Below are 57,366 nucleotides of genomic sequence, written 5' to 3'. Positions count from 1 at the left end.
ACTGTGCGCTCGTTGGCAACACGTGGCAGTGGGCGTGGTGCCCAGTCGACCACAGCATCAAGCACATGGTCGACACCGAAGTTACCCAGTGCGGTACCGAAGAACACCGGCGTCAACTCACCGTTCATGAACTCGTCCTGGTCGAACTCATGGCAAGCGCCCTGAACCAGCTCCAGTTGCTCGATGAAACGCTCGTACTCATCGCCCAGATGTGCGCGGGCTTCGTCCGAGTCGAGTTTCTCGATGATCTTCACCTCGGTACGCTCATGGCCGTGGCCCGGGGTGTAAACGATGATGTAGTCACCGGACAGGTGGTAAACACCCTTGAAGTCCTTGTAGCAGCCGATTGGCCAGGTAATCGGCGCGGCCTTGATCTTCAGGACCGCCTCGATCTCGTCGAGCAACTCGATCGGGTCACGAATATCGCGGTCGAGTTTGTTGATGAAGCTGACGATAGGGGTGTCGCGCAGGCGGCAGACATCCATCAGGGCAATGGTACGTGGCTCGACACCTTTACCGCCGTCGAGGACCATCAGTGCCGAGTCCACAGCCGTCAGTGTGCGGTAGGTATCTTCGGAGAAGTCTTCGTGGCCCGGGGTGTCGAGCAGGTTGATCATGTGATCGCGGTACGGGAACTGCATCACCGAGGTGGTGATGGAGATGCCGCGCTGCTTCTCCATTTCCATCCAGTCGGAGGTGGCATGGCGATCGGACTTTCGCGATTTCACCGTACCGGCGACGGCAATCGCCTTGCCCATCAGCAGGAGCTTCTCGGTGATGGTGGTTTTACCCGCATCGGGGTGGGAAATAATGGCGAAAGTGCGACGCTTCGCGACTTCGGCGGCCTGGTTGGTCATGGGAAATCGCCTGACTGGGGATTCAAAAGGGCCAAAATTATACCCGAACTTGCCGATGGACCAAAGTCGAGACTCCCAACGGCCGGCGCACGCCACCCGACCGTGGAAGCCCATCACCGGCGTTAGCCCTGATTCTCCAGCAGTTCCTCACCCAGATCCTGGATATCCAGCGTCAGGATCAACGCCGGACCATTACTGTCAGCGGCATAGCAATACCACTCGTTGCCGACTTGCTCGCGACCGTAGGCACACAACAGGGTGTCCTTATAGCTGGCGATCACTACCGATTCGATCTTGCCCAGCGCCAGGTCATCGCCAACGTCGCAATACGTGTCCTGGTCAAACACCGAAACCTGCCACAGGCACTCGTGCGGCGTTTCAGCCTCGTGCAAACCGACATAACCGTTACTGCTCAAGTCGCAATGACGCTGCTTGGTCTTCAGGTCACGTCCAGTCCTGCGGCTCCAGGACTGAATATCGAAATAGCGCTTGCCGGTGCTGCTGTCCTCGAAACACCGAAACCAGAAACGATGCGCTTCACGGCCCTTGTATGAGGTGACTGTCAGCCAGTCGGCTGCGCGCCGATGGGGTACCTCGCGGCCGTGCGGATCATCCGCGAGCGGCTTCATCTTCAGCTCTCCACAGTCCAGATAGCCCTCGAACCCTGGTGTGGTGCACTCAACGAAAGCGACAAATGATTTATCGTATTTGAACGTCAACATGGCCTTACCTCTCTGTTTGAGTCGACTGCGCCAGCCCTTGCCAGCCAGCCATATGACAGCGGTGCAGCAATAGACTGACTGCCCGCCAACGACGACTACCCTAAGTCTTGAGGTACGCCATTGAGGCCTTGGAAATTCACCCATGCTCCTGTGTGAGTGGCGCTGTTGCGGCAGCGATCTCATGGCCTGGCCGGCCCTTTCATTGAACATTTACCTGTCATATGAGTCGGTTACAAAGAGGCTGCGCAACGCCGGGCGACAGACGTGTGCAAAAACGCGACATTTTTTGTTGATCTTGAACCCCTCAAGTCCTAAAGTTCGCGCCGAGCGTCCATGCTGGAAACGATCCATCCGGCTCAAGTACTGACGACGAGACAGCAAGGTCACCCGTAATGCCTTTTTTACGGCACGGTTGACCTTTTTGCTTTCGGCGACATGCCTTGGGAAGTAGGCGAACCAAAGTGGGGATACGGAGGGCGCTCAGCTGCAGCCACTTATTTTTTTAGTTTGCCCATGGAGTCCCTAAGCATGTCGATTCAGGTCGAAGACTACTTCGCGCGCGAAACCTTTCAAAAAATGAAGGCGTTCGCCGACAAGCAAGAAACCCCTTTCGTACTCATCGACACCCAGATGATCAGCCAGGCCTATGACGACCTGCGCGCGGGTTTCGAATTCGCCAAGGTCTACTACGCGGTCAAGGCCAACCCGGCGGTCGAGATCATTGATCTGCTGCGCGACAAGGGTTCGAGCTTCGACATCGCCTCGATCTACGAGCTCGACAAAGTGCTGGGCCGCGGCGTTACCCCGGACCGCATCAGCTATGGCAACACCATCAAGAAATCCAAGGACATCCGCTACTTCTACGAGAAGGGCGTGCGTCTGTATGCCTCCGACTCCGAAGCCGACCTGCGCAACATTGCCAAGGCCGCACCGGGCTCGAAAGTCTACGTGCGTATCCTGACCGAAGGCTCGACCACCGCTGACTGGCCGCTGTCGCGCAAGTTCGGTTGCCAGACCGACATGGCCATGGACCTGCTGATCCTCGCCCGCGACCTGGGCCTGGTGCCGTACGGCATCTCCTTCCATGTGGGTTCGCAACAGCGCGACATCAGCGTCTGGGACGCGGCCATCGCCAAGGTCAAAGTGATCTTCGAACGCCTGAAAGACGAAGACGGCATCGAGCTGAAGCTGATCAACATGGGTGGCGGCTTCCCGGCCAACTACATCACCCGTACCAACAGCCTGGAAACCTATGCCGAGGAAATCATCCGCTTCCTGAAGGAAGACTTCGGTGACGACCTGCCGGAAATCATCCTTGAGCCAGGCCGTTCGCTGATTGCCAACGCCGGCATTCTGGTCAGTGAAGTGGTGCTGGTTGCCCGTAAGTCGCGTACGGCCGTCGAGCGCTGGGTCTACACCGACGTGGGCAAGTTCTCCGGCCTGATCGAAACCATGGACGAGTCCATCAAGTTCCCGATCTGGACCGAGAAAAAAGGCGAGATGGAAGAAGTGGTGATTGCCGGCCCAACCTGCGACAGCGCCGACATCATGTATGAACAATACAAATACGGCCTGCCACTGAACCTGGCCATCGGTGACCGCCTGTACTGGCTGTCGACCGGTGCCTACACCACCAGCTACAGCGCGGTAGAGTTCAACGGCTTCCCGCCGCTGAAAGCCTACTACCTGTAAGCAACGCTACCTGATCGCCGGCAAGGTCGGCTCCTGCACCTGCAGGGGTCACCTTGCCGGCGATTGCTTTATGGCCTTGCACCCAGCTCGGTCAGCCGCGAGCGGTAATCCACCGCCATGGCTCGGATTTCAGGTTGCGTCGCCTCTTCCAATGCTGCTGCGGCAACCTTCAGGAAGTTCGCATTCCCCCCAACCAGCGCCTGGCGCAACCATGCCAAAGCCTGCTCGACCCGCCCACGCGCCGCCAGAATCCCTGCATGGCTGAACTGCCCACGAAAGTCTCCGCCTTCGGCTGAACGCCGGTACCACTCGTGTGCTGCGGGCACATCGACCGGGCAATGCACACCGTCCTCAAGGTAGCGTCCCAGCAGGTTCATGGATTTCGCATGGCCTTTCTCGGCAGCCAGTCGATAACACTGCAATGCGGCGACAGGGTCTGTTGCTACACCACGCCCTGTGGCCAGCAGGTTGGCATAGTTGTACAGCCCCCAGTCAAGCCCTGCGTCTGCAGCGAAGCGATAATGGCGTGCCGCATCGGCAACATCCACCTCGCCTCCCCAACCATGCTCCAGGCAACGCCCGAGCATGTTATGCGCCATCGCATTGCCCTGATTGGCGGCAATGGCGAACCACCGTCGGGCCAAGGCAGGATCGCGCTCGATGCCGCGCCCGTCCAGGAGTATCTGGCCCAGCAACAACTGCGCTTCGACGATACCTTGCCCCGCCGCCATCAACAGCGCTTGGGCAGCCTTGGCCGGGCTTTCTTCAAGCATCTGACCCAGTTGATCACCGTCGAGCACTTCTTCACGGCGTAGGTGGAAAGCCATGACTCAAACCTCAGCCCAGCGGCGCAGCAGGTTGTGGTAGGTCCCCGTCAACTGAATCAGTGATGGATGATCAGGAACGTCGGCTGTCAGTTGCTGAATCGCGTTGTCCATCTCAAACAGCAAGGTGCGCTGGCTGTCTTCGCGGATCATGCTCTGGGTCCAGAAAAACGCCGCATAACGTGCACCACGGGTGACCGGGTTGACCTTGTGCAGGCTCGTGCCTGGGTACAACACCATATCGCCAGCCGCCAGCTTGACCCGCTGCACCCCGTAAGTGTCTTGAATTTCAAGTTCACCGCCGTCGTAATCCTCAGGATCGCTGAAGAACAGCGTCGACGACAGATCAGTACGCACCCGCTCATGGCTGCCACGGGGCTGACGAACAGCATTGTCGATATGAAAGCCAAAGTTGCCGCCTTCGCGGTAGCAGTTGACCAGTGGCGGGAAGACCTTGAACGGTAACGCCGCCGACATGAAGCGCGGGTTGGCCCACAAGCGCTCAAGCAGGGCCGCACCAATCTCCTTGGCCAATGGATGGCCCTCGGCCAACTGGAGGTTGTGCTTGGCCTTGGCCGACTGGTAACCCGCCGTGACCTTGCCGTCAGCCCAATCGGCCTGCTCCAGCGCCTCACGAATACGCAGCACTTCCTCATGCGTAAACAGACCGGGAATGTGTAAAAGCATGGCGCGGATACCTGAGGCCGGGAAAGACAGCAATGATATTGATTCTTATTGCCTTGCCACAAGCCCTCCGCGCTTGCGAAGACGTTTGAGCCGGCAAAAAACACAGGCTAAAAATGTAAAGATTGTAAATTCAATACAAATAACAATCTTTCTCAATTGCTAGTCGTATGTATTTACATTACATTTCGCGGCCTTAACACCTTGGGAGGGGTCATAACAATGTCGCGCCACTACGTGCCAACCGCAGTCAGTTCACCACGCTTGCTCGCTTCTGCCATCGGTGTGGCCATTACCGCCACCTCCACTGCGCACATCGCGTACGCTGCCGAACCTGCACCGGCCAACGATGGGGCGATTGCTCTGGATGCCACCAGTGTTACGGGTGAAGCAAGCCAGAGCAGCACCGACTACAAGGTTGAAAAATCGGCTTCGCAAAAGTACACAGCGCCGCTGGTGGACATCCCGCGTACCGTCACCGTGGTCCCGCAACAGGTCATCAAGGACACCAACGCCCAGAACCTGCAGGATGCCCTGCGAACCGTCCCCGGCATCACCATGGGCGCGGGCGAAGGGGGTAACCCTTCTGGCGACCGTCCGTTCATTCGTGGCTTTGATACGCAGAGCTCGATGTACCTGGACGGTGTGCGCGACACGGGCTCACAAACCCGGGAAATCTTCGCCGTTGAATCGATTGAAGTCAGCAAAGGCCCTAACTCGTCCATCGCAGGTCGTGGTGCGGCCGGTGGCAGCATCAACCTGATCACCAAGAAGGCCCACCTGGGCAACTCGCTGGATGGCGCCTACACCTGGGGTTCAGACCAGACGCAACGCTACACCCTCGACGGCAACTACCAGTTCCTCGACACGGCAGCGTTCCGCCTGAACCTGATGACCCACGAAAACAACGTCGCCGGTCGCGACGAAGTCAACTATGACCGTTGGGGTGTAGCACCGTCGCTGGTGTTTGGCCTGGGTACCGATACCCGTGTGAGCCTGGACTACTACCACGTCGAAAGTGACGACCTGCCAGACTCCGGCATCCCCTACAGCCTGAACTCGGGCGTCGCGGGTTCTCGCAGCTCAGCCAACCCGGACAAGCCCACCAATGGTGGTGACAGCGACAATTACTATGGCCTGGTCGGCCGCGACTTCTACAAAAGCCGCGCGGATATCTCCACCATCGCCATCGAGCACGACCTGAGCGACTCGCTGACGGTGAAGAACACCCTGCGCCACGGCAACACCCTGCAGGATTACATCATCACCCAGCCGGACGACAGCAAGGGCAACATCCTCAACGGTGAAGTCTGGCGTCGCCCGAACAACCGCGTGGCCAACACCCGTACCACCACGAACCAGACCGACCTGTTCGGCGAAGTCTACATCGCCGGTTTCAAGAACAACTTCTCCACCGGTATCGAACTGAGCCGCGAAGCCTCGGTCAAGACCGGCTACACCATCACCGGCTTCAGTGCTGGCAAGTGCTCCAGTGCTACCGGACAGATCTCTGGGGTCTGCACCTCGTTCCCCAACCCGGACCCTCACGAAGCATGGGATGGCACCGTTACACGTAATGACCTGGGTGCAGACACCACCGGTAGCACCCGTGCCATCTATCTGGTTGACACACTTGAACTGGACCCGGCATGGCTGCTGACCATGGGCCTGCGCTACGACCACTTCGACACCAAGGCCAAGACTCGTGCGCTGAGCAACAACAAAGTCGTCAACTTCAAGACTGAGGACACCAGCGAATTCGTCACCGGCCAACTGGGCTTGACCTGGAAACCCGCCGAAAACGGCAGTATCTATGTCTCCTATGCCACGTCTGCTACACCAGCCGGCGCTTCGCTGGGCGAAGGTTCCGACGGTAACGCGCTGCTGACCGCCACTACCACCAGCGACCTGAAAGCGGAAGAAACCACCAACTACGAAATCGGTACCAAATGGAACCTGCTTCAGGAGCGTCTGGCACTGACTGCGGCAATCTTCCGCACCGAGAAAGAAAACGCCCGAGTGCTGGTTGACGCCAATACCTATCAGAACGTCGGTACAACCCGAGTTGACGGCCTCGAACTGACCGCGACCGGCAAGCTGACCAACAACTGGCAAGTGTTCGCAGGCTATACCTACATGGATGCCAAGCTCGTCGACGGTGGCGCGCCGAAGGTGGGTAACGTGTACATCGAAGGCTACGATGACGGCAACCAATTGCCTAACACGCCAAACAACAGCATGACGCTGTGGACCACCTACAACGTCACGCCGAAGCTGACCATCGGGGGCGGTGCTTTCTACGTCGATGACGTGTTCGGCAACACCACCAACAGCGTCATGGTTGACTCCTACGTGCGTTACGACGCAATGGCCAGCTACAAGCTGACCAAGAACGTCGACCTGCAGCTCAACGTGCAGAACCTGACCGACGAGCTGTATTACGACAAGGCCTACGGCAATCACTACGCTAACCAGGCCGCCGGCCGTACCGCACTGCTGACCACCAGCTTCCACTTCTGAGGCAGCTGACAGGCAAAGCCCCGCCCACCTCTCAGTGAGCGGGGCTTTTATGTATCCCGACAGCGTGCGCATCGCACGTCAGTATCCAGCAAGACAAGGTGGTCGATGTGGTGAAAAAAACCCTGTTTCAACTGCACTGGTTCTTCGGCATCACCGCCGGCCTGGTGCTTGCCCTGATGGGCGTGACGGGCGCTGCTGTTTCCTTTCAGGATGAACTGCTGCGCCTGTTCAACCCCGAAGCCCTCAAGGTTCAGGTGCGTGAAGGCGGTGTGTTGCCACCGGCTGAGCTGGTGCGTCGGGTAGAAACCGAACACGGCGACAAGGTCGCCATGCTCTGGGTCGATACCCGCAGCGATAACGCTGCACGGGTATTCTTTACCCCTCCTCCAGGCGAACGTCGGGGCGAAATGCGCTATGCCGACCCATACACCGGCGCACTGCAGGGCGATGTCAGTGGCCAGGGCTTTTTCGGCTTGATGCTGCAACTGCACCGGTTTCTGGCCATCGGCGACACCGGTCGACAGATCACCGGCGCCTGTACCCTGATGCTGGTGTTCTTCTGCCTATCAGGCCTCTACCTGCGCTGGCCGCGCCAAGCACTGAACTGGCGCAACTGGCTGACCCTCGACTGGGCCAAAAAAGGCCGCGCCTTCAACTGGGACCTGCACGCTGTTGCCGGTACCTGGTGCCTGGCGTTTTACCTGCTCGCAGCACTGACCGGCCTGTTCTGGTCTTACGAGTGGTACCGCGAAGGCCTGAACAAACTGCTGGCCGACGGGCCGGTGGCGGGTGAGCAACACAAACGCGGCGAAGGCCGAGGCCGACCACCCGCGCCAGACAAGAACGCACCGCCGCTGGTGGTTGACTACGATGCCATCTGGTCCAGCCTGCAGCAGGCTGCCGGGCCCGGCCTGAGCACCTACAACCTGCGTCTGCCGCCTGCGGCAGGGCAACCGGCTACGCTGTTCTACCTGCTTGAAAATGCCGATCACGAACGGGCCTTCAACATCCTGACCCTCGACCCTGCCTCGGGCCAGGTGCGCAAACATGAACGCTTCACCGACAAATCATTCAAGGCCCAACTACTGGCCAGCGTCTATGCCCTGCATGTCGGTAGCTACTTCGGCCTGACCGGACGCATCCTGATGATGTTGGCCAGCCTGAGCATGCCGCTGTTCTTCATCACCGGCTGGTTGCTGTACCTCGACCGTCGGCGCAAGAAACGCCAGATCCGCGAGGCCCGCAACGGCATGGCGCCGCCTTCGGCAGGTGAGAACAGCTGGTTGGTGGGCTTTGCCAGCCAGAGCGGTTTTGCCGAGCAACTGGCCTGGCAAAGCGCCGGTCAGTTGCAGGCAGCAGGCTATCCGGTGCACGTACGGGCATTGGCCGATCTGAACGAAGCCGACCTGCGTCAAGCGAACAAAGCATTGTTCGTGGTGAGCACCTTTGGCGACGGCGAAGCACCGGACAGCGCCCGCACATTCGAGCGCAAGGTGCTGGGTCAGCCCTGGGCGCTGGACTCACTGGACTATGCCCTGCTCGCCCTCGGCGACCGTCAGTACACGCAGTTCTGCGGCTTCGCCAAACGCCTGCATGACTGGCTGGGTACGCGCGGGGCCAAGGCCCGCTTCGCCCCGGTAGAAGTCGATAATGCCGACCCGCGAGCCCTGCAGCAGTGGCAGGAACAACTGGCACAGCTGACCGGCAGCCCGGTCGTCAGCGCTTGGCAGGCACCGACCTTCGAGACCTGGACACTCACCCGGCGAGAACGGCTCAACCCTGGTAGCCAAGGCTCAGCCGTGTACCTGCTAGGGCTGATGCCAGCACAACCGGAACGTTGGGAAGCAGGTGATCTGGTCGAAATCCTGCCGCAGAACAACCCGGCAATCAGCCCCCGGGACTACTCGATAGCCTCGATTGCCAGCGATGGCATGCTGGAGCTGATCGTGCGCCAGGAGCAACACCCTGATGGCACGCTGGGCCTGGGCTCAGGCTGGCTGACCGAACAAGCACCTCTGGCCGGCCCCATCGACCTGCGCTTGCGGCGTAACAGCGGTTTCCACTTGCCGACAACCCCGGCACCGCTGATTCTGATCGGTAACGGCACAGGCCTGGCGGGCTTGCGCAGCCTGCTCAAAGCACGCATCGAAGCAGGAGAGCGGCGCAACTGGCTACTCTTCGGCGAGCGTAATGAAGCACACGACTTCCTCTGCCGGGACGAGCTGCAAGGCTGGTTGCGAACGGGTGAACTGACACGCCTGGACCTCGCCTTCTCCCGCGATCAGGTAGACAAGGTCTACGTACAGGATCGCTTGCGCGAGCAGGCGGCTGCGTTGCGCCAGTGGCTGGCCGAGGGTGCATCGCTGTATGTCTGCGGCAGCCTGCAAGGCATGGCCGGAGGTGTCGATGCGGTGTTGAAGGAAGTACTGGGCACTGCAGAGGTTGAGCGCCTGGTAGAGCAAGGGCGCTATCGGCGGGATGTTTACTGACGCCTGATGGCGCTATCCTCGGCAAGCCCACACAGGGATTTTCTGTGGCAGGCTTGCCTGCGATGCCGTCGGCGCGGCGTCAGTAACTACGCGGTGCCTGCATCGTTGGCGAGCCAACTCCCACAAGGGTCTGGGCAGAACGCTGCATTTTCCTGTGGGAGCAGGCTTGCCTGCGATGCCGTCGGCGCGGTGTCAGTAACTACGCGGTGCCTGCATCGTTGGCGAGCCAACTCCCACAAGGGTCCGTGCAGAGCACTGCTTTTTCTGTGGGAGCAGGCTTGCCTGCGATGCGCTTACTGCAACTCGAAGACGTCAGCGTCCAGGTTCGCCGGGAAACGCGTGCGATAAGCGGCGAGGTCGGCAGCACTCAGCACGGCGGTAAACACACCATCGGCCTCCCCTGCGCTAAGCAGGCTCTCCCCCTGGAAATCGAGCACCTGGCTGTCGCCGGTATAGGCAAAGCCCTTGCCGTCTGTACCCACCCGGTTCACCGCCGCCACGTAACAGAGGTTCTCGATACCCCGTGCCGGCAACAAGCGGTTCCAGTGCTGGCGCCGAGCTGCCGGCCAGTTGGCGGTGTACAGCAGCAGATCAGTATCCTGGGCGTCGCGGCTCCAGACCGGGAAGCGCAGGTCGTAACAGATCAATGGGCGAACCCGCCAGCCATTGATCTCGAACTGCACCTGGCGCTCGCCGGGCGTGTAGTGCTTGTGCTCACCGGCCATACGGAACAGGTGACGCTTGTCGTAGTGCAGAATCTCACCATCCGGGCGCGCCCAGAGCAGCCGGTTGCGATGGCTGCCGTCTGCCGCCTGGATGATCACACTGCCGGTGATCACCGCATTGAGCTTCTTCGCCTGGCTCTTGAGCCATTTGTAGGTCGGGCCATTTTCTGGCTCAGCAAGGCTTTCGGAGTCCATGGAGAACCCGGTCGTGAACATCTCCGGCAGCACAATCAAATCGCTGCCACGGGCCTGCTCCATCAGGGTTTCAAAGTGTTCATAGTTGGCCAACCGGTCCTGCCACGCCAATGTGGTCTGGACCAGGGCAACGCTCAGGTTAGGCAGTGAGCTCAGATCGCGCATAGTTTCTCCGCTGCCTGACGCAGCGTCTCCTCGCGTTTGGCGAAACACAGACGCACCAGGCGCTGTTCGGGGATAGGTTGCTGGTAGAACACGGACACCGGAATAGTCGCCACACCGTGTTCACGGGTCAACCACACCGACATCTCGAGATCATTCAGATCGGGGCGGATCTGCGAATAGTCCACCAACTGGAAATAGGTACCTGCAGCACGACTGAAGGTGAAGCGCGAAGGCGTCAGCAAGTCGCAGAACAGGTCGCGCTTGGCCTGGTAGAAGGCTGGAAGTTCTTCGACATGCTCCGGGTGAGCGGCCATGAAGTCGGCCAGCGCCCATTGCAGTGGGGTCACACCGCAGAAGTTCACGTACTGGTGAACCTTGCGCAACTCCGCGCTCAAGGCCGCTGGCGCAACCACATAACCGGTTTTCCAACCCGTGACGTGATAGGTCTTGCCAAACGAGCTGACCACAAAAGCGCGCTGATACAGGGCCTCATGGGCCAGAACACTGGCGTGGCTTACGCCGTCGAATACCAGATGTTCGTAGACTTCATCGCTGATCAGGTAGATATCACGCTCGGCAATCAACGCGGCCAACTGGTCCAGCTCGGCACGGCTGATCAGCGCCCCACTCGGGTTGTGCGGCGAGTTCAGAATGATCATCCGCGTACGCGGGCTGAGCGCATCACTGAGTTTCTGCCAGTCGATGGAGAAATCGCCGGGGTTCAATTGCACATGCACACAACGGCCACCCGCCAATACTACCGAGGGCTCATAGCTGTCGTAGCACGGGTCGAAAACGATCACTTCGTCGCCAGCGCGAATCACCGCATGGATGGCACAGAAAATGGCTTCGGTTGCACCGGGCGTAATGGTCACTTCAGCATCGGCATCGACCGTTACGCCATAACTGCGGGCGATCTTGGCTGCAACCTGCTCACGCAAGGCAGGCAAGCCGGTCATCGGCGAATACTGATTGTGCCCGGCAGCAATGTGCCGGCCCACCGCATCGAGCAGCTCCTGCGGGCCGTTGAAGTCGGGAAACCCCTGGGACAGGTTCAGAGCGCCGGTTTGCGCGGCGAGCTGGGACATGGTGGTAAAGATGGTCGTGCCGACGTTCGGCAACTTGCTGCTGATCATGTAACCCTCTTTCTACACAGAACATCCGGCTCGAGGCGGCACGGGAGGTAAGCCCCCGAGCATAGCGGATTGAACGGTCAGGAAAAAGGTTAGGTGAACCTAATCGCCGGCAAGGCCGGCGATTAGGCCTGAAAGCTTACTTGCGCTTGTCTTTGCGCTTCTTCTCGGCTTTCTTGTGGTGCGACATCAGGCGACGCTTCTTGTTGACCTGGCGGTCGGTCAGCGTGTTCTTGTTGCCTTCATACGGGTTATCACTGCCCTTGTACTCGATACGGATCGGCGTACCGACCAGCTTCAGTACCCGGCGATAGGTGTTTTCAAGGTAACGCGAATACGACTTCGGTACCTTTTCAACCTGGTTGCCGTGGATAACGATCAGCGGCGGGTTGGCGCCACCGAGGTGGGCGTAACGCAGCTTGATCCGACGACCGTTGACCATCGGCGGCTGGTGCTCGCTGACCGCGTCTTCGAGGATCTGGGTCAGGCGGCTGGTCGGCCAACGGGTAACCGCAGACTTGAACGACGCCTGCACCGATTGATACAGGTTGCCCACGCCGGTGCCGTGCAGCGCCGAAATGAAGTGAATATCGGCGAAATCGACAAAGAACAACCGACGTTCCAGCTCGGTCTTCACATAGTCGCGCTCGCTCGGCTGCATGCCGTCCCATTTGTTCAGGGCGATCACCAGCGCACGGCCCGCTTCCAGGGCGAAGCCCAGCAGGTTCAGGTCATGGTCAACCACGCCTTCGCGGGCGTCCATGACGAAGATCACCACGTTGGCGTCCTTGATCGCCTGCAGGGTCTTCACCACCGAGAACTTTTCAACTTCCTCGTGGATCTTGCCGCGCTTGCGCACCCCGGCCGTGTCGATCAGGGTGTACTTCTCTTCATTGCGCTCGAAGGGAATGTAGATACTGTCGCGGGTGGTACCGGGCTGGTCATAGACGATGACCCGCTCTTCGCCGAGCATACGGTTGACCAGCGTCGACTTGCCGACGTTTGGACGACCGATGATGGCGATCTTGATCCCGTCCTTCTCGCTTGGACCAGGAATGCGCACGGCCTCCTCGCCTTCGGCGACGTTAAGGTCGACTTCTTCCTCGTCCTTGTCGCGAGGGAACTCGCTCAGCACGGTTTCCAGCAGGCCATTGATACCGCGGCCCTGGGAACCGGCCACCGGCAAGGCATTGCCCATACCCAGCGGCGAAAACTCGGCGATGGCCATCTGCGGATCGATGTTGTCGATCTTGTTGGCGACCAGATACGAGCGCTTGTTGCGCTTGCGCAGGTGCTCGGAAATCATCTGGTCGGCGGCGGTCAGGCCCGCACGGGCGTCGACCAGGAACAGGACGACATCGGCTTCTTCAATGGCCAGCAACGACTGCTCGGCCATTTTTTCGTCCATGCCATGCTCATCACCGGAAATACCACCGGTGTCGACCAGAATGTAAGAACGCCCTTGCCAGCGCGCCTCACCATACTGGCGGTCGCGGGTCAGACCGGACAGGTCGCCGACGATGGCGTCGCGGGTCTTGGTCAGGCGGTTGAACATGGTGGATTTACCGACGTTCGGCCGGCCCACCAAGGCGATTACGGGAACCATGCGGCTCTCCACTGCGTAAATTCAAAAAATACAAAGGCCGCTGCACAGCAGCGGCCGGAGTTCGGACGGCACCAACGTGCCGCAACCCGAGGCCCTTGCAGGCCTCAAGCATAGACTTAGCGAATGGTCAGCGCTTCCAGCTTGCCGCTGTTGCCATACACATAAATCGTGTCACCCACGACCAGCGGACGCGCGCGCAGGCCGTCACTGTCGATGCGCTCACGGCCAACGAAACGACCATCGACCTGGCTCAGCAGGTGCAGGTAGCCTTCCAGATCACCGACTGCCACATAGCTGGAGAACACCTCAGGTGCCGACAGCTGACGACGTGCCAGCGAATCGTTGCTCCACAACGCCGTGGACGAACGCTCGTCGATACCTTCGACCGTGCCTGTTGCTTCGCTCACGTAGACGTTACCAAAACCTTGGGCGACACCCGCGGAACTGGAAGCATCACGCTGCCAGAGCACACGGCCACTTTCCAGTTCCAGGCCGGCAACACGTCCCTGGTAGCTAGCAACGTAGATCACACCACCCGACAGCAGCAAGCCGCCGTCGATGTCCACAACACGGTCCAGCTCGGAACGGCCTTGCGGGATGGCTACGCGCTGTTCCCAGACCGGCACGCCGTTCTGGGTATCAAGCGCGATGACCTTGCCGGTCGACAGCCCGGCAACGGCCAGACGGTTGGTTACAATCGGCGCACCTGTACCACGCAGGGTCAGTACGGCCGGAGTGCTTTCGTAGATCCAGCGGCGGTCACCCGTGCTGGCATCCAGACCGATCACACGGTCGTCCTGAGTCTGAACGACAACCACGTCACCGTTGGTCGCTGGCGGTGCCAGTACTTCACTGGTAACGCGCGAGCGCCACTTTTCTTCGCCGGTGCTGGCATCCAGGGCAATGACATCACCCTTGAGGGTACCGAGCATGACCAGGCCATAGCCAACACCCACGGCGCCGGAAACCGGCAGCTCCAGTTTCTTCTTCCAGATCACGTCGCCGTTCAGGCGGTCGAGGCCCATCACCAGGCCGTTGACATCAGCGGCGTAGATACGGTCGTTCTCGATAGCCGGAACGAGCATATTGAAGGTCTCGCCCTGACCGTCACCGATCGAACGACTCCATTGCTTTTTCAGCACCACTTCTTCGGTAAACGAAGTCAGTTCGGCCGGCGGCAGTTCCTTTTTACTGTTGCTGCTGCAACCCACGGCCAGAAGAGCCAGGGCCAGCACTGCGGCAGGTTTCCATGCGATCACGTCAGGCATCCCCTTTGGCCAGGTCGTCGAGCTTGAGTTGCAGGCCGCCAATGGCGGCATCGTCAGACAGCGCGGCCTTGGCTTTCTCATAGGCACTGTGGGCATCAGCACTGCGGCCCAGTTGCACCAGCAGATCGCCCTTGAGCTCTTCGCGGCTGGCCAGGAATGCTTTGTCGGCATCGCCATCAAGCAGCTTCAAGGCTTCTTCAGCCTTGTTCTGTGCAGCCAGAACACGGGCCAGACGCTGACGGGCGATCTCGCCCAGGGTCGCGTCGGCCGGCTTGTCCATCACGCTCTTGAGCTCGGCCGCCGCGTCATCAAGCTTGCCGCTTTCAACCGCAACCTTGGCCACGAACAGGCTGGCGTACTGCGCATAGGCAGAACCAGCGAACTCGCTCTTGAGCTTGCCGGACAGCTCGGCAACCTTGGCAGTGTCAGGCTGACCACTCGGCGTGAGGGTCGTTTCCAGCAACGCCTGGTAGAGGTTGGAGGCGCCTTGCGACTGATTGCCCTGGTACTTTTGCCAGGCCTGCCAGCCGAATACCACCACCAGCGCCAGCAGGCCACCGGTTACCAGTGGCTTGCCGTTACGCTGCCACCAGTCCTTGAATGCCGCCAGCTGTTCATCATCGGTACTCGACACCCCAATACTCCTTTTCACCAAATCGGCTGTTGACCCGCTTCACGCCTGCGCGAGGGAAGCTTCCAGGTGCTCGGCCAGAGCATCCCAGGCAATGTTTTGTTGTTCGCCCTGACCACGCAGGGGTTTGAAACCTACCACTTGTTGCGCCAGTTCGTCGTCCCCCAGGATCAAGGCGAACAGCGCTGCGCTCTTGTCGGCTTTCTTGAACTGGCTCTTGAAGCTGCCACCACCGGCGTTCACCTGCAGACGCAGGCCCGGCAGGCGGTCACGCAACTTCTCGCTCAGGGTCAGGCCCGCCAACTCGGCCTGCTCGCCGAATGCGCACAGGTAGACATCCACCTGACGGTTGATCGACTCGGGGATCTGCTCCAGGGTTTCCAGCAGCAGAATCAGACGCTCGATACCCATGGCGAAACCAACGCCCGGGGTCGGCTTGCCGCCCATCTGCTCGACCAGGCCGTCGTAACGGCCACCTGCGCACACCGTCCCCTGGGAACCGAGTTTGTCAGTGACCCACTCGAATACGGTCTTGCTGTAGTAGTCCAGGCCACGGACCAGCTTGGTGTTGATGACATAAGGGATGCCAGCAGCATCCAGACGCGCCTTCAGGCCTTCGAAATGCACGCGGGACTCTTCGTCCAGGTATTCCTCGAGCTTCGGCGCACCGACCAGTACGGCCTGGGTGTTCGGGTCCTTGCTGTCGAGGATACGCAGCGGGTTGCTTTTCAGGCGGCGCTGGCTGTCTTCGTCCAGTTCGCTCAGACGTGCAGAGAGGAACTCGACCAGGGCATCGCGGTAGCGGGCACGGGCTTCGCTGGTACCCAGGCTGTTCAGCTCAAGCTTCACGGCGTCGCGAATGCCCAGCAGGCCCCACAGGCGCCAGGTCAGGACGATCAGTTCGGCGTCAATGTCCGGACCGTCGAGGTTGAAGACCTCGACACCGATCTGATGGAACTGACGGTAGCGACCCTTCTGCGGACGCTCGTGACGGAACATCTGACCGATGTACCACAGTTTCTGTACCTGACCACCGCCACTGATGCCGTGCTCCAGCACCGCGCGAACACAGGCCGCCGTGCCTTCTGGGCGCAGGGTCAGCGAGTCGCCGTTACGGTCGGCAAAGGTATACATCTCCTTCTCGACGATGTCGGTCACTTCACCGATCGAGCGTTTGAACAGCTCGGTGAACTCGACAATCGGCGTACGGATCTGGCGATAGCCGTAGGTGTCCAGCAGACCGGCCACGGTGTTTTCAAAATAGCGCCAAAGCGGGGTCTGCTCAGGCAGGATGTCGTTCATGCCACGGATGGCTTGCAGCGATTTACTCACGGGAAATCCTTAGCGATACGGTGTCAGCCGCGGGCGATCAGCGCCGCGTCGGCCTCGGCCTTCTCGGCCGCTTTCTGGCGGATCAGCTTTTCCAGCTCATCCACCAGGTTGTCATTGGTCAGTTTCTGCGCCGGCTTGCCATCGATGTAGATCAGGTTCGGCGTACCACCGGTCAGCCCGACATGGGCTTCCTTGGCTTCGCCAGGGCCGTTGACCACACAACCGATGACCGCGACATCCAGCGGCACCAGCAAGTCTTCCAGGCGCCCTTCCAGCTCGTTCATGGTCTTGACCACGTCGAAATTCTGCCGTGAACAACTCGGGCAGGCGATGAAGTTGATGCCACGCGAACGCAGGTGCAGCGACTTGAGGATGTCGTAGCCGACCTTCACTTCTTCGACCGGATCGGCCGCCAGCGAGATGCGGATAGTATCGCCAATCCCCTCGGCAAGCAGCATGCCCAGGCCAACCGCCGACTTAACCGTACCCGAGCGCAGGCCACCCGCTTCGGTAATACCCAGGTGCAACGGCTGGATGATTTGCTTGGCGAGCAAACGGTAGGCTTCGACGGCCATGAACACATCGGATGCCTTCACGCTGACCTTGAAGTCCTGGAAGTCCAGGCGGTCAAGGTGTTCGACATGGCGCAGGGCCGACTCAACCAGCGCAGCCGGGGTCGGTTCACCGTATTTTTTCTGCAGGTCTTTTTCCAGCGAACCGGCGTTGACGCCAATACGGATCGGAATACCACGGTCGCGGGCTGCATCGACCACCGCGCGCACACGGTCTTCACGACCAATGTTGCCCGGGTTGATACGCAGGCAGTCGACACCCAGCTCGGCCACGCGCAAGGCAATGCGGTAGTCGAAGTGGATGTCAGCCACCAAGGGCACGCTGACCTGTTGCTTGATCTTGCCAAACGCTTCGGCAGCGTCCATGTCCGGCACCGAGACACGCACGATGTCGACACCGGCATCGACCAGCCGGTTGATCTGCGCCACGGTAGCCGCGACATCGTTGGTATCGGTGTTGGTCATGCTCTGGACGGCAATGGGTGCATCGCCGCCGACAGGAACATTACCTACCCAGATTTTCCGGGATTCGCGCCGTTTGATCGGAGATTCGCCGTGCATGACTTATTGCCCCAACTTCAGGCGAGCGGTCTCGCCACTGGTGAACGGCGCAAGGTCGACGGGCTGACCGTTGTAGCTCAGCTGTACGCCCTTGGCGTAACCGAAGCGTACCGCGAACGGTGGCTTGCCGCTGACGTCAAGGCTATCGCCCTTGCGCTTGATGGCACTGAACAACACTTTGCCGTTGCCGTCGATGACCGACGTCCAGCAATCCGCATTGAACTGAATATGAACCTTGCCACTGCCGGCCACCGCAGGCTCTGCAGCCGCGACGACAGCAGCGGGTGCTGCGACCGGGGCCTGGATAACTGGCGCAACCGGTGCGGCTGGCTTGCTCGGCGCAACGGGTACCACCGGCGCTGCTGGCGCAGGTGTTGCCGGCACGACCGCCGCAACGGCGGGTTTGGCAGGCGTCACAGCCACCGGAGCCGCGGGCGCCACAGCAGGTGCGGGCTCGCTCGCCGGTGCCGGGGCTTCCTCGGCAGGCTGGGCCTGATCAAGGCTCAAGTCGGTGCTTTGCGGTTGCTGCGAAGCGTCGACGGCTTGATCTTCCGGCTCGTCCAGCGGGTGAATTTGCGTGGTGCCATCGGCACTCTCGACCTCGACATGCTCCATGGCAATCGTGGTCAGGTCCTTGCCACGCTGACGGCTTTGATCCTGCCACCAGAAATAACCACCGCCGACCACTGCCAGCAGCAATACGAGGCTCACGCCGCGCAAAATGTTGTGTGACAGCCGCACAGGCTCTTCGATACGCCCCAGCGCATGGACATCACTGCCCTGGGCGTGGGTGCCGGTGCACTGGTCAAAGGCCTGAACCAGCGCCGCCTGATCCATGTCCAGCAACTTGGCATAAGCACGGATGTAACCACGGGCAAAGGTATGCCCTGGCAGCTTGTCGAAGGCGCCAGCTTCAAGATTGTTCAGAGAGCTCACGGTCAGGTTGAGCTTGTGGGCCACTTCGGCCTGCGACCAGCCCCTGTTTTCACGGGCCTGACGCAAAATCTCACCGGGATTCTCGCGAGTCGCTGCTACTGCTTCGGGATGCGCCGCTTTCATCATTGCTCCGACAGGTATTGCTGATATTCCGGCGTACCGGGATAAAGTCGTTGTAATTGCAGGCCCAACTCGGCGGCCTTGTTCGATTCTTCAAACACCGTTGCCAGACGACTGCCCAGCAGCAGGCTGCGGGCAGTGGGGTCGCTCAGTTGGCTGAAACGATCGTAGAAGTCTCGGGCCGGCACATAATGCCTGTCTTCGTAAGACAACTCAGCCATTTCCAACAACGCATGGGGTTGGTGACGGTTGAGCCGTAAAGCTTTTTCCAGGTATTCCCGCGCCTGCTCGCGCTGATCGAGTTTCAGGGCGGTCAGCCCCAGGCTTTCGAACACCCGTGAGCGCTCAGGATACAGGGTATCGGTCGCCGCGCGACGAAACATCTGCTCGGCATCGGTGTAGCGGCCTTGAGCATAAAGGAAGCTGCCGAAATTGTTACTGATTCGGGTGTTGTCCGGGGCCTGGGCCAGCGCCTTGCGAAAATGCTGTTCCGCCAGCGCTGCCTCGCCTTCGGCCTGGAATACCAGGGCCAGGGCCGCATGAGCGTCGGCATCGTCGGCATTGAGTTCAAGGGCTTTTTTAAGTGGCCACTTGGCGCGCTCGGTCAAACCTTGTTTCAAATACCCCAGGCCCAACTGCACATAGGCCTGAACCGCTTCGACCCGCGCCTTGCTGCTGACCGCCGCGTCAGGCTCAACGGTCGACGCGCAGCCTGCCAACAGAGCGACCAGCAGGATCGGCAGTGCAGCGCGTGGGGTCATAGAGATCCTCTCTTCAGTTCTGCGCGGTCGTGCTCGGCGCATCACCGTCGGCATTCAACTGACGAACGGCGATGTAACGCTCGCTACGGCGGGTACGGTCCATGACCTGGCCGACCAACTGACCACAGGCCGCGTCGATGTCTTCACCACGGGTGGTGCGCACCGTCACGTTGTAGCCGGCATGATGCAGGTGATCCTGGAAACGGCGGATAGCGTTGTTGCTCGGCCGCTCGTACCCGGAATGCGGGAACGGGTTGAACGGGATCAGGTTGATCTTGCATGGAACGTCTTTCAACAACTCGGCCATTTCCACAGCATGTTCGAGTTTGTCGTTAACGTCCTTGAGCAGGGTGTATTCGATGGTCAGTACGCGCTTTTCGCCCAATTCGGACATGTAGCGCATGCACGAGTCGAGCACCACGCTGAGCGGGTACTTCTTGTTGATCGGCACCAGTTCGTTGCGCAGCGCATCATTCGGCGCGTGCAGCGACAGGGCCAGGGAGACGTCGATGTGCTTGGCCAGCTCATCGATCATCGGTACCACGCCGGAGGTGGACAGGGTCACCCGGCGCTTGGAAATACCGTAGCCGAGGTCGTCCATCATCAAATGCATGGCGGCGACGACGTTATCGAAGTTCAGCAGCGGCTCGCCCATGCCCATCATCACCACGTTGGTGATGGCACGGTCGATCTTGGCCGGTACAGTGCCGAACGACTTGTTGGCAATCCACACCTGGCCGATCACTTCGGCGGCGGTGAGGTTGCTGTTGAAACCTTGCTTGCCGGTGGAGCAGAAGCTGCAGTCCAGGGCGCAACCGGCCTGGGACGAGACACACAGCGTGCCACGCTTGCCCTGGGGGATATAGACGGTCTCGACGCAGCTGCCGGACGCCACGCGCACCACCCATTTACGGGTACCGTCGCTGGAGATGTCCTCGCTGACCACTTCCGGACCGCGAACCTCGGCACAGGCCTTGAGCTTTTCGCGCAAGGCCTTGCTGACGTTGGTCATGGCGTCGAAATCATCAACGCCAAAGTGGTGAATCCACTTCATGACCTGACCGGCACGGAAGCGCTTCTCCCCGATTGAGTCGAAGAATTTTTCCATTTCCGGCTGGGTTAGACCCAACAGGTTGATTTTGCCAGTCGATGTCGTCATGGATTCACCCTCACTCGTCAGCCTTCGCTTAGCGAGTGGTTACTTCAGTAGCTGCGAAGAAGTAAGCGATTTCGCGAGCAGCAGCGGCTTCGGAGTCCGAACCGTGTACGGCGTTGGCGTCGATGGACTCAGCGAAGTCAGCACGGATGGTGCCAGCAGCGGCTTCTTTAGGGTTGGTAGCGCCCATCAGCTCACGGTTCAGAGCGATGGCGTTTTCGCCTTCCAGAACCTGAACAACAACTGGGCCGGAAGTCATGAAAGCAACCAGGTCGCCGAAGAAACCACGGGCGCTGTGCTCAGCGTAGAAGCCTTCAGCTTCGGCTTTGGACAGTTGTTTCATTTTCGAAGCGACGACGCGCAGGCCGGCTTTTTCGAAACGAGTGGTGATCTCGCCGATAACGTTCTTGGCAACTGCGTCAGGCTTGATGATCGAGAAAGTACGTTGAACAGCCATGGAAAACTCCAGAAACAGTAAGTGAAGCGAAAAATTAAACCCGCGAATTATACGCGGGTTCTGAGGGATTGCCTAACCTGCCGAGCGTACTCAGTCGGCTTCTTCGATCCAGGCCGCCTGGATGGCTTCGAGAACCTTCTCGCCGCCACGCTGAGGATCGTCACTGAATTCCGGCAATGCCAGCACCCACTGGTGCAGATCGACGAAGTTCACATAACGAGGATCGACTTCCGGCTTGCTTTCCGCAAGCTGGATTGCAATTTCAAGTACATCAACCCATTTCAGACTCATGATGGCTCCTTGAATCAGTGCGGCGCTTCGGCGGCCAGGTTGATCGTGTACTTCGGAATCTCGATAGTCAGGTCTTCCTCACCGACGAACACCTGACAGGCCAGACGCGACTGACTCTCAAGCCCCCAGGCCTTATCGAGCATGTCTTCTTCGAGCTCGTCAGCTTCCTCGAGCGAATCGAAACCTTCCCGCACGATGCAATGGCAGGTGGTGCAGGCACACACGCCGCCACATGCGCTTTCCATTTCGATATGGTGCTCGTGGGCCAGCTCCAGGATATTCGTACCCGGTTCCACCTCAACCACCAGACCGTCCGGACAGAACTTCTCGTGGGGCAGAAAAATCACCTGCGGCATCAGTTATTCCTCGATCTCATTCAGGTTGCGCCCGGCCAACGCGGCTTTGACCGTCGAATCAAGGCGGCGGGCAGCAAAAGCATCGGTCACCTGCGACAGACGCTTGGTCTGCTGCTCGATGGCCGCGCCATCGGTACCGGTCATCAATTCACGCAAGTCTTGCATCTGCTGCTCGATCGCCAGACGCTCTTCAGCATCGAGCAAACGGTCACCATCGACATCCAGGGCGCCCTGCACCGCTTCGATCAAGCGCTGGGCATCGACCTGATGCTCGCGCAGCTGGCGTGCGGTCTTGTCGAAACCGGCGTGTTCGAAGGAATCCTTGAGCATGCGGGCGATTTCACCGTCGGTCAGACCGTAGGACGGCTTGACCTGAATGCTGGCTTCGACACCCGAACCCAGTTCACGGGCCGCTACGCTGAGCAGGCCATCGGCATCAACCTGGAAGGTGACACGGATTTTCGCAGCACCGGCGACCATGGCCGGAATGCCTCGCAGTTCAAAACGCGCCAGGGAACGGCAATCACTGATCAGCTCTCGCTCACCCTGCAGCACGTGAATCATCATGGCCGTCTGGCCATCTTTATAGGTGGTGAACTCCTGAGCGCGAGCCACAGGAATCGTGGTGTTACGCGGGATCACCTTCTCCATCAGGCCACCCATGGTCTCAAGACCAAGGGACAGCGGGATCACGTCAAGCAGCAGCAATTCGCCACCTTCGCGACGGTTGCCCGCCAAGGTATCCGCCTGAATGGCAGCACCAATGGCCACGACCTGATCCGGGTCGATTTCGGTCAATGGCGTACGCCCAAACAACGCGCCCACTGCTTCACGCACGCGCGGTACGCGGGTGGAGCCACCGACCATCACCACCGCACCCACTTCTTCCAGCTCGATACCACTGTCGCGCACGGCGCGACGGCAGGCCTTGAGGCTGCGGGCAACCATGGGTTCAATCAGTGCATCGAACGCTGCGCGGGTCAGCACTGCCTGCCATTGGCCGTACACCACCGGCACGCTATCGGCAGTCGTCAGGGCTTCCTTCGCCACACACGCCGCCTGCAGCAGCTGGCGTTGCGCACCCGGATCGAGATCAGCCGACAGGCCCGCCTGCTCGACGATCCAGCTGGCGATGGCGTGATCGAAATCGTCACCACCCAGCGCACTGTCGCCGCCGGTGGCCAGCACTTCGAACACACCGCCGGTCAGTCGCAGGATGGAAATATCGAAGGTTCCGCCACCCAGGTCATAGATGGCCACCAGGCCTTCGGCATTCTGGTCCAGGCCATAGGCGACCGCAGCCGCCGTCGGCTCGTTCAGCAGGCGCAATACGTTGAGGCCCGCCAACTTGGCGGCATCCTTGGTGGCCTGGCGCTGAGCGTCGTCGAAATACGCCGGTACGGTGATCACTGCACCCACCAGCTCACCGCCGAGGGTGTCTTCAGCCCGCTGGCGCAGCACGCGCAAGATCTCGGCCGAAACCTCCACCGGGCTTTTCGCACCCTGCACGGTGTCGATGAATGGCATGTGCGACTCACCGCCAACAAAGCGGTAAGGCAACTGATCACCCAATTGCTTGACATCCGCCAGGCCACGCCCCATCAGGCGCTTGACCGACAATACGGTATTGAGCGGATCGCTGGACGCAGCCGCCTTGGCCGAATGCCCGACCTCGACATGGTCAGCGTGGTAACGCACCGCAGACGGCAGGATAACCCGCCCTTCGGCGTCGGCCAGTGGCTCGGAAAGGCCGCTGCGCAGTGCAGCAACCAGCGAATTGGTGGTGCCAAGGTCGATGCCCACCGCCAGACGACGCTGGTGGGGCTGAGGGCTCTGACCGGGTTCAGCGATCTGCAGTAGGGCCATGCTTATTCGGGTACCAGAGGGGCCGCCAGGGCGGCACCGGGTTAATCGTCGAGGCGCTCTTCCAACTGGCGCACTTCATAGGCGAGCTTGTCGAGGAACTGCATGCGGCGCATCAGGCGCTCGGCCTGTTCACGCTGCGCAGCCACATCCCAGCAAGCAGCGAAGTCCTCATTAAGGGCCTCCTGCGCAGCTTTCAAGCGGCGTTTGAAGGCCGCCACGCCATCGAGGTCGGCACTGTCCTGCAGGTCTTCGAGCTCCTCGCGCCACTGCATCTGCTGCAGCAGGAACTGAGGGTCGTGGACGGTGACTTCCTGCGGCACTTCATGGCCGCCGATTGCCAACAGGTAACGGGCACGGCGCGGCGCGCTCTTGAGCGTCTGGTAGGCTTCGTTGAGGCCTGCCGAACGCTCCAGCGCCAAGCGTTGTTCACGCTCGGAAGCATCGGCGAATCGGTCCGGATGGACCTCGCGGGCCAGCTCGCGATAGCGCGCGGCCAACTGGTCGAGGTCCAGGCGGAAGCCGGGTTGCAGGTCAAACAGGGCGAAATGACAAGGAGTACCCACAAGAAGCCTCAAACGTTGAAGCTTTCGCCGCAGCCACACTCACCGCGCACGTTGGGGTTGTTGAACTTGAAGCCTTCGTTCAACCCTTCCTTGACGAAATCGAGCTCGGTACCGTCAAGGTAAACCAGGCTTTTCGGGTCGATGATCACCTTCACGCCATGGCTCTCGAAGACCTCGTCCTCGCTGCCTGGCTCGTCGACGAATTCCAGCACATAGGCCAGACCGGAGCAGCCAGTAGTACGGACACCCAGGCGAATACCCTCACCCTTGCCACGTCCTTCGAGGGAGCGCCGCACATGGTTGGCGGCGGCTTCTGTCATGCTGATAGCCATCGGAACTCCTTAACCTGCAACAAGCGACTTAGAGCAAGCCTTTCTTCTGCTTGTAATCGCGAACAGCCGCCTTGATAGCGTCTTCGGCGAGTACCGAGCAGTGGATTTTAACCGGCGGCAACGCCAGTTCTTCAGCCAGCTGAGTGTTCTTGATGGTTTCAGCTTCGTCCAGCGTCTTGCCCTTCATCCACTCGGTGGCCAGGGAGCTGGAAGCGATAGCCGAACCGCAGCCGTAGGTCTTGAACTTGGCGTCTTCGATAACGCCCTGCTCGTTGACCTTGATCTGCAGGCGCATGACGTCGCCACATGCAGGCGCGCCCACCATGCCGGTACCAACATCCGGGTCCTCGGCATTCATCTTGCCGACGTTACGCGGGTTTTCGTAATGGTCGATGACCTTTTCACTGTATGCCATGGTGCAATTCCTTCCTCATCAGAGAGCCGCTCTTGCTGGCGACTACTTAGTGCGCAGCCCACTCGATCTTGGAGATGTCGACGCCGTCTTTGTACATGTCCCACAGCGGCGACAATTCGCGCAGCTTGGTCACTGCCTCGCACACTTTCTGCGCGGCATAGTCGATTTCTTCTTCAGTGCTGAAACGCCCGAAGGTGAAACGGATAGAACTGTGTGCCAGCTCGTCGTTGCGGCCCAGGGCGCGCAGCACGTAGGACGGCTCCAGCGATGCCGAGGTGCAGGCAGAACCAGACGAAACGGCCAGGTCCTTGAGTGCCATGATCAGCGACTCGCCTTCGACGTAGTTGAAGCTCAGGTTCAGGTTGTGCGGGACGCGGGCAGTCATGCTGCCGTTGACGTACAGCTCTTCCAGGCCTTCGACCTGCTTGAAGAAGCGCTCGCTCAAAGCCTTGATGCGCTGGTTTTCGCTGGCCATTTCCTGCTTGGCGATTGCGAAGGCTTCACCCATGCCGACGATCTGGTGGGTAGCCAGGGTGCCGGAACGCATGCCGCGCTCGTGACCACCACCGTGCATCATCGCTTCCAGGCGTACGCGAGGCTTGCGGCTGACGTACAGCGCGCCGATGCCTTTAGGGCCGTAGGTCTTGTGCGCCGAGAAGGACATCAGGTCGACCTTCAGCTTCTGCAGGTCGATTTCGACCTTGCCAGTAGACTGAGCCGCGTCGACATGGAACAGCACGCCGCGGGAGCGGGTCAGCTCACCGATGGCAGCGATGTCGTTGATGGTGCCGATTTCGTTGTTCACGTGCATGACCGAAACCAGGATGGTGTCGTCACGCAGTGCCGCCTCGACCATGGCCGGGGTAATCAGGCCGTCTTCACCGGGCTCGATGTAGGTGACTTCAAAACCTTCACGCTCCAGCTGGCGCGTGGTGTCCAGGACCGCCTTGTGCTCGATCTTGGAGGTGATGATGTGCTTGCCCTTGGACGCATAGAAGTGCGCGACGCCCTTGATTGCCAGGTTGTCGGACTCGGTAGCACCGCTGGTCCAGACAATTTCCCGCGGGTCGGCATTGACCAGGTCAGCAACCTGGCGACGAGCGTTCTCGACCGACTCTTCGGCTTTCCAGCCGAAGACATGGGAGCGCGAGGCCGGGTTACCGAAGTTCCCGTCGACCAGCAGGCACTCGCTCATTTTCTGCGCGACACGTGGGTCGACCGGGGTGGTCGCGGAGTAATCGAGGTAGATCGGCAACTTCATTGAATATCTCCTATCAGGCGGTCGCGTCGCGCGTCGAAACGGTCATTCGACGGCGGACGTCTCAATCTTGTCCAGCTGCGGTGCCCGGCCTGCGATTCGACGCAAGTCCTGACGCTGGGCGACTTCTTGCACATCACTGCGAGTGACAAGGTCAGCCAGGCTGATACCGCTGAGGAATTCGTGAATCTGCTGGCTGAGATCGCACCACAGGTGGTGAGTCAGGCAGGTATCGCCGGCGTGGCAATCACCCAGGCCCTGGCAGCGCGTAGCATCGACCGATTCATTGACCGCATCGATAACTTGCGCGACTTGAATGCTCCCCATGTCTCGCGACAGCTGATAGCCGCCACCTGGACCGCGCACACTGGAAACCAGACTGCTACGACGCAGCTTGGCAAACAGCTGCTCCAGATAAGAAAGGGAAATGCCTTGGCGCTCGGAGATGTCGGCCAGGGACACCGGCCCATGCTGCGCGTGCAATGCCAGGTCGAGCATGGCGGTCACGGCGTATCGGCCTTTTGTAGTCAGTCGCATGGCTAGTAGGTACCACGGAGTTACGGGATGTGAGCGAGTATGCTATTCCCGAGCATTTAAGTCAACTATAAGACCTAGTGCTTTAGTCGGGATTGCGCCTGGACGGCCGCGGAATAATAGCAAAGTCGGGGCGTGAGCACACGCCCCTTCTGTCAATGCGTCGCGGCGTCGCTACGCGGCTCGGCCTTGACCTCGGCAAAGTCCTCGTCACGCAGGGCTGGCAGCTCCTTGGCGCAGTAGTCACTGCCCAGGTTCTTCAGCGCACCACACATGTCCTCCAGGCGCCCGTCCACCGCATGCAGATGGTCGAGCAACTGACCGATGGCGCGCGCAACCGGGTCCGGCATGTCTTCACTGACGCCATAGGCATCGAACATGGCCTTGCGCTTGGCTTCCTGCTCGGCATCGGTCTTGACGATGATCCGCCCCGGAATACCCACCGCCGTCGCACCGGCCGGCACGGCCTTGGTCACCACGGCATTGGAGCCGATCTTGGCACCGGCGCCCACCGTGAACGGGCCCAGCACCTTGGCACCGGCACCGACGACCACGCCATCCTCCAGGGTGGGGTGACGCTTACCCTTGTTCCAGCTGGTACCACCAAGGGTCACGCCCTGATACAGGGTGACGTCATTGCCGATCTCGGCCGTCTCGCCGATCACGATACCCATACCGTGGTCGATGAAGAAACGCCGCCCAACCTTGGCACCCGGGTGAATTTCGATACCGGTCAGCCAACGGCCGAAGTTCGACACCAGCCGCGCCAGCCACTTCCACTCCCGCACCCACAAGGCATGCGCCGCGCGATGCAGCCAGATCGCGTGCATACCCGGGTAGCAGGTCAGCACCTCGAAGGCATTGCGCGCAGCCGGGTCGCGATGGAAAACGCTTTGGATATCTTCACGCAGACGCTCGAACATCTATTGATCCTTCCGCTTATGCGGCTCGCCACGGGCCACTTTCTGGGTTTCCGTGAGAATGCCGCGCAAAATACTCATTTCCGAACGATTCACCGAACTACGCCCATACAGTCGACGCAAGCGCGACATCAGGTGCTTGGGTTTCTCCGGATCGAGAAATCCGATCTCGACCAGGGTTTTCTCCAAGTGCTCGTAGAACAGCTCCATCTCATCCATGGTCGCCAGCTCGCCACTGCGCACCGACGCCACTTCGACTTTCTCGACCTTCGACGGCTGCCCCTCGATGGCCAGCCACGCCATGCGCACCTCATAGGCGAGCACCTGCACGGCAGCCCCAAGGTTCAGCGAGCTGAAGTCGGGGTTGGACGGGATATGCACGTGATAATGACATCGCTGCAGCTCGTCATTGGTCAGGCCGGAGTGCTCACGCCCGAACACCAGGGCGATCTCAGCGCCCTGCCCGGCATCCTCGACCACCTTGGCACCGCACTCGCGTGGGTCGAGCATTGGCCAGGGAATGCGCCGATCACGGGCACTGGTACCCACCACCAACGTACAACCGACCAACGCCTCTTCAAGCGTGGCCACCACCTTGGCACCCGCCAGCACATCATCGGCACCCGACGCACGGGCACTGGCTTCGTGAGAGGGGAAATGTTGCGGATCAACCAGTACCAGACGCGACAAGCCCATGTTTTTCATGGCACGCGCAGCCCCACCGATATTGCCGGGGTGACTGGTATTGACCAGGACAACACGAATATTTTGCAGCACGGCAAGGGCTCACAGACATGGTAAAGGGGGAGCAAATCTTACAGAACCGACCGACGTTACGCTACGAAAGCAAATGTCGCCCTTCTTAGCGGAAAGTTTTCTGATAGAATGTGCGGCTTTCTTTAACGACCCAGGTGAAACGTCCATGCAGCCCATGCTGAATATCGCGCTGCGCGCCGCCCGCAGCGCCAGTGAATTGATTTTCCGCTCCATCGAGCGCCTGGATACCATCAAGGTTGATGAAAAGGACGCCAAGGACTACGTGTCCGAGGTCGACCGCGCCGCTGAGCAAACCATCATTGCGGCCCTGCGCAAGGCTTACCCTACCCACGCCATCTACGGCGAAGAGACCGGCCTGCACGCCGGCAGCGGCGAAGGTGAAGACTACCTGTGGATCATCGACCCACTGGACGGCACCACCAACTTCCTGCGCGGCGTACCGCACTTCGCTGTCAGCATCGCCTGCAAGTACCGTGGTCGCCTGGAGCACGCCGTTGTCCTGGACCCTGTCCGCCAGGAAGAATTCACCGCCAGCCGTGGCCGTGGCGCCCAACTGAACGGTCGTCGCCTGCGCGTCAGCTCCCGCACCAGCCTGGAAGGCGCACTGCTGGGTACCGGCTTCCCGTTCCGTGACAACCAGATGGACAACCTGGACAACTACCTGGGCATGTTCCGCTCCCTGGTTGGCCAGACCGCAGGCATCCGCCGTGCTGGCGCCGCCAGCCTCGACCTGGCCTACGTGGCCGCCGGTCGTTTCGATGCGTTCTGGGAGTCGGGCCTGTCCGAGTGGGACATGGCTGCAGGCACCCTGCTGATTCAAGAAGCTGGCGGCCTGGTGAGCGACTTCACCGGTGGTCACGACTTCCTGGAAAAAGGCCACATCGTTGCTGGCAACATCAAGTGCTTCAAGGCAGTACTGACGGCGATCCAGCCGCACCTGCCGGCCTCGCTGAAACGCTAAGTTTCGACCAGGCTGCAAGGCTAAAGACAAAGCCCCTGACCGAAAGGCCAGGGGCTTTTGTTTAAGCGCTACATCACTGGCAAGCCAGTTCCCACATCACAGACTCACTGCCCTGCCGGCGCCTGCCCCAGGATCAGTTGACCATTCTTGTCCAGCGGGATCTGAGAACCTGGGTCTCGGTCCATGCGCACCTTGCCAACCTTGTCGCCAATCGAATACTTCACATCGTAGCCAACGACCTTTTCACTCAAGTCATGGACCGTATTGCAGCGCGTCTCGGTGGTGGTGTAGGTGTCCTTGTTCTGCATGTTTTCCTGCACCTTGTTACCCGCATAGCCACCCCCTACCGCGCCAGCCACGGTGGCAATTTTCTTGCCGGTACCACCGCCTATCTGATTGCCCAACAGACCACCTGCCACCGCACCCAGCACGGTACCGGCAATCTGATGCTGGTCCTTGACCGGCGCCTGACGGGTTATCGCGACATCCTTACAGACTTCCCGTGGCGTCTTGATGGTTTGTTTGATCGGCTGAACACCCAGCACCTGTGCATATTCAGGACCGTGATTCACCAGTTTGTAGGTCGCCACAGCGCCCCCGGCCGTTACACCGACGGCACCCAGTACCGCACCCACTAGCATCGACTTGTTCACGTGAAACCTCCAGACCGTACAGACGGGTGATTGCCCGTGCTTCTCCAAGCCTTGGAGCATAAAAAAAGGCGCGAGTTCAACACTCGCGCCTTTGAGGTACTGCTGACCGGGTAAACGGCGTACTTACGGACGCTCGTCCACTTCCTCGGTTTTCACCGGTGGAATCAGGTCTTCGCTGCTCAGGTTCAGCCAGATCAACACCACGTTGGCGATGTAGATCGAGGAGTAGGTACCCGCCAGAACACCGATGAACAGTGCAATGGAGAAGCCGAACAGGTTGTCGCCACCGAAGAACAGCAGCGCAGCAATCGCCAGCAGGGTCGAAACCGAGGTGGCCACGGTACGCAGCAGGGTCTGGGTGGTGGAGATGTTGATGTTCTCGATCAGCGAGGCCTTGCGCAGTACGCGGAAGTTCTCACGCACCCGGTCAAAAACCACGATGGTGTCGTTGAGCGAGTAACCAATGATCGCCAGGACCGCCGCCAGCACCGTCAGGTCGAAGGTGATCTGGAAGAACGACAGGATACCCATGGTCACGACCACGTCGTGGATCAACGACACGATGGCCCCGACCGCGAATTTCCACTGGAAGCGGAAGGCCAGGTAGATCAGGATGCCGCCCAGCGCCAGCAGCATGCCGAGGCCGCCCTGGTCACGCAGCTCTTCACCCACCTGCGGGCCGACGAACTCGACGCGCTTGACCACGGCCGGGTTGTCGCCACTGACCTTGCGCAGCGCTTCGGCAACACGGTTACCCAGTTGCGGATCATCGCCCGGCATCCGCACCAGCAGATCAGTGGTAGCGCCAAAACTCTGCACCACGGCGTCGCCAAAGCCAGCCTGAACCAGCTCCTCGCGCACCTTGCCCAGGTCGGCCGGCTTCTCGTAGGTCAGCTCGATGAGCGTACCGCCGGTGAAGTCCAGACCGAAGTTCAAGCCCTTGTGGAACCAGCTGAACAAGGCCAGTGCGGTAAGGAGCATGGTGACGGCGAACGCAACGTTGCGCACGCCCATGAAGTTAATGGTACGTAACATGGCAGCCCCTTAAACCCACAACTTCTTGAAGTCACGCCCACCGAAGATCAGGTTGACCATCGCGCGGGTCACCATGATGGCCGTGAACATCGAGGTAAAAATCCCGAGGGACATGGTCACCGCAAAGCCTTTGACCGGCCCGGTACCCATGGCGAACAGGATGCCGCCGACCAACAGGGTGGTCAGGTTGGCGTCGAGAATCGCAGTGTAGGCACGGTCGAAACCTTCATGGATGGCGCGCTGCACCGACATGCCATTGGCGAGTTCTTCACGAATCCGCGAGAAGATCAGCACGTTGGCGTCTACCGCCATACCCATGGTCAGTACGATACCGGCGATACCCGGCAGGGTCAGGGTAGCACCCAGCATGGACATCAGGGCCAGCAGCAGCACCATGTTGCCTGCCAGTGCCACGGTAGCGATCACACCGAAGAAGCGGTAGATGGCAATGATGAACAGCGAGACAAACAGCATGCCCCACAGCGACGCATCGATACCCTTGGTGATGTTGTCCGCACCCAGGCTTGGGCCAATGGTACGTTCTTCAGCAAAGTACATCGGCGCAGCCAGACCACCGGCACGCAGCAACAGGGCCAGTTCCGACGATTCGCCCTGGCCGTTCAGGCCCGTGATACGGAACTGACTGCCCAGCGGCGACTGAATGGTCGCCAGGCTGATGATGCGCTTCTCTTCCTTGAAGCTCTGGATGGCAACGTCTTTCTCGACACCATCGACCATCTGCTTCTCATAGCGGGTCATCGGCTTCTGCTCGATGAAGATCACCGCCATGCTGCGACCGACGTTGCTGCGGGTAGCACGACTCATCAGCTCACCGCCATGACCATCCAGACGGATGTTCACCTGCGGACGACCATGCTCGTCGAAGCTCGCCTGAGCATCGGTTACCTGGTCACCCGTGATGATCAGGCCACGCTCAACCGCAGCCGGCGGACGGCCACCTTCACGGAACTCGAAGGATTCGGTCGTGGCTTTCGAAGCACCCGGCTCTGCACCCAGGCGGAACTCGAGGTTGGCAGTCTTGCCGAGAATACGCTTGGCTTCGGCAGTGTCCTGCACGCCCGGCAGCTCCACCACGATGCGGTTGGCACCCTGGCGCTGAACCAGTGGCTCGGCAACACCCAGCTCGTTGACGCGGTTACGTACCGTGGTCAAGTTCTGCTTGATGGAGTACTCACGAATCTCGATCAGCTTGGCCGGCGAAATCGACAGGCCCAACACGGCCATGTCGTTACGCTCGCTTGGCGTAAGCTCGAAATCGTTGAAATTCTTGCGGATCAGGGCACGTGCCTGCTCGCGGGTTGCATCGTCAGCGAAGCCCAACTGAATGGTGCCGTCTTGTTGCGGCAGGCTGCGGTAGCGCACACGCTCTTTACGCAGCAGGGTTTTGACTTCACCTTCATACACTTTCAGGCGTGCGGTAATGGCTTTGTCCATGTCCACTTCCAGCAGGAAGTGCACACCACCGGACAAGTCCAGACCCAGCTTCATTGGGCTTGCACCCAACTTGCGCAGCCATTGCGGAGTGGTTTGAGCCAGGTTCAGCGCCACGACGTAATCGTCACCCAGCGCCTTGCGCACTACGTCCTTGGCAGGCAATTGGTCTTCCTGCTTGGTCAAACGCAGCAGGCCACCCTTGCCCTTCTCACCCAGGCTCGCGCCCTTGACCTGAATACCGGCATCGCTCAACGCTTTGCTGGCACGATCCAGATCGGCCTGGCCAACCTGCAGTGCAGTACTTGCACCGCTGATTTGAACAGCCGGATCGTCAGGGTAGAGGTTGGGAGCGGAATAAATGAAACCGACCGCCAGCACCAGCACGATCAGCGCGTATTTCCATAAAGGGTATTTGTTCAGCATCACGCCGCCCGTTCAAGAGACGGGGCGCCTTGCGCGCCCCGTCGATTGGTAAAAGACTTAAACTTAGATCGCCTTGAGCGTGCCTTTTGGCAGGGTCGCAGCAACGGCGCCCTTCTGGAACTTCAGCTCAACCGAGTCGGACACTTCGAGCACTACGAAGTCATCGGCAACTTTGACGATCTTGCCGGCAATACCGCCGTTGGTAACAACTTCGTCACCCTTCTGCAGATTGCTCAGCAGGTTCTTCTGCTCTTTGGCACGCTTGGCCTGTGGGCGCCAGATCATCAGGTAGAAGATGACCAGGAAACCTACCAGGAAAATCCACTCAAAACCGGTACCGGCAGGGCCGGCAGCAGGGGCAGCGGCGTCCGCGTATGCGGCAGGAATCAGAAAGCTCATTTAGCACTCCAGTTGCGAAATAGTACTTGTAAGGGTCGGCAAAACATCAATCCAAAGGCGGCACAGGCAGCCCGCGCTTGGCGTAGAAGGCATCAACGAAAGCGGCCAATGTACCTTGTTGAATAGCCTCGCGCAAACCAGCCATCAAGCGCTGGTAATGCCGCAAGTTATGGATGGTATTCAACATGCTACCCAGCATTTCGCCGCATTTATCCAGATGATGCAAATAAGCGCGGGAGAAGTTCTGGCAGGTGTAGCAATCACAGGTTGGGTCCAGCGGCGAATCATCATGGCGATGGAACGCATTGCGGATTTTAAGCACGCCTGTATCGACAAACAGATGACCGTTGCGCGCGTTGCGCGTAGGCATCACGCAGTCGAACATGTCGACGCCGCGGCGCACACCCTCAACGAGATCCTCCGGCTTGCCTACCCCCATAAGGTAACGAGGTTTGTCAGCAGGCATCTGCCCTGGCAGGTAATCCAGCACCTTGATCATTTCATGCTTCGGCTCGCCTACCGACAAGCCGCCAATGGCCAGGCCGTCGAAGCCGATCTTGTCCAGGCCTTCCAGCGAACGCATGCGCAGGTTCTGGTGCATGCCACCCTGAACGATGCCGAACAACGCCGCCGTGCTGTCGCCATGGGCGTTCTTGGAGCGCTGCGCCCAACGCAGCGACAACTCCATCGATACCCGTGCCACGTCTTCATCGGCCGGGTACGGGGTGCATTCGTCGAAGATCATCACGATGTCCGAGCCCAGGTCGCGCTGAACCTGCATCGACTCTTCCGGGCCCATGAACACCTTGGAGCCGTCTACCGGCGAGGCGAACGTCACGCCCTCTTCCTTGATCTTGCGCATGGCGCCCAGGCTGAACACCTGGAAACCACCGGAGTCGGTGAGGATCGGACCTTTCCACTGCATGAAGTCGTGCAGGTCGCCATGGGCCTTGATGACCTCGGTACCCGGGCGCAGCCACAGGTGGAAGGTATTGCCAAGGATGATCTGCGCACCGATCGCCTCGATATCCCGCGGCAGCATGCCCTTGACCGTGCCATAGGTGCCCACCGGCATGAACGCCGGGGTTTCCACCACGCCACGGGGGAAGGTCAACCGACCACGACGGGCCTTGCCGTCGGTGGCCAGCAACTCAAAGGACATACGACAGGTGCGACTCATGCTTGATCCTCGGGCCCACGTGGCGCCGGATTGCGGGTGATGAACATGGCATCACCGTAACTGAAGAAGCGGTACCCGTTTTCCACCGCAGCCTTATAGGCGGCCATGGTTTCCGGGTAACCGGCGAAGGCCGAAACCAGCATCAGCAGCGTGGACTCGGGCAAATGGAAGTTGGTGACCAGGGCATCGACCACATGAAACGGCCGGCCCGGGAAGATAAAGATGTCGGTGTCACCGCTGAACGGCTTGAGCACGCCATCGCGTGCGGCGCTCTCCAGCGAACGCACACTGGTAGTGCCCACCGCCACCACTCGACCGCCGCGCGCACGGCAGGCGGCAACGGCGTCGACCACGTCCTGGCCGACCTCCAGCCACTCTTTATGCATGTGGTGGTCTTCGATGCGTTCTACCCGCACCGGCTGGAAGGTGCCCGCCCCTACGTGCAGGGTAACGAACGCCGTGTCGACGCCCTTGGCGGCGATCTTCGCCAGCAGGTCTTCATCGAAATGCAGGCCAGCGGTTGGCGCGGCCACCGCACCGGCACGCTCGGCGTACACGGTTTGATAACGCTCGCGGTCGGCGCCTTCATCCGGGCGGTCGATGTAGGGTGGCAGCGGCATATGCCCGACGCGGTCGAGCAGCGGCAACACCTCTTCGGCGAAACGCAGCTCGAACAACGCATCGTGGCGCGCGACCATTTCGGCCTCGCCGCCGCCGTCGATCAAAATCTGCGAACCGGGCTTGGGCGACTTGCTGGAGCGCACATGGGCCAGCACGCGGTGGCTGTCGAGCACGCGCTCGACCAGAATCTCCAGCTTGCCGCCAGAGGCCTTCTGGCCAAACAGCCGCGCCGGGATCACCCGGGTATTGTTGAACACCATCAGATCGCCCGGGCGCAGGTGCTCGAGCAAATCGGTAAATTGCCGGTGCGCCAATGCCCCCGTTGGCCCATCGAGGGTCAACAGCCGGCTACTGCGGCGCTCGGCCAAAGGATGGCGGGCGATCAGGGAATCTGGGAGCTCAAAGGAAAAATCGGCGACGCGCATGATGGTGTTCGGTTTGACAGGGCCGGAAAGTTTAGCGGAATCGACAAAAATTCACCATGAAAGCTGATTGACCAACGGTAGGCACCTCTTTATACTCCGCGTCCACAAGCCCTGATGGCGGAATTGGTAGACGCGGCGGATTCAAAATCCGTTTTCGAAAGGAGTGGGAGTTCGAGTCTCCCTCGGGGCACCAACATTCTCCTTGTAAATCAAGGACTTAGAGAAGGGGTAGAAAGAAATTTCTACCCCTTTTTCTATCCAAAAAATCTACCCTTCTCATACCCTTTTCTTGGGAAAAACTGCCTCCCGGCAGTAGTCTTCTTGCTTTGCATTCACGCGAGAGACTGTGCGTTTAAGCCATCCTTTCTGATCCAGACCGCTTGAAGTGCTGCGGCTCTGCAGCAGTGCGTAAAAGGGTCAACCATGGGTTGCATAGATGTGTGGCTCAGGCGAGGATTAGCCTAGGCAAAACGCCACCACGCAAGGAAAGCCACATGCAAGCAAAATCCCTCAAAGCCTTGATTGCTGACCACGGCGTCTCATTCGACGCGAGCACCATCATGAATGCTCTGCTGAAAGCTGGTTACGCGGAAAGCTTTGAGTATGCGAGCACCACCGGCAACGGTGTGATGAAGTCATTCAGGAAATTGACCGATCAAGGTGAAGCCTTCGGCGTCAACAAGGCGTCAATGGGCCACCCCTTTAAGACTGAGGCGAAATTTTTCGGAGAGACTTTCCCTCAAATGCTTGACGTGGTCGTTGAACAATTGCGGAAAGAAGTCGGAGGGCTGTTAGCCAAATGAGGTTAGCACTCGTCTTGGCTGCCGTTCTCCCACTAGGGGTAGCGGCTGCTGCTCCTTCTAACGTCCAAGAGTTCGTAGCAAACGACCCTTGGCACCAATTTAGTGATGGCGTTAACGGCCAGAAGGTATTCACGAAAGGTGTTCTAAGACACGATAAAGGTCGCTATGAGCTTTGGTTTAAAGTCGAATACCCACAACCCAAAAGCTGTGGCGGAAACCTATTTATGAAAAGCCCTATGGACAGGGTCATCTGCGACAACGAAAAAGATGGTGAAATTGAAATTTCGATGAACCTTTACGAGATCAATTGTAATAATGGAACATCTAGGGTTACTGAAAGCATTGATTATGATTTTTCAGGAAAAACGTTAAATCACACGTCCAACAAACGTGCAGAGTGGACAAGGACCATACCCGATACTATCGGTGAAGGACTGAACACCTTTTTTTGTAAGCAGGACTAGGGCCGCTAACACATATGGCCATGCTATATAACAGGTGAAAAATCCTTCATAGACTCGTCAGGGAAAATCACATAGCATATTTGTTATAGATACCTAATGGAGCAAATATCTTTTTATCTTTCCAATCAAAAAAGTTATTCCCTCCTGCATATAGACCATCGTCAAATTCTTCAAACGCGACTTTGAAAAGATTATCGCTTTTGTCCCCTAGTGTCATCATGGCTACGATGCATTGTTTTATACCTTCTTCCGCGACTTCCTCGCCGTATAATACGCTGAAAATCAATTCAAGAGCGTTGGGGTCATATTTCTGATTTTTAGACTGAAGAAAAGCGTCATAAAATCCAGAAATATATCCAGCAAGCCATTGGTTAATTTCGTAATCCCCATTATCTCCTTTGTAAAGAAGCGGCGGCGTTTTCACACCAGACTTCTCAATTAAAAAAAATTGGTCCTTAATTAAAGAGTATACAAAAGAAACTCCATCAGTCATTTCAGGTGTTATGGGGTATCTTTTGGGTTCTTTTTCTTGGGTTTTCTTTTTTTTGAAAAAATCAAATAAAGCCATTGATTAATCATCCAGAGTTAAGGTCATCGCGTCATAATTTTGTTAAATAGTATCAGATATGGCTATGCTCTGTGAATGGTTCACACACCCGTCAAGGTCGTTTTTAGCGGCTGAACTTGTTCAAGCGTGATAAATGACCAGATGAACGCGACGTTTCTTCATACAGATTTTCAGAGGGTCATTTTCAATTTTGAGAAATTTAAAGAATAAGGTTGAACTCTATTTGATGATTAAGGTTGCACCATAAATATATTTTCAATTTTCTATTGACAACGAATTTCATTGTTTTTAAGCCAAAAAACGGCTACCCAAGAAAATGAAAACTCAAAAAACTGACATGAAAACGTGCAAAAAAATCAACGCTCTTTTTTAGGGCACTAACAAAAACACGTTAAAAACGGCGTGTTTTAATTCTAGGTATTACCATACGAATAAGATGGTAAATCGTCTAAAAACAGCCGTTTCATAAGTTTTGATATTTAAAAGTTTTGCTGCTCCAAATGTATTTGGAATTAAATTTTGAGCTTTACGCTTTTGATTTTCATATGCGAACTTTGTTCGCAATACCCAGAAGCTTTTCGCCTGCTAGGGCGGCTTTATGCTTTTTACGCTCTTCTTGGATAACTCTTAAATAAGTGTCGCAAGTTGATTTTATAGGTTTTTTTGACCGTTTTTGATTTTTAAAAAAATCAGCTTTTTTACAGGTTAGAAAGTAAAAATATTTATTTATTTGACAACCATGCACGGCATGGTATTTGTATTAGTAACGAACAATAATAACTTTCATGATATTTATTCCACAACGCATAATCCTTAAAAATCTTACTCCTGAATTTTTCTTTGCAGAATGTGAAAGGCAGTATTTTTTTGAGCGAGCCATCGAAAAAAAGATGATTGCAAAGGAATGTCTTGAAAATAAGTTAAATAACTCATCAAAAAGAAAGCGTGAAAACATAGCCAAAGAAATAAGAAACCTCAAAAATAAATTCACTTGGGTTGCCACTTGCAGTGAATATAGATGCTGGAAGATACGACATAAATACATTCTAGCTGGCGATTTGGACGAAATCGTCAAAAATATCACGTTTGTTTTCGAGAGAACTCAAGAGCAACTAATAATAAAGCAGAGAAACCTCGACAACGATGACTCCGGCGAGAGTATTTTTTCACGCATAAAGAATGATTGGGATATCGGTTATGGTATCAAAATAAAGGACATTAAAGGGTCAACTATAAAAGACAAGCTCATCAACATTGCTGATGAGAAAAGACTTAAATCACAAATAAAAAGAATACAAAAACAAAGAAGCGAACTTTTAAAGCTGCACTCAGGTTTGATTGGTTCCGGTCGAGCATTTGAGATTTGTAGTGATGAAGTTGTTCGCAATAGAGAAGCTGACGAAGCCAGCCAGCTTGATTACATAATGAAGAAATCTCTTGTTAATGAAAACAACAAGAAAATCCCACTATGGAAAGTAGCAAGCACTGAAAAGCAAAGATTTGCTGAGATATTTATCCAAGTCTCATCGTTGGACGCCTATGCCAAACAACTTGACTATAAGCCTCTTTTCATAACTTTTACCGCTCCGGCAAGATTTCATCCAAAGCCGTCGAAAGGCGTTAGTTCTTGGGACGGTTCAACCCCAAAGGATAGCAATGATTACTTGAAAGGCTTATGGAATGCTTTTAGAAAAGACATCCATAGACATAAGATTGAGATGAATGGTTTCTGGGCAGTCGAACCTCACAAAGACCAGTGCTTTCATAAGCACGCTTTAATGTATGTTAATAAGAAACATTATGACGAATTAGTAATCTTGATTAACAAGCATTTTAGACACTCGGAAAACGCCGTAAGAATTGAAGAAATTGACGCAAAGAAAAGCAAGGCAACATCATACGTGATGAAGTATCTAACTAAGTCATTCAATTTGGAATTCGAGTTAAAAGGCGGCGTCCTAAATGTAGATAAGTTGGAAATCTCAAATCACAAAAAAGTTAGAGCAGTTCAAGCACTGTGGTCTGTGCGTAGATATGCAATGTTCGGCGTTAAGAATACGCTTTCATTGTGGAGAGAGCTGAAAAGAAAATCATTCTTGAAAGGCAAGAATGACGTTATTGATAAGGCGTTCGCATTTGTGGACAAGAACGATTTCATTGGGTTCTCTATATTTGTAAATGGAAACCTAAAAATAATGAGGCTATACAGCAAAATACAAGTATTTAAGAATGACCTGCTCGGTGATGTTTTCGGAAAAAGACTAATAGGTAAATACATAATTGATTTGAGCACAAAAGAAATGATTGATATAAAAGCAAATTACAAAATTGTTGATACTGCATTGCTTGATGCTGCCGAGTTGCAATAAATAAATACTTATCTATTGATTATTTATAATCGCATGTTATATTGTTATCAAGAACAGGAGATTATGAGCATGCAACTAATAAGGGTAACTAGCAAAAGAAAAGAAATCTTAAAATATACAAAAAAACTAGGTCTTTATGGTTTATATAAAGATGTTAAGAATGCACATGACAAAAGTGTTTGTCATTTGATTTTTGACCCATTAGATTACACATTCAAGGTGCTGGTAGACCAAAGTAGAGTTCCTTACGAATATCAAGACGAATGTATAAGGGACTTATAACAAAGCCAGCTAATGCTGGTTTTTTTGTGCCTGAATTTTGTCAAGAAAAATATGTATTTATTTGACTTTGCTTTTATTTGTGCTCTAATAAATATATATAAATAAGAAAGGGACACTAATGAAAAAACCAAAAGCAAAAGCAAATCTTAAAGTTTGCACCATCACACTCGATGCTGAAACACATAATCAATTTAGAGAAATTGCCAATACTCACAAATTTCCGTTGTCACGCTTTATAAATGATTGTATGAAAGAATACTTAAATGTAAGCAAAGTTAACGGGTTCAACAAAGATGTAACGCTACAAGTTGGAATTAGAAACTTTCAAATCCAAGACAAATAAAAAGCCCTGATAGGGCTATTTTGTTAACTGTGGTTTTAAGTCAAACGTAACCGCTCTTTTGTTTGCCATCTGTGCTTTAAAAGCTTGTTCAAGCTGTTTTGCTGCCGCTGGGTCTCTTTCTTTAATTTCATCAAATAGATTATAGAGCTTCTCTCTGAATTCATATTGACGTTTAACATCTCCAGTTTTTATTCCATTACGATTTTCTGGGATGTTGTCCATCTCTCTATGTCCGGCAATATCTCTCTTGCTATTACCCGGAAATGAACTTTTCTTTAGTCTCGGTTGTAACCATTCAAATTCTTCAACAAGTTCATCATTCGAATATGTTGAATAGTCTCCATCAATCTTGTGATTTTCAGGCTCTGCAAGCGGTTCTGGTGCCATCGGTATGTAAAACTCATCTATGGCAGGCTCTACTGGTTTAGGTGGTTCTACGGCTTCTGTGGGAGCTTGTGCGACAGGGGTAGCTATGGCTGGCCGGAACATATCGTGCAAGTCATCAATTAAGCCATCATTGGTTGGCGTAACCTTTTCTTGTTCAACCTTCTTTGTAGGCTCTGGTGGCTTCTCAGGAGCTTTTTGAAGAGGTATAGGCATGACAGGCTCAACTGGTTTAGGTGCTTCTACGGCCACCGTAGGGGCTTCTGGTGCTGGTTGCGGTTTAGGATCGGCCTTCTTATTCATCGAAGCATATTGCTCCTGAATTTTCTTCAATTCGTCTAAATCTGCTGGGGTAGGTTTGTAGCCTTCAAGCTTGAAGCCTTTGGCTTCCAATCCCATTAGCTGAAATTCGAGCCATACATTCTTCTTGAAGTAATCAGGGCCATTCACTGTAAATGATTGTGGTGGTTTGGCGTCGGCAACAAGTCTTTGAATGCCAGCCTTTGCTGACTGTCTTGATAAATCATGGAATGAAACTTTTGATGGGTCTTTGTAATACTCGAATGATTTCTTGCTACTGGCTGAATTATAGAAATATTCAACCTTGTCACTATGCTGAATAAACTTGAACTTAGTAGCAAGCACTGAGTTTGGTTTAATCTTTTTCATGTAGTCGGGTTCTGCTTCGGTTGAAGCGATTGAACAATTTTCGTATTCCTTTACGTTGTGCTTATTTTTTAAAGTCTGCTCAAAGCCAGTGTCATCACCTAGTTTCGCTTTAAGTGTTTTGTAAGATAGGCCAAGCTCGGATGCTTTGAATATCTGGTCTTCATGTTGAATGGAGAAAGATGATTTGCCATTGTGAATGACATTGAAACCATTCTCGGTTATCTGGTTGATGAAGTCGGATGGGCTGGAAGCATTGTTAAGGAAATCACTCAAAGCGTCTTTCATTTGTTTCTTGTTAGAAATAACGCCACGAACGTCAAGCATTCTTTCTTTTGTTGATGGATGCTTGTCTTTGTATTTCTTGTTGATAATGTCTTTCTTATCTTGCAGTGTTAGCTCTTTTATTTTGTCGAGTTCATCCATGTCTCTTGAAATTCGATTTTCGGGAACTATTAGATTGTATTTTTGTTCAAGCTTTTCACATTCTCTTTCAATAACACGGTAGTCATTGCTGACGTTGTAACACTTGCCATTAAAATCTTTTAAAGCCCACACAATATGAACATGAACCTCATCTGTATCAATGTGAACGCCTAACGAATACTTTCTATTTGAAAGTTTATGCGTGGCCTCATAAAGTTCTTTTGCAATATCACGGGCTTGCTCTGGTGTAATATTGTCATTCGTATGAAAGCTAACAACATCGTGCTGGGTTCTAACGGATTGCTTTCTACCTTTCTTGTTGTCAGTAATATCGCTTTCAATTGATTGTGATATTGCTTTCGCAATATCTTTCTTTGAAGCATTCAAAGGCGTGTAAATATTTGACTCGAATAAAACGCAGCCTTCTTCTTTATTGAAGTATTTGGCTGTTTTGTAAATCTTTGATTTAGATTTTTGAGTGCTTAGCTTTTCACGTATCATGACTTACCTACGTTTCTTAATGTCTCATTTTTTAATTTGCCCAACTTTTTAGTAAGTATAGTTATGTTTTGGTCGAGTGCAGTTAGCGTTTTTAGAATATCAAAAGGTGGTGTCTCATTCGCATTTAGACTTTTAGCTATTTGATTTAGGTTGTTTCCATATCCGCCCAGAAACCTTTCAATTTTATCAATGTCTTGTCTAAGCTCAGGATTGGTGATTTCAATAATTTCACTGATGCCATTATTAATGATGTGGGAAATATAGCCGGACTGGCTTTTGTGTATAATTCCCCTTTCGTGCTCAATCTTTTCGTAATCACTTTCGGATATTCTTACATTCATCTGTCTTGGTTTTTTATTATCACTCATACATTCCTCATGGTTGTTGATTTTAATTTTTCAAACGTAGTGCGAAAAATCGAGCGTAAATGTAAGCAACGAACGAAGTGAGGTGCTATACATTTACATTGCTCGCCTGTAATGTTTTCGAACTACTAATATCAAGTTAACATATATTAAAATGTTTTCAAGTTGTATAGCTTTCAATAAGCCAGATAACAAAGAATGAAAGTGTATAGCAATGTATAGCAACGTATAGCAATGTATAGCAGGCATTAAAAAGGCCACCTAATTAGGTAGCCTCATGAATGATGACAACAATAAAAAATTATACTGAGAATTTATATTGTAGGTGTTTAACAGCATCCATTTTAGATGCTGGGGTTGGGCCTTCCGAATATCTATCGAAAGTCATTCTTAGCAGTCCATCAGCTTTGTGGCCAACCAACGAAATGATGACAAGGTTCTTAACATCAGCACGCTCTAATGTAGTGATTACAGTTTTGCGAATGCTATGGAAAACACATTTTTTATCAAAACCTAAATCTGTCTTGAAGATTGAAAATTGATTACCTAAACCTTTCGATTTGGTTTCATACTTCCCACCTTTGCTTGTCTTCAACAAATACCCATCGTCCGATGAACTAACAAGCCGTTTGACCGTTTCCATGAGAACCGGATGAATTGGCACAAAACGAACGGATGCTTGTGTTTTACCTTCTGTAATATGAAAACAATCCACACCATCCTCTTTAACAACTGACGATGTTTTTAAACGGCATATTTCTTCAATGCGTGCTCCCGTATAGGCCGCTATCTTAATCAAATCGGCTAATTGACGCTTTCCTTTTTCAACTGCTTTACTATGCAAGGTTTCAACCTCTTCCGCCGTAAAAGCACGTCTTTCATCTTTTTTGAGTGTTCCACGTCTAACTTGGCTCAATTCATGACTTTTGAAAGGATTGATTGGATAACGTTCTTTGAATGGTGGTTCTTTTTTAATCAAGAAATTATAGAAGGCATTAAACGAAAACAAATATTGTTTCTTTGTCTTCGATTCCAGATTTTTTGAAATCAAGAATGAAGCAACTGCCTCATAATCCAGCAATAAGTCCTCAGCTTTCAAAAAGGCATCAAGTGCTTTAATTCTCTTTATATGTCTATCAACTGTATTCAAGTCTACTTTTCGTTGATTTAATTCATAGTTATAGAAACCATCAAGGCGACTTTTGAAAAATGGGGTTTTTGGTGAGTAGTCCGAACGACCTGCTGCAATATCAATTGCTTCATTAACAAGGTCGATGCTTAACTTCTTATCTTGTGTATATTGGATTACTTCAAAACCCATTTTTGTTTCATTGTTTGCGGGTTTCCCCTTAATTTTATCTTGGTTTATGGCCCTTTGATGCTTTTCAACTATTTGAAGAACATCATCACGGAAATTGCCGATTTCACCCCTACGGGCTTTTTCGATTTCGGTTTTCCACTGCTGCAACCATCGTAGTTTGAAAATATGGGCTTCCGAACGATTGCCAGTTTTGAGGCTTTTAGTCAAAACCTTACGCCCGGAAAAGGCTTCCCGTGCGTCTTCTGGAACGTCCAGACGGACGTAGTAGGTGCCGGATTTCAGGACTAAAAAATCGGTCATAGCAAAAGCCTTCGCTAGTCATTTCTACCCAAAATTCTACCCAAAATTTCTACCCAAAGCCACTGAAAGCCTTTAAACTCGCGGCATTGCTGGGTCTTATGATGTTTTTGAGGGAGTTCGAGTCTCCCTCGGGGCACCAAACAGCAGTAACTGAACGGTTCTACCAACCTTCAGATCCAGAGAAACCGGCCAATTGAGCCGGTTTTTTTGTGCCTGCGCTACACCAAAGCCTGCTTGCGAATTCAAGGAAGAAGCGCCATGGGGCTCACCAGCACGATATCCCTCTATGACAGCCGATGGCCTGCCCTCTTTCTCTGCGCCCGCGAGCAGATCGCGGCGGCGTTCGGGGCTGAGCTTGTGGCCATCCACCATGTCGGGAGCACTGCTGTTCCGGGGCTCGCAGCCAAGCCTGAAATTGACCTTCTCATTGAGGTTTCGGCGCACCTGAACGAGGCCCACCGAGACACCGTCATGCGCGAACTCGGCTACGCACGAGGAAGTGATCTGTCCGCAGGCCACCATTTTTATCGCCGCGATGTCGATGGCGTGCGCACCCATAAAGCCCACGTTTGCCTCACCGGCCATCGCCAAATCGAACGAATGCTTCGCTTCCGGGATCGCCTCAGGCACGACCCAGTCCTTCGCCAGCAGTATCAAGACTTGAAACGTGAGCTCGAAGCCAGCAACACCGGTGGCATCGGTGAGTACCTGGCAAAGAAGGCGCCTTTTATCGACGGAGTAATGGGGGCGGACTAGGTGAGATTGCGCAATACAACTCAGAAGTGCCAAACAGTCAGCCGACAACAACAACAACAACAACAACAACAACAACAACAACAAGGAACCCCAATCATCGCAGAATGACCATCCGGGGATCGTGAGCGAAGAACATGCCATTTCGGATTGTACCCTGTCGGGTAATGGAGGCAATTGATCCTTCAATCATTCCCATGGCAGCCTTAACAGATGGCCGTGGACCAGGATTGGCAGCGACGAAAGCTGGACCGATACAACCCGCTAGCGCAGAAAAACACACGGCAAAGCAAACGAGCGAGGCCCTGTCGGCCTTCAATGCCTTCAGCCGAACCAACAACTTAGGTATCGTGATACTTCTCCCTAAATTATCTGCGAGCCCCCCATCACAAGCCGCCCCATGTGCATGCACAATCAATATATCCCCACCCGCCATTGCATTAGCCGCCTCTTCATTAAGATATATGGCAACTACTTCTGTAACAACAACCCCATCAACCACACAAGGAACACGAATACCTTCAACCAGTTCGGCTGCATTTCTGCGCAAATCTCCAACACTACTCGGAATACGCAGGAACGGGATATAAATACAAAGCTTAGGCACCCGCCTTTCTCCTTTGAATAAATAACCCATACTTACTCAAAACCACATAAAACAACAAGAACAAAGACCAGTGACTTCAGACTCTTAGACGACAAATCCCGTGTAATAACGTCGAAAAACAGAGTGACACTGCCAAGTTCTGTACGAAATCCCTCGAAACTTATTCAATCCGAACAAGAGCCCCATTCTAGTAAAGTCTGCCGCCATCAAAGGCAGGAGCCAAAGATGGCAAAACGATATGAACTACCCGATGCAGCCTGGGAACTGGTTGCAGACCTCTTTATCGAAGCACGACGCGGTGGCCGCCCTAGGGCGGATGATCGCCTGATGCTGAACGGCGTGCTCTGGGTGCTTTGCTCAGGTGCAGCCTGGCGTGACATGCCGAAACGCTTCGGGCCTTGGTCAACTATCTATCAACGCTTTCGTGACTGGCGAAAACGAGGGATCTTTGACCAGTTCCTCAAACGCCTTCACATTAGACTCAACGAACATGGCCTGATTGACCTGAACACTTGGGTAATCGACTCCATCACAGTACGTGGAAGAAGAACTTCATCAAGCGCAGAAAAAACTGGCCTGAAGAGCCTCAAGATCGAGCGCTCGACCGCAACTGCGGAGAACCAAACTCTGTACGAAATCCTTAGAAACTCATTCAAGCCGAATGAATACCTCAATCCAGCAGAGTCTGTGGGCATCAAAGACGAGAGCGCCCGATGGCAAGGTGAAAAAATCGCCCTGACACAGCCTGAAAACTGGTTACAGAGCTCTTTATCGAAGCCAGATCCTGCCGCGCTATCGCTATCGAATCTAACCTGTCATACCCGTAATGCTTCAGAAAGACCGTGAGATGGCCGCTGGCTCACCTTCCACCCACCGCCCTCCAGCAACGACACACTAGGCCATGCTCTTCTAGACTCAATAGGCAGTCGCAGAAAGAACAGAGCACGTCGCTTTGGTGCAGATGAATCAAGAGCGGCGTGGCAAGCTGCCTGTTATGCCCTGAAGAGGTGCGGCAAAGACCGCACGGGGCCCAACAAGATGCCCGCTCAGGGTGCTTGGCCAACGGCCCGAACATGCCACGCTACCGTGACGTGGTGTGAGTGCCGCAGCCGACACTCTCGGACAATCGACGACCGCCTGGTTTGCTCGTGACCGTGAGGAATGCTGTATGCCTGATGAGATGTTGCACCTGCCTATGGTCATCAGTCTGCTGGAACGCCACAAGGGCTCCCCCGGTGCACTGCTGCCCATTCTTCATGAGATTCAGGAACGCATCGGTTACATCCCCGATGCCGCTGTCCCCGAGATTGCCCATGCCCTCAACCAGAGCCAGGCCGAGGTGCGCGGGGTTATCAGCTTCTATCATGACTTTCGCACCGCACCGCCAGCGCGGCATATCCTGCGCCTGTGCCGGGCCGAGTCCTGCCAGAGTCGTGGCGCCGAGCAACTCGCCGCGCAATTGCGCGAACGCCTGCAACTGGACGACCACGGCAGCAGCGCCGACGGCAACATCAGCCTGCGCCCGGTGTATTGCCTTGGTGCCTGCGCCTGCTCGCCAGCCCTGGAGCTGGATGGCCAAGTGCATGCACGGCTCAGTGCCGAGCGCCTGGATGCCCTGCTCGATGCTTGCCAGGAGGACGCATGATGCCGCGCTTCTATCTGCCCTGTGATTCGCTTGCCCGTGCCGTGGGTGCCGATGAAGTCGCCACGGCCCTGCTTTCTCAGGCCCAGGAACGCAATCTGCCGCTGGACCTGCAACGCACCAGCGCTCGCGGCCTGTACTGGCTGGAACCACTGCTGGAGATGGACAGCCCGCAAGGCCGTATAGGCTTCGGCCCGCTGACGGCTGCCGACGTGCCCTCCCTGCTCGATGCCCTGCAAGGCGATCCGTCCACCCACCCGCTGGCCTTGGGTCCGGTGGAGCAGTTGCCCTATCTAAAAACCCAACAACGCCTACTGTTCGCCCGCGCCGGCATTACCCGACCGCTGTCCCTGGAGGACTACCGGGCTCACGGTGGCTTCGATGGCCTGACCCAGGCCATCGCCCTGGGTGGCGAGCAGACCGCGACCGTGGTGTTCGATTCGGGGCTGCGCGGCCGTGGCGGCGCGGCCTTCCCGGCCGGAATCAAATGGCGCACGGTACGCGGCACACAGGCGAGCCAGAAGTACATTGTGTGCAACGCCGACGAAGGCGACTCCGGCACCTTCGCCGATCGCATGTTGATGGAAGGCGACCCGTTCCTGCTGATCGAAGGCATGGCCATTGCCGGTCTCACCGTCGGGGCCAGCTACGGCTACATTTATGTGCGCTCGGAGTATCCGCAGGCCGTGGCCACACTGCGCGAGGCGCTGGATATCGCCCGAGCCGCCGGTTACCTGGGCGCCAATGTCGGCGGCAGCGGCCTGGCTTTCGATATGGAAGTGCGAGTCGGTGCCGGCGCTTACATTTGCGGTGAGGAAACCGCGCTGCTGGACTCCCTCGAAGGCAAGCGCGGGATCGTCCGCGCCAAGCCCCCCATTCCCGCCTTGCAGGGCCTGTTCGGCCTGCCGACCCTGGTACACAACGTGCTGACCCTGGCCTCGGTGCCACTGATTCTGGCCAAGGGGGCGCAGTTCTATCGCGATTACGGCATGGGCCGTTCCCTGGGCACCATGCCTTTCCAACTGGCAGGCAATGTTCGTCACGGTGGCCTGGTGGAACGGGCCTTTGGCCTGACCCTCAAGGAGCTGGTGGAAGACTACGGTGGTGGTACCGCCAGTGGCCGGCCGCTGAAGGCCGCTCAGGTCGGCGGCCCACTCGGCGCCTGGGTGCCACCCGAGCAGTTCGACACGCCGCTGGATTACGAGGCCTTCGCCGCCATCGGCGCCATGCTCGGTCACGGGGGTGTGGTAGTGGCTGACGACAGCCTGGACATGGCCCGCATGGCGCGCTTCGCCCTGCAATTCTGCGCCGAGGAATCCTGTGGCAAATGCACCCCATGCCGTATCGGTTCGACCCGGGGCGTGGAGGTGATCGATCGTCTGCTGGCCGCACCAGAGCAGCGCGGTCGTGAAGCGCAGGTGATCATCCTCAAGGACCTGTGCGACACCCTGCAGTACGGATCCCTGTGCGCACTGGGTGGTATGACGTCCTATCCCGTGGCCAGCGCCCTCAAGTACTTCCCCGCCGACTTCGGTCTGCAGCCTTCGGAGGCCGACCAATGATCACGCTCTTCGACCCAAATACCGATATCGACCTTGGCACCCCGGCTCGCGACAGCCACGTGCAGGTCACCCTGAAAATCGACGGCCGCAGCATCAGCGTGCCCGAAGGCACCTCGGTGATGCGCGCCGCTGCGCTGATGGGCACCACCATTCCCAAACTGTGTGCCACCGACAGCCTGGAAGCCTTCGGCTCCTGCCGCATGTGCCTGGTGGAGATCGACGGCATGCGCGGCTACCCGGCCTCCTGCACCACGCCGGTCAGTGAAGGCATGAGCGTGCACACCCAGACGCCGAAACTCGCCACCCTGCGCCGCAACGTCATGGAGTTGTACATCTCCGATCACCCGCTGGACTGCCTGACCTGCTCGGCCAACGGCAACTGCGAGCTGCAAACCGTAGCCGGCCAGGTCGGCCTGCGGGAAGTGCGCTACGGCTATGAGGGCGCTAACCATCTGACCGACCAGAAGGACACCTCCAACCCCTACTTCGACTACGACCCGAGCAAGTGCATCGTCTGCAACCGTTGCGTACGCGCCTGCGAAGAAACCCAGGGCACCTTTGCCCTGACCATTACCGGGCGCGGTTTCGAGTCCCGGGTTGCGGCGGCCGGTGGCGAAAACTTCCTCGACTCGGAATGCGTGTCCTGCGGTGCCTGCGTGCAGGCCTGCCCCACCGCAACCCTGATGGAAAAAAGCGTGATCGAACAGGGGCAACCCGAACACAGCGTGATCACCACCTGCGCCTATTGCGGCGTGGGCTGCTCGTTCCGCGCCGAGATGAAAGGCGACGAGCTGGTGCGCATGGTTCCAGACAAGAACGGCCAGGCCAACCACGGCCACTCCTGCGTCAAAGGGCGCTTTGCCTGGGGCTACGCCACCCACCCGGATCGCATCACCACGCCAATGATCCGCAAGCACATCAACGACCCGTGGCAGGAAGTCAGCTGGGATGAAGCCGTGACCTACGCCGCCAGCGAGTTCCGCCGACTGCAGCAAACCTACGGCCGCGACGCCATTGGTGGCATCACCTCCAGCCGCTGCACCAATGAAGAAACCTATCTGGTGCAGAAACTGGTGCGCGCCGCCTTCGGCAACAACAACGTCGACACCTGTGCGCGGGTCTGCCACTCGCCGACCGGCTACGGCCTGAAACAAACCCTTGGCGAGTCTGCCGGCACCCAGAGTTTCGACTCGGTGATGCACGCCGACGTGATCCTGGTGATCGGCGCCAACCCCAGCGACGCCCACCCGGTATTCGCCTCCCTGCTCAAGCGCCGCCTGCGTGAAGGCGCACGCCTGATCGTCATCGACCCACGGCGCATTGACCTGGTGGACTCGGTCCATGCCCGTGCCGAACTGCACCTGGCCCTGCGCCCCGGCACCAACGTGGCCATGCTCAACGCCCTGGCCCATGTCATCGTCACCGAAGGGTTGCTCAACCAAGCCTTTATCGACGCGCGTTGCGAAGGCAGCGACTTCGCCCGCTGGCGCGAGTTCGTCAGCCGCCCCGAACACTCGCCGGAAGTCCTTGGCGCCGTCTGCGGTGTAGCGGCTGCGGACATCCGCGCCGCTGCCCGCCTGTACGCCACCGGCGGCAATGCGGCGATCTACTACGGCCTGGGCGTCACCGAGCACAGCCAGGGCAGCACCGCAGTCATGGGCATCGCCAACCTGGCCATGGCCACCGGCAACATCGGTCGCGAAGGCGTAGGCGTGAACCCGCTGCGCGGGCAGAACAACGTTCAGGGCTCCTGCGACATGGGCTCCTTCCCTCACGAGCTACCCGGCTATCGGCACATCTCCAACGAGGTGATACGGGCACAGTTCGAGCAGGCCTGGAACGTCACCCTGCAACCGGACCCCGGCCTGCGCATCCCCAACATGTTCGAGGCCGCCTTGGGCGGTAGCTTCAAGGGCCTGTACTGCCAAGGCGAAGACATCGCCCAGAGCGACCCCAATACCCAGCATGTCACCGCAGCGCTGTCGGCCATGGAATGCGTGGTGGTACAGGACATTTTCCTCAACGAAACCGCCAAGTTCGCCCACGTGTTCCTGCCGGGCAGCTCATTCCTGGAAAAGGACGGCACCTTCACCAACGCCGAGCGGCGCATCTCCCGGGTACGTAAAGTCATGGAGCCTTTGGGTGGCAAGGCTGACTGGGAAGGCACAATGGCCCTGGCCAACGCCCTGGGCTACCCCATGCACTACCAGCACCCGTCAGAAATCATGGATGAAATCGCCAGCCTGACGCCAACCTTCGCCAACGTCAGCTACACCGCGCTGGAGCGCCACGGCAGCCTGCAATGGCCGTGCAACGCCGAGGCGCCGGACGGCACGCCCACCATGCACATCACGGAATTCGTGCGCGGCAAGGGCCGCTTCATGCTCACCGGCTACGTGCCCACCGAGGAAAAGGTCAACAGCCGCTACCCACTTCTGCTGACCACCGGGCGTATCCTCAGCCAATACAACGTCGGCGCCCAGACCCGGCGTACCGAGAACGTCGCCTGGCACGAAGAAGACCGTCTGGAAATCCACCCGACTGATGCCGAAAGCCGTGGCATCAACGAAGGCGACTGGGTCGGCATCGGCAGCCGCGCAGGCCAGACCGTACTGCGCGCACGGGTCAGCGAACGAGTAGCCCCAGGCGTGGTGTACACCACCTTCCACTTCCCAGAGTCGGGGGCCAACGTCATCACTACCGACAACTCCGACTGGGCCACCAACTGTCCGGAGTACAAGGTCACCGCGGTGGAAGTCAGCCGCGTCTACCACCCTTCCGAGTGGCAAAAACGTTATCAGGCGTTCAGCGACGAACAACAGCGCCTGCTCGAAGAACGTCGCCAGGCACGCACCGCCGGAAAACACGCCGAGGTACGTCGATGAGCACTGCCAACCTGATCAAGATGGCCAACCAGATCGCCCAGTACTTCGCCAGCGAGCCGGACCAGCAGCAGGCTGTGCTCGGCGTGCGTAATCACCTGCAGATGTTCTGGACACCCAGCATGCGCAAGGAGTTGCTGGCCTGGCAGACGTCGCACAAAGGCGCTGACCTGCACCCTCTGGTGCAGGCGGCGCTCAGTGGCGCGGGCTGGGAGGCTTAGGTTCACGCGGCTCGTTGAACTCGCGCGGCTATCAGGCCGTGCGAGGTGCCTATGGGGCAGTTTAAAGAGGGCTAAGCAACTGCTTCAGAAAGAAGCGGGATACCGTCCCGATGCTACGCTTGGTAGCACAGTATTATGGTATCCCACATACCAAACGTAACACCTGAAAACGTACCCGCTCAAGAACGCGCATTACAGTACCGAATCATCCCTGGCCCGGATATTGCTCAACCTTCAGGCAATCCATCCGAGACTCACCTCAAATGGCCAACCGCTCATTACCCACTGGCAACCCCCATGCCTGTCACTGGCAGAAGGCCTGTGGGCGTGAGTTGCCAAGCGGCGCCATGAAAGGTTTCCTCCGGCGCGCGCCAGCGCCATTGCAGGTCATGCTCAAACGCCTCCCTGCCTGCGTCGCGGCCAAACAGAACGGCTTCTGGCAAATAGTCCGATAGGTCTTCCCGACGAGAGTTCTTCTCGATCATTACCGTAGCGCCCGCCCCGTCGGTGTGCTGCGGCCCCTTATCCGATAGCGCCCTGGAAACGGCTTCATTGCCCTTTTCTGGAGACCTGTACCCGGAAGACCTAGATGACCAACACAACCGCAGTGCTTGTTATCGACTTGCAGAAAGAAGATGGCTTTGCACTAGAACGATTTGACCACGTGGTTGCCAACGCGGCCTCGCTGATCAAAACCGCCCGTGGCTTGGGTATCCCGCTGTTCTATACCCGCCACATCAACGATGCGCAAGGCCGGAACCTGGCCCCCGGAGAACCCGTGGACGAACACGGCAAGCCGACCAGTTACCTGGCAGGTACGCCTGCTATTGAGATCATCGACGCGCTGGCACCTCAGGCCGGCGATGTGGTGATCGACAAGCAACGCTACAGCGCGTTCCACGGTACCCGGCTGGCCCAGATGCTACACAGCAGGGGGATCCGCCACCTGGTGGTGTTTGGCGTGCTGACCGACGTGTGCGTGATGACCAGCCTGTTCGATGCCTACCAACATGACTTCCAGCTCAGCCTCGTTTCAGATGCCTGCACGGCGACGACGCTGGCAGCGCATTACTCGTCGCTGCTGATCCTCTCCAACTGGATTTATGGGCTGGAAATCTATTCCACCGCGCAGCTCCTTCGCCATTGGCGGAACCAACCGGCGTCTTCAGTGCGAACACTCGAACCGGATCACCTCGCCTTCCAACCTGAAGCGTTCATCGAAGCGATCCACCGCTTCGAAAACCGCCTTGCCCGTGACTGCTGAACGCGGAGATTGCCATGCAAATAGAAAACAGAAGCATTGATTTCATTCCAGAACATGAGCGCTATGGCCAGCCCCGCTCGCTGTTCTTTGTCTGGTTCGGCGCCAACACCAACATCACCACCGTTGCAGCGGGCGTGCTGCCAATCAGCCTGGGGCTCAACCTGTTCTGGAGCGCACTGTCGATCCTGCTGGGCTCCATGATCGGCGCGATCTTCATGGCCTCGCATTCCGCCCAGGGCCCGAGGCTGGGCATTCCACAGATGATCCAGAGCCGAGCCCAGTTCGGCGTATTCGGCGCAATAGTGCCGCTGCTGTTCGTCATGCTCATCTACCTGGGGTTCTTCGTCAGCAACACCTTGCTCGCCGCCCAGGCCGTCGCCAGCGCGAGCCCACTCAGTAACGAGGGCAACATCGTCCTGCTCGGCGTACTGTGCTTTTTGGTCGCCCTGTTCGGCTACCAACTGATCCATCGCCTGCAGAAAGCCCTCTCGTTCATCTCCATCGGCGTGTTTGGTACCGCTACATTGCTGGCGCTTGCACTTCCCGTGGCGCCTGAACAGTGGTCGCCGCAAGGCTTCCACCTGGCGAGCTTCCTGGCCTCGGTCAGTATTGCGGTCACCTGGCAGCTGTCCTATGCGCCGTATGTGGCGGACTACTCCCGCTACCTGCCCACCCGCACCCCAACCCGGCATGTGTTCTGGTACAGCTACCTGGGCACCGTCATTGGCGGCAGCTGGATGATGCTGCTCGGTGCCGTACTGGCCAAGGCCATGACAGGCTTTGCGGACAACGTGGGCTTGAACCTGGTGGGGCTGCTTGGCGGAGGAACGCTGCTGATGTTCGCGTTCATTCTGTACGGCCAGGTCGCCATCAACGTGTTCAACCTTTACGGCGCATTCATGTCGACCGTCACAGTGATCGAACCGTTCGCCGCGCTGAAAGTCACACCCCGCGCACGGGCCGGGTTCATGTTCATCATCTGCGCCGCCGCGACCGGCCTTTGCACACTGGCTCAGGATGACTTCATCCAGTTCTTCCTGAACTTCATCTTCTTCATGAGCTACTTCCTCATCCCCTGGACGGCCATCAACCTGGTGGACTACTACGCGCTGCGCAAAGGCGTTTACCAGATTGCGGACATCTTCGAGCCAAAGGGCATCTATGGTCGGGTGAACTGGATCGCCATCGGCGTGTTTCTGAGCACCATCCTGCTTGAAGTACCCTTCATGAACACCTCGCTTTACGCCGGGCCGATTGCGACCGGGTTGCAGGGCGTTGACCTCGCATGGGCCGTCGGCCTGGTGTTCCCGGCACTCAGTTACTACTGGCTGATGAACAAGCGCACAGCCCTGCAAGGCGTGACCGCGAAGGTGTAAGCGCAACGCGTGGGATGCAAGCTGGCCTGCGGGTGTCAACGCGCCCGCATCGTGGACAAGCCAACCAGAGGGGGCCACACAGAGTATGTGAGTTTTCCCTGTGGGAGCAGGCTTGCCTGCGATAGCGTCAGCGGGGTGTCAACCCGTCGGCGGCGCCTGCATCGTTGGCAAGCCAACTCCCACAGGGATCCATGCAAAACACTGCATGTTCTGTGGGAGATTCCATGGTTCTTGCGTGCCCATGAGGTCAAACCACTTGATTGCGAAAGATCTTCACAGACAAGGCAATGAAAGCCCGTGCTGCCGGCGACGATTGGCTCTTGTCCAACACGGCAATCCCAACATGTCGCCTGACTGCCGGGTCGAGCACTTTCGTGAGGTACTGCGAGGCATCACGTTCAGGCAAGGCGGATTCGGCTACTACCGTCACAGCATCGCCCCGCGCCACTGCAGCCAAGGTGCTCATTAGCTGAGAGGTTCTATAGCGGATTTTGGGGTTCAATCTCGCGGCCACAAAGAGTCGCGAAACCAACTCAGACGAACCGGCTTCTGTCAGTACGAACGGATCTGAACACAAGTCATTCAACGTCACCGCCTCCTTGGCCGCCAAACGGTGCCCACAAGGTAGCAAGGCAACCATTTGGTCCTCGATCAACGGGTAGGTATCGAACTGGGCCTCCGGCAGGGCAACGAAGCCAACGTCCACTCGTCTATCCAATAGCCACTGAACGACCTGACGGTCGGGCCCCTCGTCCACATGTACCTCGATACCAGGATGGATCCTGCGGTAGTCAGCAAGGATTCGCGGCAGCAATCGTTGGGATGACGTGGGGCCAAATGAACCGATGCGCAGGGTGCCCAGCTTCATGCTCTGTGCATCCGACGCTTCTTGTCGAATTGCATCAGCCAGCCCAAGCATCGATTGAGCGCGCTGGAGCAGCCTTGCCCCAATATCCGTCAGTTCGACCTGGCCCTGGTGCCGAAAAAGCAGCTCAACGCCCAGTTCCTGTTCAAGCGCCCTGATGGCATGGGAAACCGCTGACTGGGAAATCCCCAGTTGGGCGGCCGCCAGCGTGAAACCACGTCGCCCGGCGACGACGATAAAAATTTCGAGCTGAGTCAGCGTCATCGCACAACCATGAGTAATCACTCATTTCCATATGAGCCCAATTCAGCATAAGGATAGAACACTGAAGCATAACGAGATAGGCCTAGGCGCCTTTTGACATCGCAGTAATCAAGGAGATTTTTATGGGCGCTCAATGGAAAACTGAAGGCGTATCGGCGCTATGGCCAGAGATCAATGGACCGTTTCTATCTCTGCGAGGAATGGCTGACGCATACCACCCCGAAGACGAAATCCAAAAGACGTACAAGCAACTTCTAGCTGGGTTTGATGCAATTACGGGTTGCGAGATGAAGGAGCTCTATCGATTCAGAATTGCTTTGGATCAGATGAGCGAGCAAACGACATCAATCCCTGAGATATTTCTCATCCATAAGGCATTTACTGCGTGGGTGAACTTCGAATACGATCTGGCCAGAATGCTATTTACACAACATATCAGAGCGTACCCTTCCGATATCATCGCCCTCTTTTTCCTGCACATGCTTGATTTCTGCACAGGCAAGACTACCAACCTAAATTCAGTTCTTGCCTTCTGCGACAACCACATATCAAAAACACACTATCTCTACTCCTACTACCTCTCCATGAAATCCTTTGTCCTATGTGAAAATCAGTGCTTCGACGACGCACTTGAGGTGGGATTTGAATCTATAAAACTGTTACCAGACAATATCTATGGAATACATGCCGTTGCCCATGCCTTGCATGAAATGGGACGTTGGAAAGAATTGTCGTCTTTTCTGACAAGTTGTAAGGTTCACTGGATAGAAAATTCCGGCATGCGGATGCACGTATATTGGCACCTCGCAATTGCCTACGAACGATGCAACGAGATTACCCTAGCATTTCAGGCATTTGAAGAACTATACGCTCTCAAGGACAGCCCCTTCGCAAAACAGGATCTTGATGCCGTAGGTTTCCTTTGGCGGCTACGACTCAAATCTACAGATAGTGGATTCAATGCAGTATGGGAGCGCCTTGCCTTGCTTTGGACCGGAAGTATCTGCGCTTCCACCTCTTATTTTCACAAGATTCACGCCGCGCTTGCATTCTCGGCAACGAACCAACCCCTATTCATTGAAAAGCAGATTGCAGAAAGCGATGGGTTTGGGATTGAACCGGAAACTCATCGCACAGGAGTCAATGTCCTAAAAGGCATCCTGCTGTTCACCCTTGAACGCTACAATGAAAGTTTTGAACTGCTGGGCGGCCTCAAGGAGCAAGTGCAACAGCTAGTTAAAAAATCGGAGCGCGCTAATTCCGAAATT

General features: G+C 56.4%; 54 protein-coding genes, 1 tRNA gene and 1 pseudogene (1 of these 56 only partly in view). 18 read left to right on the top strand and 38 right to left on the bottom strand.

Annotated elements, in window-relative coordinates; all coding sequences use genetic code 11:
• A protein-coding gene (locus tag IE038_RS14745; RefSeq protein ID WP_163934046.1) for a peptide chain release factor 3 crosses the window boundary here: on the bottom strand, positions 1–857 show its 5' portion. Its footprint begins 727 nt before the window's first position; only the first 857 of its 1,584 coding nucleotides appear in the window; the start codon lies at positions 855–857; its stop codon lies beyond the left edge, outside the window.
• Between the two features lie 122 nt (positions 858–979).
• Positions 980–1,579, bottom strand: coding sequence for a hypothetical protein (locus tag IE038_RS14740; RefSeq protein ID WP_189395843.1), 600 nt, complete (start codon positions 1,577–1,579; stop codon positions 980–982).
• Positions 1,580–2,107: 528 nt separating this feature from the next.
• Here IE038_RS14740 and IE038_RS14735 point away from each other — a divergent pair.
• Complete coding sequence (locus IE038_RS14735; protein ID WP_163934040.1) at positions 2,108–3,271, top strand: type III PLP-dependent enzyme; 1,164 nt, start codon at positions 2,108–2,110, stop codon at positions 3,269–3,271.
• 68 nt (positions 3,272–3,339) lie between these two features.
• On the opposite strand, the gene IE038_RS14730 is transcribed toward IE038_RS14735, so the two are convergent.
• Positions 3,340–4,098 carry a tetratricopeptide repeat protein gene (locus IE038_RS14730; protein ID WP_163934037.1) on the bottom strand — a complete coding sequence of 253 codons (759 nt, stop codon included), beginning with the start codon at positions 4,096–4,098 and terminating at the stop codon, positions 3,340–3,342.
• A 3-nt stretch (positions 4,099–4,101) separates the two neighbouring features.
• A complete protein-coding gene (locus IE038_RS14725) occupies positions 4,102–4,782 on the bottom strand; it encodes a Fe2+-dependent dioxygenase (protein ID WP_163934034.1) in 681 nt (226 codons plus the stop codon).
• Between the two features lie 219 nt (positions 4,783–5,001).
• Here IE038_RS14725 and IE038_RS14720 point away from each other — a divergent pair, with 219 nt between their 5' ends.
• Both IE038_RS14720 and IE038_RS14715 read left to right on the top strand, forming a co-directional pair.
• Positions 5,002–7,299 carry a TonB-dependent receptor gene (locus tag IE038_RS14720; RefSeq protein ID WP_189395842.1) on the top strand — a complete coding sequence of 766 codons (2,298 nt, stop codon included), beginning with the start codon at positions 5,002–5,004 and terminating at the stop codon, positions 7,297–7,299.
• A 107-nt stretch (positions 7,300–7,406) separates the two neighbouring features.
• Positions 7,407–9,788, top strand: coding sequence for a PepSY domain-containing protein (locus IE038_RS14715; RefSeq protein ID WP_189395841.1), 2,382 nt, complete (start codon positions 7,407–7,409; stop codon positions 9,786–9,788).
• A 293-nt stretch (positions 9,789–10,081) separates the two neighbouring features.
• On the opposite strand, the gene IE038_RS14710 is transcribed toward IE038_RS14715, so the two are convergent.
• From IE038_RS14710 to trmJ, 21 genes are all read right to left on the bottom strand, one after another.
• Positions 10,082–10,873, bottom strand: a complete 792-nt coding sequence (locus IE038_RS14710; RefSeq protein WP_163934031.1) for an amidohydrolase — start codon at positions 10,871–10,873, stop codon at positions 10,082–10,084.
• On the bottom strand, positions 10,861–12,009 hold the full coding sequence (locus IE038_RS14705; RefSeq protein WP_163934028.1) for a pyridoxal phosphate-dependent aminotransferase: 1,149 nt from the start codon (positions 12,007–12,009) through the stop codon (positions 10,861–10,863). The genes IE038_RS14710 and IE038_RS14705 overlap by 13 nt, the downstream gene beginning before the upstream one ends.
• Before the next feature lie 136 nt (positions 12,010–12,145).
• Positions 12,146–13,612 (bottom strand): ribosome biogenesis GTPase Der, encoded by a 1,467-nt coding sequence (gene der / locus IE038_RS14700; RefSeq protein ID WP_189395840.1) that lies wholly within the window; start codon positions 13,610–13,612, stop codon positions 12,146–12,148.
• A gap of 116 nt (positions 13,613–13,728) precedes the next feature.
• Positions 13,729–14,880 carry an outer membrane protein assembly factor BamB gene (gene bamB / locus IE038_RS14695; RefSeq protein ID WP_195826217.1) on the bottom strand — a complete coding sequence of 384 codons (1,152 nt, stop codon included), beginning with the start codon at positions 14,878–14,880 and terminating at the stop codon, positions 13,729–13,731.
• Positions 14,873–15,514 (bottom strand): YfgM family protein, encoded by a 642-nt coding sequence (locus tag IE038_RS14690; protein WP_189395838.1) that lies wholly within the window; start codon positions 15,512–15,514, stop codon positions 14,873–14,875. The genes bamB and IE038_RS14690 overlap by 8 nt, the downstream gene beginning before the upstream one ends.
• A gap of 39 nt (positions 15,515–15,553) precedes the next feature.
• On the bottom strand, positions 15,554–16,843 hold the full coding sequence (hisS, locus tag IE038_RS14685) for a histidine--tRNA ligase (protein WP_189395837.1): 1,290 nt from the start codon (positions 16,841–16,843) through the stop codon (positions 15,554–15,556).
• A gap of 23 nt (positions 16,844–16,866) precedes the next feature.
• Positions 16,867–17,976 (bottom strand): flavodoxin-dependent (E)-4-hydroxy-3-methylbut-2-enyl-diphosphate synthase, encoded by a 1,110-nt coding sequence (gene ispG / locus IE038_RS14680; protein ID WP_189395836.1) that lies wholly within the window; start codon positions 17,974–17,976, stop codon positions 16,867–16,869.
• Positions 17,977–17,979: 3 nt separating this feature from the next.
• The gene (locus IE038_RS14675) at positions 17,980–19,035 is read right to left on the bottom strand and encodes a RodZ domain-containing protein (RefSeq protein ID WP_189395835.1); all 1,056 of its coding nucleotides are present in this window, start codon (positions 19,033–19,035) and stop codon (positions 17,980–17,982) included.
• Positions 19,035–19,793, bottom strand: a complete 759-nt coding sequence (pilW, locus tag IE038_RS14670) for a type IV pilus biogenesis/stability protein PilW (protein WP_163935078.1) — start codon at positions 19,791–19,793, stop codon at positions 19,035–19,037. Before pilW ends, IE038_RS14675 begins: the two co-directional genes overlap by 1 nt.
• Before the next feature lie 13 nt (positions 19,794–19,806).
• Positions 19,807–20,952: a dual-specificity RNA methyltransferase RlmN gene (gene rlmN, locus IE038_RS14665; RefSeq protein ID WP_163935074.1), complete on the bottom strand. Its 1,146-nt coding sequence runs from the start codon at positions 20,950–20,952 to the stop codon at positions 19,807–19,809.
• A 28-nt stretch (positions 20,953–20,980) separates the two neighbouring features.
• Complete coding sequence (gene ndk, locus IE038_RS14660) at positions 20,981–21,406, bottom strand: nucleoside-diphosphate kinase (protein ID WP_065761358.1); 426 nt, start codon at positions 21,404–21,406, stop codon at positions 20,981–20,983.
• Positions 21,407–21,496: 90 nt separating this feature from the next.
• Complete coding sequence (gene iscX, locus IE038_RS14655) at positions 21,497–21,697, bottom strand: Fe-S cluster assembly protein IscX (protein WP_028942766.1); 201 nt, start codon at positions 21,695–21,697, stop codon at positions 21,497–21,499.
• Positions 21,698–21,711: 14 nt separating this feature from the next.
• The gene (gene fdx, locus IE038_RS14650; RefSeq protein WP_163935071.1) at positions 21,712–22,053 is read right to left on the bottom strand and encodes an ISC system 2Fe-2S type ferredoxin; all 342 of its coding nucleotides are present in this window, start codon (positions 22,051–22,053) and stop codon (positions 21,712–21,714) included.
• Positions 22,054–22,056: 3 nt separating this feature from the next.
• The gene (gene hscA / locus IE038_RS14645) at positions 22,057–23,919 is read right to left on the bottom strand and encodes a Fe-S protein assembly chaperone HscA (RefSeq protein WP_189395834.1); all 1,863 of its coding nucleotides are present in this window, start codon (positions 23,917–23,919) and stop codon (positions 22,057–22,059) included.
• A 41-nt stretch (positions 23,920–23,960) separates the two neighbouring features.
• A complete protein-coding gene (gene hscB, locus IE038_RS14640; protein ID WP_189395833.1) occupies positions 23,961–24,482 on the bottom strand; it encodes a co-chaperone HscB in 522 nt (173 codons plus the stop codon).
• A gap of 8 nt (positions 24,483–24,490) precedes the next feature.
• Positions 24,491–24,814 carry an iron-sulfur cluster assembly protein IscA gene (gene iscA, locus IE038_RS14635; protein WP_163935069.1) on the bottom strand — a complete coding sequence of 108 codons (324 nt, stop codon included), beginning with the start codon at positions 24,812–24,814 and terminating at the stop codon, positions 24,491–24,493.
• Positions 24,815–24,842: 28 nt separating this feature from the next.
• Complete coding sequence (iscU, locus tag IE038_RS14630) at positions 24,843–25,229, bottom strand: Fe-S cluster assembly scaffold IscU (RefSeq protein ID WP_002552476.1); 387 nt, start codon at positions 25,227–25,229, stop codon at positions 24,843–24,845.
• 46 nt (positions 25,230–25,275) lie between these two features.
• Entirely contained in the window at positions 25,276–26,490 is a 1,215-nt protein-coding gene (locus IE038_RS14625) for an IscS subfamily cysteine desulfurase (protein ID WP_163935067.1), read from the bottom strand.
• A 42-nt stretch (positions 26,491–26,532) separates the two neighbouring features.
• The gene (gene iscR / locus IE038_RS14620) at positions 26,533–27,024 is read right to left on the bottom strand and encodes a Fe-S cluster assembly transcriptional regulator IscR (RefSeq protein WP_065761351.1); all 492 of its coding nucleotides are present in this window, start codon (positions 27,022–27,024) and stop codon (positions 26,533–26,535) included.
• A gap of 152 nt (positions 27,025–27,176) precedes the next feature.
• Positions 27,177–27,944 (bottom strand): serine O-acetyltransferase, encoded by a 768-nt coding sequence (cysE, locus tag IE038_RS14615; RefSeq protein ID WP_065761350.1) that lies wholly within the window; start codon positions 27,942–27,944, stop codon positions 27,177–27,179.
• Positions 27,945–28,718 (bottom strand): tRNA (cytosine(32)/uridine(32)-2'-O)-methyltransferase TrmJ, encoded by a 774-nt coding sequence (trmJ, locus tag IE038_RS14610; RefSeq protein ID WP_189395832.1) that lies wholly within the window; start codon positions 28,716–28,718, stop codon positions 27,945–27,947.
• Between the two features lie 145 nt (positions 28,719–28,863).
• Here trmJ and suhB point away from each other — a divergent pair, with 145 nt between their 5' ends.
• The gene (gene suhB / locus IE038_RS14605) at positions 28,864–29,679 is read left to right on the top strand and encodes a type III secretion system regulator SuhB (protein WP_065761348.1); all 816 of its coding nucleotides are present in this window, start codon (positions 28,864–28,866) and stop codon (positions 29,677–29,679) included.
• Positions 29,680–29,783: 104 nt separating this feature from the next.
• Here suhB and IE038_RS14600 read toward each other — a convergent pair whose 3' ends face one another.
• The 6 genes from IE038_RS14600 to queA all read right to left on the bottom strand — a co-directional run bounded on the left by IE038_RS14600 (position 29,784) and on the right by queA (position 35,870).
• Positions 29,784–30,332 (bottom strand): glycine zipper 2TM domain-containing protein, encoded by a 549-nt coding sequence (locus IE038_RS14600; RefSeq protein ID WP_163935064.1) that lies wholly within the window; start codon positions 30,330–30,332, stop codon positions 29,784–29,786.
• A gap of 123 nt (positions 30,333–30,455) precedes the next feature.
• Positions 30,456–31,367 (bottom strand): protein translocase subunit SecF, encoded by a 912-nt coding sequence (gene secF, locus IE038_RS14595; protein ID WP_163935061.1) that lies wholly within the window; start codon positions 31,365–31,367, stop codon positions 30,456–30,458.
• Between the two features lie 9 nt (positions 31,368–31,376).
• Positions 31,377–33,245, bottom strand: a complete 1,869-nt coding sequence (gene secD, locus IE038_RS14590; protein ID WP_163935058.1) for a protein translocase subunit SecD — start codon at positions 33,243–33,245, stop codon at positions 31,377–31,379.
• A gap of 63 nt (positions 33,246–33,308) precedes the next feature.
• A complete protein-coding gene (gene yajC, locus IE038_RS14585) occupies positions 33,309–33,644 on the bottom strand; it encodes a preprotein translocase subunit YajC (protein WP_163935055.1) in 336 nt (111 codons plus the stop codon).
• A gap of 46 nt (positions 33,645–33,690) precedes the next feature.
• Positions 33,691–34,806, bottom strand: coding sequence for a tRNA guanosine(34) transglycosylase Tgt (gene tgt, locus IE038_RS14580; protein ID WP_163935084.1), 1,116 nt, complete (start codon positions 34,804–34,806; stop codon positions 33,691–33,693).
• Positions 34,807–34,820: 14 nt separating this feature from the next.
• On the bottom strand, positions 34,821–35,870 hold the full coding sequence (gene queA / locus IE038_RS14575; protein WP_163935052.1) for a tRNA preQ1(34) S-adenosylmethionine ribosyltransferase-isomerase QueA: 1,050 nt from the start codon (positions 35,868–35,870) through the stop codon (positions 34,821–34,823).
• A 108-nt stretch (positions 35,871–35,978) separates the two neighbouring features.
• On the opposite strand from queA, the gene IE038_RS14570 reads away from it, so the two are divergent.
• The 3 genes from IE038_RS14570 (at position 35,979) to IE038_RS14560 (ending at position 37,137) form a co-directional block, all read left to right on the top strand.
• A tRNA-Leu gene (locus tag IE038_RS14570) sits at positions 35,979–36,063 on the top strand.
• 301 nt (positions 36,064–36,364) lie between these two features.
• Entirely contained in the window at positions 36,365–36,673 is a 309-nt protein-coding gene (locus IE038_RS14565) for a hypothetical protein (RefSeq protein ID WP_130207432.1), read from the top strand.
• 14 nt (positions 36,674–36,687) lie between these two features.
• Entirely contained in the window at positions 36,688–37,137 is a 450-nt protein-coding gene (locus IE038_RS14560) for a surface-adhesin E family protein (RefSeq protein WP_130207430.1), read from the top strand.
• A gap of 67 nt (positions 37,138–37,204) precedes the next feature.
• Here IE038_RS14560 and IE038_RS14555 read toward each other — a convergent pair whose 3' ends face one another.
• Positions 37,205–37,705: a hypothetical protein gene (locus IE038_RS14555; protein ID WP_130207428.1), complete on the bottom strand. Its 501-nt coding sequence runs from the start codon at positions 37,703–37,705 to the stop codon at positions 37,205–37,207.
• Between the two features lie 785 nt (positions 37,706–38,490).
• Between IE038_RS14555 and IE038_RS14550 the strand changes: the two genes are divergently transcribed.
• Complete coding sequence (locus IE038_RS14550; RefSeq protein WP_189395831.1) at positions 38,491–40,074, top strand: replication endonuclease; 1,584 nt, start codon at positions 38,491–38,493, stop codon at positions 40,072–40,074.
• A gap of 400 nt (positions 40,075–40,474) precedes the next feature.
• Complete coding sequence (locus tag IE038_RS14545; RefSeq protein ID WP_143129380.1) at positions 40,475–40,699, top strand: hypothetical protein; 225 nt, start codon at positions 40,475–40,477, stop codon at positions 40,697–40,699.
• A 15-nt stretch (positions 40,700–40,714) separates the two neighbouring features.
• Here IE038_RS14545 and IE038_RS14540 read toward each other — a convergent pair whose 3' ends face one another.
• The 3 genes from IE038_RS14540 to IE038_RS14530 all read right to left on the bottom strand — a co-directional run bounded on the left by IE038_RS14540 (position 40,715) and on the right by IE038_RS14530 (position 44,662).
• A complete protein-coding gene (locus IE038_RS14540; protein WP_189395830.1) occupies positions 40,715–42,676 on the bottom strand; it encodes a relaxase/mobilization nuclease domain-containing protein in 1,962 nt (653 codons plus the stop codon).
• Positions 42,673–43,044 (bottom strand): plasmid mobilization protein, encoded by a 372-nt coding sequence (locus IE038_RS14535; protein WP_170060333.1) that lies wholly within the window; start codon positions 43,042–43,044, stop codon positions 42,673–42,675. Before IE038_RS14535 ends, IE038_RS14540 begins: the two co-directional genes overlap by 4 nt.
• Before the next feature lie 298 nt (positions 43,045–43,342).
• Positions 43,343–44,662 carry a DUF6538 domain-containing protein gene (locus tag IE038_RS14530; protein ID WP_028624202.1) on the bottom strand — a complete coding sequence of 440 codons (1,320 nt, stop codon included), beginning with the start codon at positions 44,660–44,662 and terminating at the stop codon, positions 43,343–43,345.
• A gap of 258 nt (positions 44,663–44,920) precedes the next feature.
• On the opposite strand from IE038_RS14530, the gene IE038_RS14525 reads away from it, so the two are divergent.
• On the top strand, positions 44,921–45,418 hold the full coding sequence (locus tag IE038_RS14525; protein WP_163935049.1) for a GrpB family protein: 498 nt from the start codon (positions 44,921–44,923) through the stop codon (positions 45,416–45,418).
• A gap of 94 nt (positions 45,419–45,512) precedes the next feature.
• Here IE038_RS14525 and IE038_RS14520 read toward each other — a convergent pair whose 3' ends face one another.
• Positions 45,513–46,022, bottom strand: a complete 510-nt coding sequence (locus IE038_RS14520) for a hypothetical protein (protein ID WP_189395829.1) — start codon at positions 46,020–46,022, stop codon at positions 45,513–45,515.
• Between the two features lie 225 nt (positions 46,023–46,247).
• On the opposite strand from IE038_RS14520, the pseudogene IE038_RS14515 reads away from it, so the two are divergent.
• The 5 genes and pseudogenes from IE038_RS14515 to IE038_RS14495 form a co-directional block, all read left to right on the top strand.
• Positions 46,248–46,639: pseudogene (locus IE038_RS14515) on the top strand (IS5 family transposase); the annotation flags it as partial.
• Between the two features lie 551 nt (positions 46,640–47,190).
• The gene (locus tag IE038_RS14510) at positions 47,191–47,667 is read left to right on the top strand and encodes a formate dehydrogenase subunit gamma (RefSeq protein WP_163939914.1); all 477 of its coding nucleotides are present in this window, start codon (positions 47,191–47,193) and stop codon (positions 47,665–47,667) included.
• Positions 47,664–49,226 (top strand): formate dehydrogenase beta subunit, encoded by a 1,563-nt coding sequence (locus IE038_RS14505; RefSeq protein WP_189395828.1) that lies wholly within the window; start codon positions 47,664–47,666, stop codon positions 49,224–49,226. Before IE038_RS14510 ends, IE038_RS14505 begins: the two co-directional genes overlap by 4 nt.
• Positions 49,223–52,111, top strand: a complete 2,889-nt coding sequence (gene fdhF / locus IE038_RS14500) for a formate dehydrogenase subunit alpha (protein WP_189395827.1) — start codon at positions 49,223–49,225, stop codon at positions 52,109–52,111. The genes IE038_RS14505 and fdhF overlap by 4 nt, the downstream gene beginning before the upstream one ends.
• Positions 52,108–52,329 (top strand): formate dehydrogenase subunit delta, encoded by a 222-nt coding sequence (locus IE038_RS14495; RefSeq protein WP_163938206.1) that lies wholly within the window; start codon positions 52,108–52,110, stop codon positions 52,327–52,329. Before fdhF ends, IE038_RS14495 begins: the two co-directional genes overlap by 4 nt.
• A 278-nt stretch (positions 52,330–52,607) precedes the next feature.
• Here the strand turns inward: IE038_RS14495 and IE038_RS14490 are convergent, their stop codons facing one another.
• A complete protein-coding gene (locus IE038_RS14490; RefSeq protein ID WP_163938209.1) occupies positions 52,608–52,814 on the bottom strand; it encodes a hypothetical protein in 207 nt (68 codons plus the stop codon).
• 104 nt (positions 52,815–52,918) lie between these two features.
• Between IE038_RS14490 and IE038_RS14485 the strand changes: the two genes are divergently transcribed.
• Positions 52,919–53,593 carry a cysteine hydrolase family protein gene (locus IE038_RS14485; RefSeq protein WP_163938213.1) on the top strand — a complete coding sequence of 225 codons (675 nt, stop codon included), beginning with the start codon at positions 52,919–52,921 and terminating at the stop codon, positions 53,591–53,593.
• Positions 53,594–53,607: 14 nt separating this feature from the next.
• A complete protein-coding gene (locus tag IE038_RS14480; RefSeq protein WP_189395826.1) occupies positions 53,608–54,969 on the top strand; it encodes a purine-cytosine permease family protein in 1,362 nt (453 codons plus the stop codon).
• A gap of 247 nt (positions 54,970–55,216) precedes the next feature.
• Here the strand turns inward: IE038_RS14480 and IE038_RS14475 are convergent, their stop codons facing one another.
• Positions 55,217–56,098 carry a LysR family transcriptional regulator gene (locus tag IE038_RS14475; RefSeq protein ID WP_189395825.1) on the bottom strand — a complete coding sequence of 294 codons (882 nt, stop codon included), beginning with the start codon at positions 56,096–56,098 and terminating at the stop codon, positions 55,217–55,219.
• 122 nt (positions 56,099–56,220) lie between these two features.
• Here IE038_RS14475 and IE038_RS14470 point away from each other — a divergent pair.
• A partial coding sequence (locus IE038_RS14470; protein WP_189395824.1) for a tetratricopeptide repeat protein occupies positions 56,221–57,366 on the top strand: 1,146 nt, incomplete at its 3' end.

Source organism: Pseudomonas laurentiana (assembly GCF_014648275.1).
In the GTDB taxonomy this organism is placed as follows: domain Bacteria; phylum Pseudomonadota; class Gammaproteobacteria; order Pseudomonadales; family Pseudomonadaceae; genus Aquipseudomonas; species Aquipseudomonas laurentiana.
Note: the sequence above shows the minus strand (reverse complement) of the source record. Positions and strands in the feature narration are given on the sequence as shown.

What these genes read in the sequence shown, in the direction of transcription:
- IE038_RS14725 (WP_163934034.1), bottom strand. Translation starts at nt 4,782, where the DNA reads ATGCTTTTACACATTCCCGGTCTGTTTACGCATGAGGAAGTGCTGCGT.
- bamB (WP_195826217.1), bottom strand. Translation starts at nt 14,880, where the DNA reads ATGCCTGACGTGATCGCATGGAAACCTGCCGCAGTGCTGGCCCTGGCT.
- IE038_RS14525 (WP_163935049.1), top strand. Translation starts at nt 44,921, where the DNA reads ATGGGGCTCACCAGCACGATATCCCTCTATGACAGCCGATGGCCTGCC.
- fdx (WP_163935071.1), bottom strand. Translation starts at nt 22,053, where the DNA reads ATGCCGCAGGTGATTTTTCTGCCCCACGAGAAGTTCTGTCCGGACGGT.
- IE038_RS14545 (WP_143129380.1), top strand. Translation starts at nt 40,475, where the DNA reads ATGAAAAAACCAAAAGCAAAAGCAAATCTTAAAGTTTGCACCATCACA.
- IE038_RS14530 (WP_028624202.1), bottom strand. Translation starts at nt 44,662, where the DNA reads ATGACCGATTTTTTAGTCCTGAAATCCGGCACCTACTACGTCCGTCTG.
- IE038_RS14475 (WP_189395825.1), bottom strand. Translation starts at nt 56,098, where the DNA reads ATGACGCTGACTCAGCTCGAAATTTTTATCGTCGTCGCCGGGCGACGT.
- IE038_RS14485 (WP_163938213.1), top strand. Translation starts at nt 52,919, where the DNA reads ATGACCAACACAACCGCAGTGCTTGTTATCGACTTGCAGAAAGAAGAT.
- secD (WP_163935058.1), bottom strand. Translation starts at nt 33,245, where the DNA reads ATGCTGAACAAATACCCTTTATGGAAATACGCGCTGATCGTGCTGGTG.
- IE038_RS14535 (WP_170060333.1), bottom strand. Translation starts at nt 43,044, where the DNA reads ATGAGTGATAATAAAAAACCAAGACAGATGAATGTAAGAATATCCGAA.
- pilW (WP_163935078.1), bottom strand. Translation starts at nt 19,793, where the DNA reads ATGACCCCACGCGCTGCACTGCCGATCCTGCTGGTCGCTCTGTTGGCA.
- fdhF (WP_189395827.1), top strand. Translation starts at nt 49,223, where the DNA reads ATGATCACGCTCTTCGACCCAAATACCGATATCGACCTTGGCACCCCG.
- IE038_RS14490 (WP_163938209.1), bottom strand. Translation starts at nt 52,814, where the DNA reads ATGATCGAGAAGAACTCTCGTCGGGAAGACCTATCGGACTATTTGCCA.
- IE038_RS14710 (WP_163934031.1), bottom strand. Translation starts at nt 10,873, where the DNA reads ATGCGCGATCTGAGCTCACTGCCTAACCTGAGCGTTGCCCTGGTCCAG.
- IE038_RS14565 (WP_130207432.1), top strand. Translation starts at nt 36,365, where the DNA reads ATGCAAGCAAAATCCCTCAAAGCCTTGATTGCTGACCACGGCGTCTCA.
- secF (WP_163935061.1), bottom strand. Translation starts at nt 31,367, where the DNA reads ATGTTACGTACCATTAACTTCATGGGCGTGCGCAACGTTGCGTTCGCC.
- IE038_RS14505 (WP_189395828.1), top strand. Translation starts at nt 47,664, where the DNA reads ATGATGCCGCGCTTCTATCTGCCCTGTGATTCGCTTGCCCGTGCCGTG.
- IE038_RS14540 (WP_189395830.1), bottom strand. Translation starts at nt 42,676, where the DNA reads ATGATACGTGAAAAGCTAAGCACTCAAAAATCTAAATCAAAGATTTAC.
- IE038_RS14625 (WP_163935067.1), bottom strand. Translation starts at nt 26,490, where the DNA reads ATGAAGTTGCCGATCTACCTCGATTACTCCGCGACCACCCCGGTCGAC.
- cysE (WP_065761350.1), bottom strand. Translation starts at nt 27,944, where the DNA reads ATGTTCGAGCGTCTGCGTGAAGATATCCAAAGCGTTTTCCATCGCGAC.
- IE038_RS14480 (WP_189395826.1), top strand. Translation starts at nt 53,608, where the DNA reads ATGCAAATAGAAAACAGAAGCATTGATTTCATTCCAGAACATGAGCGC.
- hscA (WP_189395834.1), bottom strand. Translation starts at nt 23,919, where the DNA reads ATGGCCCTACTGCAGATCGCTGAACCCGGTCAGAGCCCTCAGCCCCAC.
- IE038_RS14705 (WP_163934028.1), bottom strand. Translation starts at nt 12,009, where the DNA reads ATGATCAGCAGCAAGTTGCCGAACGTCGGCACGACCATCTTTACCACC.
- queA (WP_163935052.1), bottom strand. Translation starts at nt 35,870, where the DNA reads ATGCGCGTCGCCGATTTTTCCTTTGAGCTCCCAGATTCCCTGATCGCC.
- ndk (WP_065761358.1), bottom strand. Translation starts at nt 21,406, where the DNA reads ATGGCTGTTCAACGTACTTTCTCGATCATCAAGCCTGACGCAGTTGCC.
- IE038_RS14550 (WP_189395831.1), top strand. Translation starts at nt 38,491, where the DNA reads ATGATATTTATTCCACAACGCATAATCCTTAAAAATCTTACTCCTGAA.
- IE038_RS14555 (WP_130207428.1), bottom strand. Translation starts at nt 37,705, where the DNA reads ATGGCTTTATTTGATTTTTTCAAAAAAAAGAAAACCCAAGAAAAAGAA.
- iscR (WP_065761351.1), bottom strand. Translation starts at nt 27,024, where the DNA reads ATGCGACTGACTACAAAAGGCCGATACGCCGTGACCGCCATGCTCGAC.
- rlmN (WP_163935074.1), bottom strand. Translation starts at nt 20,952, where the DNA reads ATGACGACATCGACTGGCAAAATCAACCTGTTGGGTCTAACCCAGCCG.
- IE038_RS14730 (WP_163934037.1), bottom strand. Translation starts at nt 4,098, where the DNA reads ATGGCTTTCCACCTACGCCGTGAAGAAGTGCTCGACGGTGATCAACTG.
- iscX (WP_028942766.1), bottom strand. Translation starts at nt 21,697, where the DNA reads ATGAGTCTGAAATGGGTTGATGTACTTGAAATTGCAATCCAGCTTGCG.
- ispG (WP_189395836.1), bottom strand. Translation starts at nt 17,976, where the DNA reads ATGCACGGCGAATCTCCGATCAAACGGCGCGAATCCCGGAAAATCTGG.
- IE038_RS14495 (WP_163938206.1), top strand. Translation starts at nt 52,108, where the DNA reads ATGAGCACTGCCAACCTGATCAAGATGGCCAACCAGATCGCCCAGTAC.
- IE038_RS14675 (WP_189395835.1), bottom strand. Translation starts at nt 19,035, where the DNA reads ATGAAAGCGGCGCATCCCGAAGCAGTAGCAGCGACTCGCGAGAATCCC.
- iscA (WP_163935069.1), bottom strand. Translation starts at nt 24,814, where the DNA reads ATGGCTATCAGCATGACAGAAGCCGCCGCCAACCATGTGCGGCGCTCC.
- IE038_RS14740 (WP_189395843.1), bottom strand. Translation starts at nt 1,579, where the DNA reads ATGTTGACGTTCAAATACGATAAATCATTTGTCGCTTTCGTTGAGTGC.
- IE038_RS14735 (WP_163934040.1), top strand. Translation starts at nt 2,108, where the DNA reads ATGTCGATTCAGGTCGAAGACTACTTCGCGCGCGAAACCTTTCAAAAA.
- der (WP_189395840.1), bottom strand. Translation starts at nt 13,612, where the DNA reads ATGGTTCCCGTAATCGCCTTGGTGGGCCGGCCGAACGTCGGTAAATCC.
- IE038_RS14510 (WP_163939914.1), top strand. Translation starts at nt 47,191, where the DNA reads ATGCCTGATGAGATGTTGCACCTGCCTATGGTCATCAGTCTGCTGGAA.
- iscU (WP_002552476.1), bottom strand. Translation starts at nt 25,229, where the DNA reads ATGGCATACAGTGAAAAGGTCATCGACCATTACGAAAACCCGCGTAAC.
- suhB (WP_065761348.1), top strand. Translation starts at nt 28,864, where the DNA reads ATGCAGCCCATGCTGAATATCGCGCTGCGCGCCGCCCGCAGCGCCAGT.
- IE038_RS14720 (WP_189395842.1), top strand. Translation starts at nt 5,002, where the DNA reads ATGTCGCGCCACTACGTGCCAACCGCAGTCAGTTCACCACGCTTGCTC.
- tgt (WP_163935084.1), bottom strand. Translation starts at nt 34,806, where the DNA reads ATGTCCTTTGAGTTGCTGGCCACCGACGGCAAGGCCCGTCGTGGTCGG.
- yajC (WP_163935055.1), bottom strand. Translation starts at nt 33,644, where the DNA reads ATGAGCTTTCTGATTCCTGCCGCATACGCGGACGCCGCTGCCCCTGCT.